We start from the raw sequence: 45,551 nt of genomic DNA on the forward strand, positions 1-45,551 counted from the left end.
GGTGCTGCCGCGCCACCGCCCCATGTCGCAGTCGCGCAGAGCCGGCTGGACCAGCGGGGCGAAGCCGAGTGCGTCCCCGGTCGCGCGGCTGCGGGGCGTCGGTGAGCAGTAGCGCAACTCGGCCGCCCCCAGGGCCACCAGTGCCGGGGCGGCGAACTGCACCTCGTGCCAGCCGGCCTCGTCGAGCGGCCGGTCGTCGTCGAAGCGCTCCCCGAGGAGGGACGAGCCGCGCGCCGCGGCGACGAGTGTGACTCGAACACTCATGGGCGTGATCGTGGAGCCGATCGCTCCGCGGGTCAAGAGCGCGACGCAAGCGCTTGCGGCTCAGCCGAGGATGAGCGCCATCCAGTTGGCCGGGTTGTCGAGCGGCTTGAAACCGACCTTCCCGTAGACGCCGTGGGCGTCCTCGGTGGCGAGCAGCAGCCTGCGGACACCGGCCTCGGCGAGGCGGTCGCGCGCCGCTGTGACCAGCCCGGCGCCGAGTCCGTGGCCGCGGGCTGCGGGGTCGACGTACACATCGCAGAGCCAGCCGAAGGTGACGTGGTCGGTCACCACCCGGGCGTACCCGGCCTGTTCGCCCGAGGCCAGGTCGTAGGCGCCGAAGTTGAGCGAGCCGGCGATGGCCAGATCCTGGCGCTCCCGGGTCCGGCCGAGCGCCCAATAGGCGTCGGTGGAGAGCCAGTTGTGAATTCTCGCCGCGTCCAGTCGGGAGGGGTCGGACGATATCTCGTAACGCTGCTGGGGAGTTTCGGTCATGCCGGGAGACTAAGGGCTGTCCCGAGACCCCGGCGGGTGGGGACTTCGAAACGGGCCCTGGTCTCCCGGCCCGCCCCGGGCACCGTCCCAGGCCGTGCGCAGCCGCCGCACCCCTTCGGTGATCTCGGCCGCTCCGGCGACGGCCGCGTAGCTCAGCCGGACGTGGGGCGCCGGGGGTTCGGCGCAGAAGTACGGGCGGCCCGGCGCGACGGCGACACCCGCGCGCAGCGCCGCCGAGACCATGGCGGACTCCTCGGTGCCGGCCCCGTTGCAGGGCAGCCCCACCCAGAGGCTGCCGCCGCCCGCCGGAATGTGCGGGAGCGCGAGGGCGGGCAGCTCCCGGCGCAGCGCGGCCGCCATCGCGGTGCGGCGGGCCCGCAACTCGGCGGACAGGGAGCGCAGATGGCGGCTCCAGGCGGGTGTGCCGACGAATTCGAGCGCGGCCTCCTGGAGCGGCCGGGGGACGAAGAAGCTGTCGACGACCTGGATGGCGCGCAGCCGTTCGAGCACCGGGCCACGGGCGGCGAGGGCGCCCACCCGGAGACTGGGCGAGGTCACCTTGGTGAGTGAGCAGACGTGGACGACGACCCCGTCGGGATCGTCGGCGGCCAGCGGTCGCGGCAGCGGTCCGGCGTCGTCGTGGACGAGCCGGCGGGCGAAGTCGTCCTCGACGACGAATGCCCCGGCCTCCCGGGCGATCCGGATGATCTCCGGGCGCCGGGCAGGGGCGAGGACCGCGCCGGTCGGGTTCTGGAAGAGCGGCTGGCAGACGAAGACCCGGGCGCCGGTGGCCCGGAAGGCGGCGTCGAGCAGTTCCGGGCGGACGCCGTCGGTGTCGGCCGGGACCGGCACCGGCCGCAGCCCGGCGGCCCGCGCCACCGCCAGCATGCCCGGGTAGGTGGGTGATTCGACGAGCACCGGGGCGCCGGGCGGGGCGAGCGCCCGCAACGCGGTGGCCAGGGCGCTCTGGCCACCGGCGGTGATCAGCACATCGGCGGCGGTGAGCGCGGGGCCGATCTCGCGGGCGAACCAGGCGCGCAGTTCGGTCAGCCCGTCGGTGGGCGGCCGGCCCCATGCACCGGGGCGGCGGCCGGCCCTGGCGAGCGCGGCGGCGAGGGCCCGCTCGGGCTGCAGCGAGGTGTGGAGGTAGCCGCCGTTGAACTCGACGACGCCGGTGGCCGGGGCGGCCAGGGTGGCCAGGACGCCCGAGGCGTCGACCGTGCGGGGGACCACCTCGGGTCCGCCGTCGCCGTTGAGCGAGACCTCCTGCCAGGAGGTGTCACCGGGCAGCGGCGCCTCGGCGCGGGGCTGTGCGCGGAAGGCGCCGGAGCCGGGGCGGGTGACGACGAGCCCCTCGGCGGCGAGCTGCGCGACGGCCCGCGAGACGGTCACGGGGCTCGCCCGGAAGCGTTCGACGAGGGCGCGGCTGGACGGCAGCTTCTCACCGGGCGAGTAGCGGTTCAGCTCGGCCCGGAGGGAGCTGGTCAGATCCGCCACACTGCTACGCTCATGCATGAAAGCAGAGGATAGCGCTACTCCCAGGACCACGATAGCGGTCGGCCCGCCGATGACCGGCGCGACGGACGTGACAGGACCGGACCGGGCCGACGCCGGCTCCGCGCCCCGGACGGCGGGCCGCGGCGGCACCCTGCTCGCCGCACTCGGAGTGGTCGCCTTCTCGCTGACCTTCCCCTCCACCGCGTGGGGGCTGGAGAGCTTCGGCCCCTGGTCCCTGGTCGCGTTGCGCAGCCTGCTCGCCGCCGTGATCGCGGGCAGTGTGCTCATCGCGGCCCGGGTGCGGGTGCCGGAGCGCCGGCACTGGACCGGACTCGCGGTCGTGGCGGGCGGCGTGGTGGTGGGCTTCCCGCTGCTGACCACGTTCGCGCTGCAGACGTCGACGACCTCGCACGCGGCCGTGGTGGTGGGGCTGCTGCCCCTGACCACGGCGGTGTTCGCCTCCGTACGCACCGGATCGCGTCCGTCCCGTACCTTCTGGATCGCCGCGCTCACCGGGGCGGCCGTGGTGATCGTCTTCACCGTCCTGCAGAGCGGTGGCGCCCTCTCCGCCGGGGATCTGTACCTGTTCGCCGCCCTGCTGGTGTGCGCGGCCGGGTACACCGAGGGCGGCAGGCTGGCGAGGGTCATGCCCGGCTGGCAGGTGATCGGCTGGGCGCTGATCCTCAGCCTGCCGCTCGCCGTGGCCGGCGCCGCGGTCGCTCTGCCGTTCGAGCCGGTGCGGCTGACGGCGCACGGACTGATCGGCCTGGTCTGGGTGGCGGCGGGCTCGACCTTCCTCGGGCTCTACGTCTGGTACCGCGGTATGGCGGAGATCGGGGTCGCGCGGGCCAGCCAGCTCCAGCTCGCGCAGCCGCTGCTGACCCTGGTCTGGTCGCTCCTCCTGCTGGGCGAGGAGGTCTCGCCCTCCGCACCGGTGGCGGCCGTCGCGGTACTCGTCTGCATCGCGGCCACCCAGCGCACGGGCCGCGCCGGACGCGGCCGGTGACCGTCCCGGGCGGCGGCCTCGCCCCACCGGGCGCGACCGCCGTCCGGACATAGACTTGTCGACATGGACCGCCACCCGTGAGGAGGTCACTCCCGATGGAGGCACACGCGGGCGACCGGCTGGTGACGCACGGCAGGACCGTGGGGCAGCACGACCGGGTCGCAGAGATCGTCGAGGTGCTCGGGGACGGGGGCACTCCCCCGTACCGCGTCCGCTTCGACGACGGACATGAACACATCCTGGCACCCGGCCCCGACAGCGTCGTCCGGCACGACGCCGCCCTGCACCGGGCCCCGGGCCCCTGAGACAGGTCAGCCGGGCGGACGGACCCGAGTCCGGTAGTGGTCCGCCACCACTCGCGCCATGGCCCCGATCCGGTCCGCGACCACCACCTTCCCGGAGAAGTAGGCGTGGCCGCGGACCTGGTCGTACCCGGCCGCCAGGTCGACGTGCCGGGAGAGTTCCGCCGGGTCCTGCCAGGCTGCGGGCTGGGCCGGGTCACCGCACTTGTAGAGCGCCTCGCCGATGAACAGGTCGACGCCCGTGCCCCGCACCACCTCGTTCCACCAGGGCAGCAGCACGGCGTAGTCGGCGGCGGTGAAGCCGATGTTCCAGTAGAGCTGCGGGCAGATGTAGTCGATCCAGCCCTTCTTGATCCAGCCGCGGGTGTCGGCGTACAGATCGTCGTAGGTCTGCACCCCGGCCGCGCTCCGCGAACCGAGCGGGTCGGTCGATGCGTTGCGCCACACACCGAACGGGCTGACACCGAACCGGACACCGGGCTTGACCGCCTTGATCCGCTCGGCGGTCTCCTGCACCAGCTTGTCGGTGTTGGCCCGCCGCCAGGAGGCCTTGTCGGCGAAGCCCGCCCCGTGCTTCGCGTACGCGTCGCCGTCCGCGAAGGACTCCCCGGCCACCGGATACGGGTAGAAGTAGTCGTCCCAGTGGACGGCGTCGATGTCGTAGCGGCGGACCGCGTCGAGCATCGCGTCCTGGACGAAACCGCGGACCTCGGGCAGGCCCGGGTTGTAGTAGAGCTTCCCGCCGTACGGCAGGACCCAGTCGGGGTGCAGCCGCGCGGGGTGCGAGGCGGCCAGCCGGGAGCGGTCGGTGTGGTTGGCGACCCGGTACGGGTTGAACCAGGCGTGCAGTTCCAGACCGCGGTCGTGCGCCTCCCGCACCGCGACGTCCAGCGGGTCCCAGCCGGGGTCCTTGCCCTGGACACCGGTGAGGCACTCGGCCCACGGCTCGTGCGGCGAGGGCCACAGCGCGTCGGCGGACGGGCGGACCTGGAGGATCACCGCGTTCAGCCGCCGGTCGACGGCCTCGTCGAGGTACGCGATCAGCTCGGCCCGCTGCGCGGCGGCGGACAGCCCCGGCTTCGATGGCCAGTCCGTGTTCGCGATGGTCGCCACCCACATGCCGCGGAGTTCACGCCGCACCACGTCACGGGGTCCGCCGCGCCGGGCCGCGCGGGCGTCGGCCGGTGGGTCCGCCGCGGCCACGGCACCCGAGGCCACCACCGCCGCCACCGTCCCGGCCGCACCGGCCACAAAGCTCCTTCTGGCGATTTGCCGCATTCCTCCGCACCTGCCGTCTCTCTGTACTCGTCGGGACCCCCGGAATCCCGGGGCAGTGCTGAGCATGCCCGCCCCGGCCCGCGATCTCCGGGAAGGCGCGGAGTAACGTCGTGGGGTCGAGGCGGAGCCCGGAACCGAACGGAAGCCGCCGCACGGAGTACAGCGAAAGGCACGAGGTGACGGACTCTATGGCGGACATCGCACGCGTCGGAGTGGTGGGGTGCGGCCAGATGGGCGCAGGCATCGCGGAGGTGTGTGCCCGCAGCGGTCTCGATGTCGCAGTGGCCGAGACCACCGGCGAGGCGCTGGAGATCGGCCGCACCCGGCTCTACAACTCCCTCTCGAAGGCCGCCGAACGCGGCAAGATCACCGAGGAGGAGCGCGACGAGACCCTCGGCCGCCTCAGCTTCACCACCGACCTCGGCGAGTTCGCGGACCGCGATCTCGTCATCGAGGCCGTCGTGGAGAACGAGCAGGTCAAGACCGAGATCTTCCAGGTGCTGGACCAGGTGGTGACCCGGCAGGACGCGATCCTCGCCTCCAACACCTCCTCGATCCCGCTGGTCAAGCTGGCCGTGGCGACCTCGCGCCCCGACCGGGTCATCGGCATCCACTTCTTCAACCCGGCCCCGGTGCAGAAGCTCGTCGAGCTGATCCCCGCGCTGACCACGTCGGACGAGACGGTCAAGCGCGCCGAGGCCGTCGTGCAGGACATACTCGGCAAGCACCCGATCCGCGCCCAGGACCGGTCCGGTTTCGTCGTCAACGCCCTGCTGATCCCGTACCTGCTCTCCGCGATCCGGATGTTCGAGTCGGGCATCGCCAGCCGCGAGGACATCGACAACGGCATGGAGATGGGCTGCGCCCACCCGATGGGCCCGCTCAAGCTCGCCGACCTGATCGGCCTGGACACCGTGGCCTCGGTCGCCGACTCGATGTACGCGGAGTACAAGGAGCCGCTGTACGCCGCTCCCCCGCTGCTCCAGCGCATGGTGGACGCGGGCCGGCTCGGCCGGAAGACGGGGTCGGGCTTCTACCCGTACGCCTGACACGACGCGCCCCGGCGGGTGCGCGGGACTCCCGTCCCCCGCACCCGTCGCGCGCGTCCGCGCCGGATGCTCAGCCCAGCCGTAAGTGGTGCAGCATCATGAGCCCGGCGGCCATGCCCGCGGCCGGCACCTCGCCGCGGGCGATCATGTCGGGCACCAGCTTGAGCGGTATCCACTCCCGGCGGGACGACTCGAAGGCGTCGCGGGGGTGCCCGGTCCAGTCGGCCTCCTCGCCCCAGTAGAAGTGGTGGCGGGCGTCGATGAGCCCGTTGGACGGTTCCACCGTCAGCAGCGGGCGCAGCGGTCCGGGGCGCCAGCCGGTCTCCTCCTCCATCTCCCGGGCGGCCGCCTCGGCCGGGCCCTCACCGTCCTCGACGACACCCGCGGCGATTTCCCAGCCCCAGCTGTCCGTGATGAACCGGTGCCGCCAGAGCAGCAGGACCTCGTTCGCCTCGTTGACGACGGTGGCCGCTGCGACGGCGCGGAGCCGGATGACGTAGTGGTCGAGGTGGTCGCCGTCGGGGAGGACGACGTCGGCCAGATTGACCCGGAACCATCGATTCTCATACACAGTCTGTTCGTTCAGGTTCGTCCACTGCACAGTTCTGCCACCTTCTGACTAGTAGGTGGCCATATCGCAGCAGACCGGCGCTCATAGCGGTACGCGCAGCGATGCGTCGACGATTTCGGCGGCCCGTTCCGCGTCGCTGCTGCCGCTCGCGACCAGATGCTCGCGCACCGACCGCAGCCGGTCGCGCAGCCGCTGCGACTCCATGCCTCTGGCGCGTTCGGCCATCTCGGCGGCCGTGACGGCCGCCCGGTCGGCCTCGCCCTGCCGCAGTTCGATCGTGGTCAGCATGGCCAGCCGGTGGACCCGGCCCCTGTCGTGCGCGGGGGTCCGTACGGCGGCCGCCGCGTGCTCCCTGGCCGACGACAGATCCCCCAGGCGGAGCAGCGCCTCGGCCACCTGGACGTTGACCAGGCCCGGCTGGACGTACCCCGTTTCGTCGGGCTCCCCGCCCGGCCGGATGCGCTCCGCCTCGGACTCGGCGCGCCGGATGCACCTCAACGCGCTGCCGCCGTCGCCGAGATGGGCGTACGCCTTGGCCTGCATCGCGTGCAGATCGGCCGCCAGGGCGGGGGTGATGTCGCGCCCGGCGGCCCGCAGCGCCGCCTCGGCGAAGGCGACGGACTGCCGGTAATCGGCCAGGAACAGCGACTGGTTGACCAGCAGGGCGATCACATAGCCGCCGAGCCCCCGGTCCCCGCTCGCCTTGGCCAGCCGCAGTGCCTGGTGGAAGTAGCGCTGGGCGAGACCGTGTGCGTCGGAGTCGTAGGCGCAGATGCCCGCGACCGCCACCAGCCCGCCCGTCGCACGGTGCAGCTGACGCCCCATCGCGTCGCTGTAGCCGCCACGCAGCAGCGGGGCGGTCTCGGCGTTGAGGAAGCCGACGATGCGCGAACGGGTCGCGATGCCGCCCGCCTTGCGGTACATCAGTTCGTAGTGGGCGCGGGCGGCGCGCAGTGTCGCTATGTCGGCCGTACCGACGCGGGTCGGGCCGGTACGGGACACGTCGGCGTCCTCCGGCGGGTTCTCCCACTCCCACACGGGCATCACCGCCGTGGTCCCGGTGACGGCCGGGGCGGCGACGACGTGCGGGCGCTGCTGTTCGTCGGAGCGCCAGAGCGCGGTGGCCCGTTCGACGAATCCGGTGAGGGACGCACCCTGTGCGGGGGCGTGGCCGGCGTGGCCCGCCATGCCGATGTCGTCGAGCGAGACGGCCCTGCGCAGGCGGCTTCCGAGCACTTCGCAGATCAGGTCGGGCACCTGGCCGCGCGGCCGCTGACCCTTAAGCCAGCGGGCGACGGCGGTGTGTTCGTAGCGCAGGCACAGTCCCCGGCCGCGGCCGGCCTGGTTGACGTGTGCGGCGAGCCCGGCCCGGGAGACACCCGCCTCGTCGATCAGAGCCTCTAGCAAGGTATTGGGCTCCATTGCCCCCATTGCCCCCTCCGGTGGGTCGGCACGCCAGGACGTGTCGCCCCAGTGGAGCACGATTCACACGGGGTGTGAACGGAATGCCCGAACCGTCCCGCTGCGCACTCTGTCGCGCCGGTCGGCGAATCGCTTGACTGGGTCCCTCGCAAGAGGCGGCCGGGTCGTCTGCTCCCCCTCGTACAGCACGACGACCCGCACCCGCGCCGTCCGCTCTGCCGACCTGCCCGACGCTCCGCGGCAGCGCGGACGGCGCCGGATCGCACGACCCACTGCCCACGGATCGGAGGGTGGCTGCGGGGTCGGCCGGGTACCGGGCTCCCCCGGGCCCGGCCGGGGCCCGGGTGCGGTCCTCCGTCTTCGGGCGAGCACACAGGAGGGGCGTATCCGGTGGCCGGATACGCCCCTCCTCACTCCGCGGGACCTGCCGCGGGCGTCACGCGCCGCGCAGCACCGCGCCGGTGCGCTCGGCGGCCAGTGCCACCGCGGTGTCGCGGGCGGCGGTGGCCTCGTCGACGGTCAGCGTGCGGTCCGTGGCCCGGAAGCGCAGCGCGTACGCCAGGGACTTGTGGCCCCCGCCGATCTGCTCACCCGTGAAGACGTCGAACAGCCGCAGCGATTCGAGGAGTTCACCCGCGCCCTCGCGGAGCGCCTGCTCCACCTCGGCGGCGGGCACGTCCTGGGCGACGACCAGCGCGACGTCCTGCGTCGCCACCGGGAAGGTGGAGATCCGCGGCGCCTGGAGGGCGCCGTCGACGGCCTGCTCCATGAGGTCGAGCTCGATCTCCATGGCGCAGGTGCGATCGGGCAGGTGGAGCTCCTTGATGACGCGCGGGTGCAGCTCACCCGCGTGCCCGACGAGCGTCTCCTCGCCGTCGACCGTGACGTACAGCGCGGCGCAGCGGCCCGGGTGCCACGGCGCGTACTGACCGGCGCGAACGGTGAGTTCGACGCCCGCCTCACGGGCGATGGTGCGGGCGGCCTCGACGGAGTCCGCCCAGTCGGCCGGGCGGCCGTTGCCCCACCAGCCGGCCTGCTCGCGGGCGCCCGCGAGAACGACGGCGGCGCGGCGCGGCTGACGCGGCAGCGCGGCGTCGAGGGAGGCGATCTCCTCCTCCGAGGGGCGCCGGTCGACGGGCAGCCGGACGGGCTTGGTCTCCTGGCCGCTGAGTGGGGTCTCCCCCGCTCGAACGGAGCCGAGAGCTCGGGGAAGGAAGACGAGACCGGTCTCGAAGAGCGCCAGGTCGTGGCTGCCGCGGCCGTCGTTGCGCCGCAGTGCGCCGAGGAGCCCCGGCAGCAGCGTGGTGCGCAGCGACGGCTCCTCGTCGGAGAGCGGGTTGACGAGCCGCACGGTGCGGCGGCGGTCGTCGTCCGCCTCCAGGCCCAGCTGGTCGAGGACGGCCTCGCCGGTGAACGGGTAGTTGAGCGCCTCGACGTAGCCCGCGCCCGCGAGTGCCCGGCCGACACGGCGGTGCAGCCGCTGGCGGTCGGTGAGCCCGCGGCCGGAGGGCGGAGTCGGGAGCGTGGAGGGGAGGTTCTCGTAGCCCTCCAGCCGGATGACCTCTTCGGCCAGGTCGTTCGGCTCGCCCAGGTCGGGCCGCCAGGACGGCGCCGTGACGAGCAACTCGTCCTGTCCGTAGACGTCGCAGCCGACCTCCTGGAGGCGGCGCACGACGGTCTCGCGGCCGTAGGCCACACCGGCCACCTTGTCCGGGTGGTCGGCCGGCATCGTGATGGTGCGCGGACCGGACGGGGCCGTCACCTCGGTGACGCCCGCCTCGGCCGTGCCGCCGGCGAGCAGCACCAGCAGGTCGACGGTGCGCTGCGCGGCAGCGGCGGCGGCCTCCGGGTCGACGCCCCGCTCGAAGCGCTTGGACGCCTCGGATGACAGCTTGTGGCGGCGCGCGGTGCGGGCGATCGAGATCGCGTCGAAGTGCGCGGCCTCGATGACGACCTCGGTGGTGTGCGCGTCCTCGGAGGAGTCGGCGATCTCGGTGTTGGCACCGCCCATGACACCGGCCAGGCCGATCGGCCCGCGGTTGTCGGTGATGACGAGGTCGGCCGCGTCCAGGACGCGGACCGTGCCGTCGAGAGTGGTGAGCTTCTCGCCCTGCTCGGCGCGGCGCACCCCGATCGGACCGTCGACGCGGCTGCGGTCGTAGGCGTGCAGCGGCTGGCCGAGTTCGAGCATCACGTAGTTGGTGACGTCGACCGCGAGCGAGATCGGCCGCATCCCGGCCTTCTGGAGCCTGCGCTGCAGCCAGATCGGGGAGCGGGCCTCGGGCTGCAGGCCCACCACGGTGCGCGCGGTGAAGCGGGAACAGCCGATCGGGTCGGCAACCTCGACCGGGTAGCCGTAGGCGTTGGGCGCGGGCACGTCCAGGAGGGCCGGGTCGCGAAGCGGCAGACCGTAGGCGATGGCCGTCTCACGGGCGACGCCGCGCATCGACAGGCAGTAGCCGCGGTCGGGCGTGACGGCGATGTCGAGGACCTCGTCGACGAGCTGGAGCAGCTCGATCGCGTCGGCGCCGACCTCGTGCTCCGGCGGGAGCACGATGATGCCGTGCGTTCCGTCGTCGCCCATGCCGAGCTCGTCGGTGGAGCAGATCATTCCGTGCGAGGTCTTGCCGTACGTCTTGCGCGCGGCGATCGCGAAGTCGCCGGGCAGGACCGCGCCCGGGAGGACCACGACGACCTTGTCGCCGACGGCGAAGTTACGTGCGCCGCAGACGATCTCCTGCGGCTCACCGGTGCCGTTGGCCGTGCCGACGTCCACCGTGCAGAAGCGGATGGGCTTCTTGAAGCCCTCCAGTTCCTCGATGGTGAGCACCTTGCCGACGACCAGCGGGCCCACGAGGCCGGCGCCGATCTGCTCGACCGTCTCGACCTCCAGGCCGACGGCGACGAGCTTGGCCTGTACGTCACGGCCGGTCTCGGTGGCAGGCAGGTCGACGTACTCCCGCAGCCAGGAAAGCGGGACGCGCATCAGATCTCCATCCCGAAGGGCCGGGTGAACCGGACGTCGCCTTCGACCATGTCTCGCATGTCTTCTACGTTGTGGCGGAACATCAGCATGCGCTCGATACCGAAGCCGAACGCGAATCCGCTGTACTTCTCGGGGTCGACACCGCAGGCGATGAGCACCTTGGGGTTGACCATGCCGCAGCCGCCGAGCTCGATCCAGCCCTCGCTGCCGCAGGTGCGGCAGGGCCGGTCGGGGTTGCCGACGGACTCGCCGCGGCAGACATAGCAGACCATGTCCATCTCGGCGGACGGCTCGGTGAACGGGAAGAAGTTCGGCCGCAGCCGGGTCTTCATGTCCGGGCCGAAGAGCGCCTGGACCATGTGGTCGAGGGTGCCCTTGAGGTCGGCCATGGTGAGGCCCTCGTCGACGGCGAGCAGCTCGATCTGGTGGAAGACCGGGGTGTGCGTCGCGTCCAGCTCGTCGGTCCGGTAGACCCGGCCGGGGCAGACGACGTAGACGGGGGGCTCGCGGTCGAGCAGGGTGCGGGCCTGGACCGGCGAGGTGTGCGTGCGCAGGACGACACCGGACTCGTCGTTCTTCGCGCCGTCGGCGCCCTCGACGAAGAAGGTGTCCTGCATCTGCCGGGCCGGGTGGTCGGGCACGAAGTTCAGGGCGTCGAAGTTGAACCACTCGGCCTCGGCCTCGGGGCCCTCGGCGACCTCGTAGCCCATGGCCACGAAGACGTCGGCGACGCGCTCCATGATCGTCGTCAGCGGGTGGCGGGCACCGGCCGGAGTGCGGTCGTAGGGCAGCGTGACGTCCACCGCCTCCTCGACCAGGACCCGGGCGTCCCGCTCGGCCTCCAGCTCCGCCTGGCGGGCGGCGAGCGCCCTGCCCACGGCGGCGCGGGCCTGGCCCACACGCTTGCCCGCCTCGGCCTTGGCCTGCGGCGGCAGCGCGCCGATCTCGCGGTTGGCGAGCGACAGGGGCGAGGTACCACCGGTGTGCGCGGTCTTCGCCTGGGCGAGCGCGTCGAGGTCGTCCGCGGCGGCGAAGGCGGCGAACGCCTCGTCGCGGATGCGCTCGATCTCTTCCGGTTTCAGTGCCTCGACCTCGACTGGGTCGTACGACTTGTTCGGTGCCGACATCTCTTCCCGTACTTCCGATTGGCTGGTACTGCGCTTACCGGGGGATACCCCCGGGCCTCCGTGGTCCCGCTCGACGCCTGGAGGACACAAAGGTGCCAATGGTCGAGTCTAAGGGTCACAGGATGTGTGGGGCGCCCGTGGGCGGCTCAGAACAGATAGGCCGGCGCGCTCACGGGCAGGATAAATCGGAACTCCGCGCCGCCTCCGGGCCCGCGGCCGACCGTGATCGAGCCGCCGTGCGCCTCGACGATGCCCTTGACGATGTAGAGGCCCAGGCCCGTGCCACCGCGTTTGCTGCCCCGCCAGAAGCGGGTGAAGACGCGGCCCATCGACTCCTCGGGGATGCCGGGGCCTTCGTCGCTCACGGTGACCGCCGTTCCCTTCTCGTCGCTCTTCGCCGGCGCGGGTGCCACCTCGATGGTGACGGTTCCCTCGCCGTGGCGCACCGCGTTTTCCAGCAGATTGCCGAGCACCTGGTCGATCTTGTCCGGGTCGGCCCACACGGCGGGCAGCGGCTGGCAGGTGCGGACGAGGAAACGGTCCGGCGCCTGGCCGTTCGCCGTGAGCGCCTGGACGTGGCGTTCCACGGCGGCCGAGAGGTCGACCGGCTGGCGGCGCAGCTCCAGCCGTCCGGAGTCGATCCGGGAGATGTCGAGCAGTTCCGTGATCAGCCGGGTGACCCGGTTGGCGTCGGCGTAGACGGTCTCCAGCATCAGTCGTTTCTGGTCGTCCGTGAACCGCTCCCACTTGGCCAGCAGCGTGGCCGTGAAGCCCTTGACGGAGGTCAGCGGCGAGCGCAGCTCATGGGCGACGGTGGCGATCAGCTCGGCGTCGCTGCGCTCGCTGCGGCGCCGGGCCTCGGTGCCGCGCAGGCTGATCACCAGCCGGCGGACGGGCCCGGTCGGGCTCTCGCGTACGTAGCGTGCCGAGACGAGCACCTCGCGGCCGCCGGGCAGCAGCAGACTCCGCTCGGGCTGGCCGACCCGGGTGGCGAGACCGCCGTAGGGATCGGTCAGCTCCCACCAGCGGCGGCCCTTGAGGTCCTCCAGCGGCAGCGCCTGTTCCAGCGGGCGGCCGAGGGCGGCGGCCGCGGGCACGGCGGTGATCCGTGCGGCGGCGGCGTTGAAGCAGATGACCCGGCCGGTCCCGTCCGCGATGACGAGACCGTCGGGCAGGTCGTCGGGGTCCAGCCCCTGGCCGCCGGGACCGGTCTCCGGGGCGGGCCCGCCGTCCGGGACCGTGGCGGCGCGCACGACGGCCGCGTGTGTCGCCTGCGGTCCGCTCATGCCGACAGCCATCTTCCCGTACCCCACCTCTCGAACCGGTGCAGTGGGCCCCCGAGTTCGTCACCCTACTAGTCGCCGGTGACGGTGCGACACCCTGCGTGGCCTTCCGGCGGGGAGCGGCCGGCCCGGCGGGTCAGCCGGCGGTGCGGTGCGGGCGCTGGGCGCGCGCGGAGGCGTACAGGCAGACGGCGGCGGCGGTGGCGAGGTTGAGGCTCTCCGCCTTGCCGTGGATGGGCACCCGCACGACGGCGTCGGCCAGGGCCCGGGTCTCCTCCGGCAGGCCCCATGCCTCGTTGCCGAAGACCCAGGCGGTGGGCCCGCCCATGGTGCCGGCGTCGAGTTCGTCGTCGAGGTCGTCCTCGCCCGCGCCGTCGGCCGCGAGGATCCGCACGCCCGTGTCCCGCAGTCCCCGCACGGCCTGCTCGACGGGTACACCGACGGCGACCGGCAGGTGGAAGAGCGAACCGGCGGACGCGCGCACGGACTTGGGGTTGTACAGGTCCACGGAGGCATCGGTGAGGACGACGGCGTCGGCGCCCGCCGCGTCGGCGCAGCGCAGCACCGTGCCGGCGTTCCCGGGGTCACGGACGTTGGCCAGGACGGCGACGAGCCGGGGCCGTTCGGCGAGGATCGAGTCGAACGGCGAGTCCAGGAAGCGGCAGACGCCGATCAGCCCCTGCGGGGTGACGGTCTGCGACACGTCGGCGAGCACCTCGCTGTCGGCGAGGTGCACCCGGGCGCCCGCGTCGAGGGCGGCGTCGATGATGGGTTCGTACCGCTCGGCGGCCTCGACGGTCGCGAACAGCTCGACGAGGGTCGCCCCGCCGTCACTGCCGCGGTGGGCGGCCGCCTCACGCACGGCCTGCGGCCCCTCGGCGATGAACCTGCGCTCCTTGCCGCGGAAGTTGCGCCTGGCCAGCCGCCGGGCGGCGGCGACCCGTGGCGATCGCGGGGAGATCAGTTCGGGGGTGCCCATGGTCGGCGGCGAGCCTCTCTGCGTACGAAGGTGCAAGGGTCTGCCCGGCGGATCACGGTCGGGCCGGCCCCGGTCGGTGCGGGGTGCAACGCACCGGACCCGCAGACGGCGAGCGCCTGCGGGTCCGGCTCAATACCAGGAAGTGCGGCCCTGAATCAGGCGGCCTTCGGGGCGTTGACGTCGCTCGGGAGGGCCTTCTGGGCGACCTCGACGAGGGCGGCGAACGCGTTGGCGTCGTTGACCGCGAGCTCGGCCAGGATCTTGCGGTCCACCTCGATGTTGGCGGCCTTCAGACCCTGGATGAGGCGGTTGTACGTCATGCCGTTCTGGCGGGCAGCGGCGTTGATGCGCTGGATCCACAGCTGACGGAAGTCGCCCTTGCGCTTCTTGCGGTCGTTGTAGTTGTAGACCAGGGAGTGGGTGACCTGCTCCTTGGCCTTGCGGTACAGGCGCGAGCGCTGACCGCGGTAACCGCTGGCGGCCTCGAGAATTGCCCGGCGCTTCTTGTGGGCGTTGACTGCCCGCTTGACGCGTGCCACTTGTTAACTCCTTGTAGCGGGGCCGTGGTCGTACTCACACGGCCCGGAAACGAATTGGTCCCGGTCGGATCGAGGGCGCGCCCCCGGGGTCACCGGGGGCGACGGCCTCACTTGCCGAGAAGCTTCTTGATCTTCTTGGCGTCGGCCGGAGCCACGACGACCGTGCCGGTCAGCGAGCGGGTCTTCTTGGACGACTTGTGCTCGAGCAGGTGGCGCTTGCCGGCCCTCTCTCGGAGCACCTTGCCGGAGCCGGTGATCTTGAAGCGCTTGCTGGCACCGCTGTGCGTCTTGTTCTTCGGCATCGCGCCGTTCTCTCCTCGTCAGTGGCGCCCCTCTCGGTGCGGGCACCGGACTGCAGGGGCGTCAGATCTTGGTGGGATTCCGGGGGGACCCGGGGGCGCCTGGATGGCGGCCCCCGGAGGTCACGCCTCGGAAGGTGTCTCGGCCGGAGCCTCGGAGGACGCTTCGGCGGGAGCCTCGGCAGCCTCGTCCGCAGCCTCGGCGTCCGGGGTGTACCCCTGACGCTCCGCCTTGCGGGCGGCCTGGGCCTCGCGGGCCTCGGCCATGGCTTCGGTCTTCTTCTTGTGCGGGCCCAGAACCATGATCATGTTCCGGCCGTCCTGCTTCGGGTTGGACTCGATGAAGCCGAGTTCCTCCACGTCCGAAGCGAGACGCTGGAGCAGTCGGAAGCCCAGCTCGGGGCGGGACTGCTCACGACCACGGAACATGATCGTGATCTTGACCTTGTCGCCCTGCTTGAGGAACCGGACGACGTGACCCTTCTTGGTGTCATAGTCGTGCGGGTCGATCTTCGGCCGGAGCTTCATCTCCTTGATGACCGTGTGCGCCTGGTTCTTGCGCGCCTCACGGGCCTTCATGGCCGACTCGTACTTGAACTTCCCGTAGTCCATGAGCTTGCACACGGGCGGACGGGCGGTAGCCGCCACCTCGACCAGGTCGAGGTCGTACTCCTGTGCAAGTTCCAGGGCCTTGGCAAGCGGGACAATCCCGACCTGCTCGCCGCTGGGACCGACAAGTCGCACCTCGGGTACGCGAATCCGGTCGTTGATGCGGGGCTCGGCGCTGATGGATCCTCCTCGGTAGCACCACGCGGCCGCCTGGCGGACAGCCACGTAACGTCTGTTTCGACGGACCAACCGCACAGGGGCAAGAAAAATGCCCCGGACGGGACACAGGCGGGGCTCCTGGAAAACCGGAACACCGCCGCGGTCAACCGCGGGGCGCATCGGGCGGCTCCATCGTCCGTACGGAACGATGGGCGCCACCTGACCGGTGACCCGCCGTCCTGGGGACGGTCAGGTGGGAGATCGGAGCCTCCACTTGTGGGCCGGGCACATAGATGCCCAGCCGGTCGTTACACAAGGTTAGCAGCTCCCCCGGGGTGGTGCGAACCTTGCGTCCCCGGCTGTGACGCCCGAGGTCAGGGGGGCGGCTCCCGGGGACGGCGGCACCGGGGCGTGGGCCTATCGTATGGGGCATGAGCGACGCGACCCCCACCAGTGAATCCCCCGGCTTCGACGAGATGGCCCGCGACATCGCGGAGGTGCCGGCGGTCGAGGTGATCGTGACGGTCGCGGTGAACCTGATGAGCGCCGCCGCCGTGAAACTCGGACTGACCGAGGACGGCGACGCGCACAAGGACCTCGACGAGGCCCGCAAGCTGGTCCACGCGCTGGCGGGCCTGCTGGACGCGAGCACCACCGAGATCAGCTCCTTCCACGCGGCTCCGCTGCGCGACGGCCTGAAGTCGCTGCAGCTGGCGTTCCGCGAGGCCTCCCTCGTACCGGACGAGCCCGGCCAGGGCCCCGGCGAGAAGTACACCGGCCCGGTCTTCGGCTGAGCCGCACCCCTTTCCCCGTCCGGACAACCGTGAGCCCCCGCCCTTCCGGCGGGGGCTCACTGCATGTGGGGCACCGATCAGACGGGAGCGGTCTCCTCGCCCCGACCGAAGATCGTCCACTTCCTTCGCGGTTCTCCGACTACGCACACGTCTGCGCGCGTTCGCCCGGTGGGATGATCAGCGGGTGAACAGGGCGTCACCCGGTGCGTTCGCGTCGGCCGGGAGCAGCGCAAGGTCCAGTCCCCGGACCAGCCGGGCCCGCAGCACCTCGTCGGCGGCCAGCGACCGCGCGACCCGGCGGGCCGCCTCGGCGGGATCGGCGTCCGCCGCCAGGACCAGCGCGAGCGTGCCGTCCGCGCGGCCCGGGCCGAGGTGGGCGCGGAGCACCGCGGGTTCGGCGGCGACGGCGTCCCGGACCGCCGCGGTGACGGCGGGGTCGTCCAGTGGATCGGCGCTGGTACGACCCTCGGCGAGGGCCAGCAGGGCGGAACCGGTCACCTCGAAGGCGACAGGACCGGCGAGGTCGAGCACCACCGTGTCCGCCTTCTCGTGCACGGCGGCCTGCAACGCCTGGTGCAGGGGTACGGCTACGGGGCGGGCCTGCGGGTCCCAGCGGGCCAGCGAAGCGGTGGAGGTGAAGGCGGGCAGGGCCCGGCGGTCACCGGCCTGGAGGGTGGGGACGGCCATATCGCTCGTCTTCTCCCGGCGCAGCCCGCGCTTGCCGGACGCTCCGGGGCTCGCTCCCTCGTGCTCGTCCGCCTCCTCGACCTCGCCGAGGACGGCCACCACGGGGACCAGCAGCCGGGCCCCCCGGAGCGCTTCGAGCACCGGCCCGACGGCCTTGCGGTTCTCTGCCCAGGCGGCCAGGGCCGCGGTCAGGGCGGGGTCGGCCGTGCCGTCGTCGTCGGAGTATCCGGAGTCCGGAATGTTCTTCTGCGCCACAGGGGGAGCGTAGTGCCTGGGCATTCCCACCCGGCCGACAGGTCGGGCTCAGCCGGTTCTCAGCTGCGGTTCCTAGCGTCCGGAGCATGCCCCGCCACAGAATCCGCCGTTCCGTCCTGTCCGTGTCCGTGACGGCCGCGGTCGTGCTGGCCGGCTCGGCCGCCGGCGGCGCGTATCTGACCGGCCGGCCGGTCACGCGCCCGCCGTCATGGCTTCCGTATCGTCCGTCTCGCCGGCCGCGACCGCACCGGTCGCGGCGCAGAGGAGCGAGGAGCCCGCGGTGGATCTCGACGCGGAACTGGCCGGGGCCGGTCAGCGGCCGGCACCAGTCGTAGGGCTCCTCCATCAGCCTCTCTGCCGGGGTGCGCATGTGGTGCCGGGCGAACTTGTCCTTGAGGACCGGGTGTTCGTCGGGGACCTCGCACTCCACCACGTCGTATACGGCGGTGAGCGCGTCGTCGTTGAACGCGCGCTTGAACTCACCGGTCGCCGGGTCCTTGGCCCGCCGCAGCAGGGCGGCGGCGCCATCCGCGATCTGTTCCTCGGTGCCGCCTGGGACCTGCTCGCAGGCGTGATCCCAGGCGAGTTCTCCGAATGGGACGCCGACGGGGCGAAGGTGTTTCCAGAACACCGTGATCCACCGGTACACGAAGCCCCCGCGCTGCGGCTGATCGAGCGCCCCTTCGTCCAGCAGGACCAGTTCGGGCTGTGGCCGTTCCGCCTCCACGCCCTGATCCGCTCCACCATCCGCACCGCGGACGACCAGACTGACGATCGCTGGTCACCGCGGGACTGGCAGCAGGCCGCCGAACGCGCCTTCACCGCACTCGGTGAACAGTGGACCACCAGCCCGGCACCGAACCGACTTCCCCACCCTCTGACATGGAGACCGCGGGGACGCGCGGCTGGCTCCGTCGGCGCCTACCCCGCGGCGCCGTCGAGGAGCCGGTTGTGCCGCAGCCGCAGCGCCCGCTCGGTCGCGGCGGCCAGGCTCACCCCCGCCAGCGCGACGTTCGCCCACCGGGAGAGCCGGACCGGTGAGGAGAACGTTCCCAGGTGCCGTGCGACGGGCTCGACTTGGCTGAGCGTGCCCGCGGTCTGGACGATCAGGAGGGCCAGGGCCACGGCCAGGACGGTCACGGAGAGGCGGGCCAGTGCCCGGCTCAGCGCGGGGTGCGTCTGGTCGAGGTGCGCCCGGCGTCCTTCGGGCGAGGCGGGGTCGGGGGTGAGCTGGCGCTCGGTCCCGTCCGCGGCCACGTAGTGGCAGCGCTTGAGACCGAAGCCGCTCATCGCCACCTCCAGATGACCGCCCGGCACGGTGAAGGCGGCGGGCAGCCTGCACCTGGCGTGGTGCAGGCCGTCGCGGTACAGGTCCGCCTTGACCTCACCACCCGACTGGTTCTGCTTGTGCCGGACGTCGACGGAGTACTCCGCCACCGTGCCGTCCGCTTCCCCCAACTCGATGTGCAGCAGCGCCCGGAAGGGGAGTTGCCACCAGCGGAAGGGCTTCAGGGCCCGCCCGTCGCCGGGCTCGACCCGCCGCAGCGCGCGCTGCCGCTTGCGTTCCCCGAACATGGCCGTCTCCGTGTCACTCGGCGGGCTCGGCTGCGCAGGCGAGATCCCGCGCGGGCCGCTTCCCGGTGGTCAGGTACGTCGTCACGGCGGAGTCGGCGCAGGTGTTGCCGCCGAACAGGTAGGCGCCGTGGCCGCCTTGGTCGGCGGTGACCATCACGGCGCGTCCGCCGAGCGCCTGCCGCATCTTCCGGGCTCCGGCGAGCGGCGTTCCCGGGTCGCGCTCGTTCTGCACCATGAGCACGTTCGACGGTCCGCGGTCGCTGACGCGCACCGGCTTCCTCACCCACGCGCCCGGCCAGTAGGCGCACGGCCCGATGTTGGCCGAGGAGCCGCCCAGCAGCGGGTAGCGCTCGCGGTCGACGGCGACGTTGCGCTGGTACTCCCGGACGGTCCGCGGCCACGCGGTGTCTCCGCAGATCACCGCGAACCGCGCGGACATGATCTGCTCCACGCCCGGGTACGGCGGCTGCTCCGGCAGGGGCGTCCCGGTGTCGAACTTCTGCCAAGTCTCGGCCAGCGCCTGCATGTTGGCGTCGGCGTACAGGCGGTCGAAGGTCAGCGCGCGGAAGGCGATCCCGTCGTACCCCTGGACCGGCTCCTTCTCCAGCCGCCCAGCCAGCTCGAAGTACGTGGCGCGGACCTGCCGCGGTGTCCTGCCCAGCCCGTACGCGGGGTGGGCGGCGGCGTACTTCGCGAAGTCCTCGAACCGCTCCTCCATCCCGGGACCGAAGCGCCGCATGGCCCGTACGTCGTACCCGCGCGGCCCCAGGCTGCTGTCGAGGACGATCCGGTCACCGCGCCCGGGGAACATCGACGCGTACACGGCGCCCAGGTGCGTGCCGTAGGAGGTGCCGATGTACGACAGCCGCCGCTCGCCGAGGGCCGCCCTGATCCGGTCCATGTCGCGGGCGGTGTTCGCGGTGCCGATGTGCGGGAGCAGGGGCGCGGACGCGGAGTGGGCGCACCGCTGGGCAATCTGCTCGGCCCGCTGCGCTTCACGGACGACGTCACCCGGGGTGTGCGTGTAGGCGGGCAGGTTGCCCCGATCCTGCTGTTCCTGAGTCAGTCCGCAGCTCACCGGGGTGCTGCGGCCGATGCCGCGCGGGTCGAAGCCGATGATGTCGTAGCGGTCCCGCACCTCCTGCGGCAGCCCGGAGGCGGCGAGGATGGACGGGTAGGCGAGTCCCGAGACGCCGGGGCCGCCCGGGTTGGTCAGCAGGACGCCCCGGCGCAGGGCCGGCTTCCTGCTCGCCAGCCGGGAGACGGCGACCTCGATCTGCCGGCCGCGGGGGTCGCCGTAGTCCAGCGGGACCTTCAGCGTCGCGCACTCCAGCTTCGGCAGGCTCGGGGACGGACCGGCCTTCGCCGTGACCGCCGGGTCCTTCGCGCACGGTTTCCACCGCAGCATTTCCGGTGGCGGAGTGGCCAGGGCGCCGGGGACCGCGGCGGTCAGCGTGGCCGCGGCGGTGGACAGGGCGACGGCGAAGGAGAGTACCAAGCGCATGTGATGTCCTTCTGTGAGGCGGGGCGGCGGAAAGCCGCTCGTCGATCCTGGTCGCGCGGTCGTGCCGGACACATCGCCCCAGGGGTCGGGCCGGCCCTCGACTCCGGTCGGGGGAATGCTCTACGACCTCGGTAGGGGGCCCTCCTCCTCGGGGCCCGCTGCCCGCGGAGCGCCCTACGGGACCATGGGGGGATGGCGACGACCACGGAAGACCCACCACCCCGCCAGGGCCGCCGAAGCGCATGGCGTCTCCTGGCGGCCGCGGCGCTGGGCGCCCTGTTCTGGTTCTCGACCGCGACGCAGCTGCCGAACGGGTACGTGCCTGACGGCGGGTACTGGTTCGCCGTCGGGGACCCGCTGGTGGCGTGCGGCTGTCTGGCGCTGCTTCTCCGGCGGCGACGCTTCCCCCTCGCGGTCGCCCTGGTGGTGGTCGCCGCGTCGGCGGTGTCGGTGCTGGCCTCCGGTGCCGCCCTGCTCGCCCTGACCTCGGTCGCCGCACTGCGCCGTCCCTGGTGGACGGGGAGCGTCACGGTGGCGTACCTCGCGGCCGTCCAGGTCAACGTGGTGCTGTACCCGGTGCGCGGCGGGTCTCCGTCGCCCTGGCTGTCGCTCGTGCTCACCGCGCTGAGCGCAGGCATATCGGTGGCCGTCGGCACGGCGGTCGCCGCCCGCCGCGCCGAGACGCGCTCGCTCCGGGAACGAGCCAGGAGCGCCGAGCGCGAGCAGAGCGCCAGGGCGGCTCAGGCCCGCGCCCAGGAGCGCACCCGCATCGCCCGCGAGATGCACGACGTCGTCGCGCACCGGATCTCCCGGATCGCCCTCCAGGCCGGGGTACTGGAACATCGCGGCGACCTCGGCGCCGAGGAGAACGGCATGCTCGTCCGGGGCATCGTGGCCGGCTCGCACGAGGCGCTGGAGGAACTGCGAGACGTCCTCGGGGTGCTCCGCTCCGACCCCGGCCGCCCGGAGCCCGAGCAGCCCGCCCTGCACCGGGTCCCGGAACTGGTGGCCGAGGCCCAGGCAGCCGGCCTCGACGTCAGGCTGGCCACCAGGGTGTCGGGCAGCCCGCCCGACGGTGTCGGCCGCACCTGCTACCGCGTCGTCCAGGAGGGCTTGACCAACGCCGCCAAGCACGCACCCGGCTCCGTCGTCCGCGTCACGGTCCAGGGGGCTGCGGGCGACGGCATGACCATCGAGATCCGGAACTCCCCGCCCCTGGCCGGCCGGCGTGCCGGCCTGCCGGAATCCGGCTTCGGGCTCCTCGGGCTCACCGAGCGCGTCGCCCTCGCCGGCGGCGACCTCCAGCAGGCCGCGACATCCGACGGCGGCCACCTTCTCACCGCACGGCTACCCTGGCGGGACCAGCAGCGGGAGGGCCTGAAGTGAACGGCAACGCGCAGCCCGCCGGCCCCGTCGGAGTCCTGATCGTCGACGACGACCAACTGGTCCGCATGGCACTGCGCCTGGTCATCGAGGCCGAACCCGACCTCACCGTCGTCGCCGAGGCGGCCGACGGCGACCGTGCGCTCGCCGCGGTGGACGAGCACCGCCCCGACGTCGTCCTGATGGACATCCGCATGCCGGGCCGCGACGGCGTCAGCACCACCCGCGACGTCCTCGCCCGTCCGTCACCACCCCGCGTCCTCATGCTCACCACCTTCGAATCCGACGAACTCGTGCTCGGCGCGCTGCGCGCCGGAGCCCTCGGATTCGTCGTCAAGGACACACCGCCCCCGCGCATCCTCGAAGCGGTGCGCGCCGTCGCACAGGGCGAGCCGGCCCTGTCCCCGACCGTCGTTGCCCGCGTGATCGCCACTGCGACCGGCCCGGGCTCCTCCGCCGTCCGCGACTCCACCCGCCAAGCCGCGCGCCACCGCCTCGCGTCCCTCACCGAACGCGAACTCGTCATCGCCCGGTCCATCGCCGACGGCCTCGACAACCAGGCCGTTGCCGCCCGCCACCACATCAAGGTCTCCACCGTGAAGGCCCACACCACCAGCCTTTACACCAAGCTGAACGTGACGAACCGCGTCCAGATCGCCTTGGTGGTCCGAGACGCGCAGGAGTAACCGATCCCCTCGTCGGCTTCACCACCCGATACGGTCGTGCATGACGGGTTTCGGGCAGACGGGGGCCTCGGCGGCTTCGCTTCCGTCGGGTCGACGCCGGCAGCACCCAACGCCCCCGCTCCGGGTTCGGCGTCGCAATGAGTGGACCCGTGTCGGCGTACGGACTTTTCTCCCCAGTTGCGTACGGACGAACGTCCCCGGCTCCGGCCGCGGGCAGCGGCAACGGGACAGAGGATCTCGGTTGAGATCGATGACCTGAGCAGGGACACTCACGCGATGAGCCCCAGCACATCGTCGGAGCCGATCGAGCGGGGATGAGACGAGCCCTGGTATCGGGTCCGCATGGAGAACTTCCAGGCGTCGTTCCTGCCCAGCGACGGCGAGGACTTGGACAAAGTCTGCAACGTCGATGTCTTCGTGACCCCGCAGGACGAATCCTGTTGGACCGCGACCGTGTTCACCGTCGCGGAAGTCGAGCGCCTGATGAAGCTGTGGACAGAGACCGACGAGGCCCTCGGGGGCCGGTATTTCTGGGTCTCGGACAGCCTGATCGTCAGGGATCCCGGCATCGGCAGCATGACCGACGTGATCGCCGGCCTGATCGAGAACGGCGAGTTCTCCGGGATCTTTCAACGGGTGATCAACGACTGACCAACATGCTCGGCCGCCGGAAGCGTCGTGGATGGTCAGGCCAAGGAGTCGGGCATCACGCTCGTCGAATCGGCCGCGAAGGCCGCGGTCCGTGTGCTGAAGGCCGCCGGCTGAGGCGCTCCGCGCTCCCGCCCCCGGTGATGTCCGGTGTTCGTACCGCACAAGGGGCCCACCGGTTCGGCGGGGGCCGCCTGCGCCGTAGCGGTGCCCCGCCCGGTAGGAGCCGGGGGTCCCGTCTGTCCCGTCTGTCCCGTCAACGGCGTGGCGCCGCCCGGTCAGCGGCAATGGCCGGCCCCGTCAGCGGCGGGGGCCCGCCGTCCGGCCGTTGCGGCCCCGCCAGAGGACCACGGCCAGCGCGAGCAGGACCGCGCCGAGGCCGCCGGCCGCCGGGGCGAGCCAGCCCGCGGGGCCGTCCTCCTCGCGGGGCGGGGTGGGGCCGGGCCCGAAGTACTGCTTGCGGTAGCCGGCCTCGGTGGAGTCCGAGCGCAGGCCGTCGGGGCGGAGCGCCCCGCCCGCCTCGATGGCCGCGGCCGGGTCGACGATGCCGTAGCCCCGGGCGTCGTCCCGGCCGTCCGCCGGGGAGTTGCGCGCGGTGTCCGTGAGGAGCTTCTTGATCTGTACGGGCGGGAGGCCGGGGTGCGCGGCACGGACCAGTGCGGCGGCCCCGGAGACGAAGGCGGATGCCGCCGACGTGCCCCACTCCACGTAGTACTTACGGTCGGGGGCGGGCACGACGATGTCGACCCCGGGCGCGCTCACGGCCGCGTACCAGCGGCGGGTGGAGAACGAGGCGTGCGTGCCGTACCGGTCGACAGCGGCGACCGCGATCACCCCGGGGTAGGCGGCGGGGTACGAGATGTGGTCGCCCTTCTCGCCCCCGTTGCCGGACGAGGCGACGACGACCGCGCCCTTCTTCAGCGCGTACTGGACGGCGGCGTCCTCGCCCGGCTCCGGGTGCGCGGACTCGCTGTCGTCGCCCAGGGAGAGGTTGATGACGTCGGCGCCGTGGTCGGCCGCCCAGCGGATGCCGTCGGCGAGGGCCGTGCCCCGGGACTTGCGGGCCTTGGCGCGGGACGGGTCGCTCGCCTCCAGGATGACCCGGACCGGGAGGATCTTGGCCTCCGGTGCGACGCCGAGCACTCCGTCGGCGTTTCCGGTCCCGTGCCCCCGGCCGGCGATGATCCCCGCCATGGCGGTGCCGTGCCGGGCCCACGACCGGTCACCACGTCCGGCGCCGAAGCCGATCATGTCCTTGCCGGGCAGTACCTGGCCCGCCAGGTCGGGCAGGCTGCCGTCGACGCCGGTGTCGACGACGGCGACGGTGATCCCCTTGCCCCGGGTGGTCTGCCAGGCCTTCTCGGTGTGGAGCGTCTCCAGGCCCCACTGCTGGGCCCGAATGGTGTCCGCGCGGGCCGGCGACGCGGGCAGCAGCGCGAACGCGGTGGCGGCGCAGAGCGCGCCGATGGCGCGGCGGTGGCGGGCGTGGCGCGTCGCTCCGGTCACTCCGGTCACTCCGGCTTCTCGGTGAGGTCGGTGATGGTCCTGCGCATACCGCGCTCGACCCGGTCGGCCAGCCCCTTGGCCTCGTGGCCGAGCCCGGCCTGGGCGGCGGCGGTCGTGGCGTTGGCGGCCATGGCCTCGGCGGCCGGCTGCGGCCTGGTGACCGCCCGCCCGTCGGCGAAGCCGGAGACCGCGAACACCACGACGGGCACTTCGCTCAGGACGTGCACGGTCCAGCTGGCGCGCTGCTTGTCGCCGAAGCCGGCGGCGGGGGTGTCCTTGACGGCGTACGCCCGGGGCATCAGGTCGCCGCGCCCGTCGAGGTGCTGATCGGTGAACCGGGTACTCAGCGCCCGCATGGCGTCGGCGTCGCCCTCGGTGAAGAGCAGCCCGACCGTGGTGACGCTGCTCGACGTCGCGTCCGTGTACGTGGCACGCAGCAGGCGTGCGCAGCCGGCCGGGCGGAGCGTCTTGAGCAGCAGCGGGTCGAGGGCGGTCGCGCAGCCGCTGTCCGGTGCGACGGCGAGCCTGGTCCAGACCCGGTCGGAGCCGCCGGGCCCCGCGCCCTCCCCCTTCAGGGTGCGCGGGAAGAGGGTGTCGACGGGCACGCTGTGCCACGCGGCGCGGCCCACGGCGTAGGTGCTGTGGGCCGCCGGATCGGCCGATGAGTCACTGATGAGCCAGCTGCCGGTGGCCGCCCCGCCGATCAGCCCGAGTCCGAGCACCACGCAGACGGCGGCGGCCGCGGTCCTGAAGGGGTGCCGGGTGCGCACGGGGCGGAGCCGGGTGGTGGTCTCGACCGGCGACTCGGCAGGCGGGTGGTGGAGCGGTGGCCGCGGGTCGATGGGACCACCGGGCCAGGGGGGCGGTGCGCCGAGGTCCACGGCACCGACGGGGCGGCGCCGGGTGGCCGCGGGCGGCGCGACGGGGCGCGGCGGGAACGCCGGGGCGGCGGGCGGACCCGGCGCGTGCGGCGGGGCCGGTGGGACGGGGGCCGGTGGCACGGGGCGCAGGCGGGCGGTGGTCTCGGCGGAGGGTGGATGCGCCGGGGGTGCCTCAGCGGGAGATGTCACGGTACGGGGCGTTCCAGTACCGGGTGCCTCTGCACGGGGTGTCCCCTCCTGCACAGCCTCCGTACGGGGCGTTCCAGTGCCGGGTGCCTCCGCACGGGGTGTCCCCTCCTGCACGGCCTCCGCACGGGGTGTCCCCGCGCGGATTGCTTCCGCTCGGGTTACCTCCGCTCGGGTTGCCTCCGCAGGGCTTGCCTGCGGGCGGGACGCCTCGCGGGACGCCTCGCGGGACGCCTCGCGGGACGCCTTTTCGGTGGGTGTCCCCGCCCCGGGCGCACTCACGGTGGGGCTCCCCGCAGGGGGCTGCGCTATCGGCCGCTCGCCGGAGGCGGGAGTACGTTGCACCGCGGCCGGCCCAACGGGAGCAGCTCCCGGGCCGGAGGGAGAGCCGGTCGGTGCGGCCCGGGCGTAAGCGGGTGCGGCCGGGGAGGGTGCCGGGCCGGCAGGAGCAGCCGCCGGGTCGGCGGGAGCGAGGTCGGGGCCGGCAGGAGCAGCGTCCGGGCCCGAGGGCAGGGGGGCCTGCCGGTGCGGTGGGGTGGTTGGACGTGGCGGGACAGGAGCGGGGGTGGTTGGGCGTGGCGGGACAGGAGCGCGCTGCGCTTCGGTACTCATCCGCCCCCCTGGTCCGTTCCGTACCGCACGCGGATCGCCGCCACACGCAGGCAGGTTGCTCTCCGCGTGCCGTCACTCTACGGGCTGGGACGCCCCCGGCGGGAGCGGGCGGCCGCGCCCTGGGCCGATCTGCGCAGATCATCCCCCCTACCCAGCGGTACGGGTGTCTGGCAAGCTGCGGCCATGACTGCCCGCGCCGCTGACCGGACCCGCTACAACCGGGCCACCGCCCATCTGGACGCCCCGATCGCCGTCGTCGATCTGGAGGCGTTCGACGCCAACGCCGACGACCTGGTACGCCGCGCGGCCGGGAAACCGATTCGGGTGGCGAGCAAATCGGTGCGCTGCCGCGCTCTGCTGGAGCGGGTGCTCGCGCGGCCCGGGTTCGCCGGAATCATGTCGTTCACCCTCGCCGAGTCGCTGTGGCTGGCGCGGGCCGGATTCGAGGACGTGCTGCTGGCCTACCCCTCGGCCGACCGTTCGGCCTTCGCGGAACTGGCCGCCGACCCGAAGCTGGCCGCCGCCGTGACGGTGATGGTGGACGACCACGCACAGCTGGAGCTGATCGACACGGCGCGCGCCGGGGGCGCCGAGGAGATCAGGATCTGTCTGGAGCTGGACACCTCGCTGCGGCTGCTCGGCGGCAGGGTCAGGATCGGGGCCCTGCGCTCTCCGTTGCGCTCCCCCGCCCAACTGGCCGAACTGGCACGGTCCGTGGCCCGCCGGCCCGGCTTCCGGCTGGTGGGACTGATGGCGTACGAGGGCCATATCGCCGGGGTCGGCGACTCGGTCGCGGGGCGGCCGCTGCGCTCCCGGGCGATCCGGCTGATGCAGGCAACGGCCCGCAAGGAGCTGGTGACCCGGCGGGCCGAGGTGGTGCGGGCGGTACGGGCCGTGGCACCGGACCTGGAGTTCGTGAACGGCGGCGGCACCGGCAGTGTGCAGCACACCGCAGGTGAGCACGCGGTGACCGAGATCGCGGCCGGGTCGGGGCTCTACGTACCGCGGCTGTTCGACAACTACACCTCGTTCACCGCCCGTCCGGCCGCCCTGTTCGCGCAGCCGGTGGTGCGCCGGCCCGGGGTCGGCGTGGTGACGGTCCTCGGCGGCGGCTACCCGGCGTCCGGTGCGGCCGGTCCGGACCGGCTGCCCGTCCCGTATCTGCCGGAGGGGCTGCGCTACGACCCGCAGGAGGGACCGGGCGAGGTGCAGACGCCGCTGCTCGGCGCCCCGGCCGACGATCTGCTGATCGGCGACAAGGTGTGGTTCCGACACGCGAAGGCGGGCGAACTGTGCGAGCGGTTCGACGAGTTGCAGCTGATCGAGGGCGACCGGGTGACGGCGACCGTGCCGACGTACCGGGGCGAGGGCCTCACCTTCCTCTGAGCCTCCCTGAGGGCTGCCCCGTGATCCCTGGTGGATCAGCGCGCTGGCGTCGGATGCGGTGCATCGCAAGGCGGAGGGACGTCCGCAGACTGGATGTATTCGGGCGTTCCGACGCGGCGAGGCGCCGTAGCCGGCGTCGGGCGCCCGCCGGGGATCACGGGACAGCCCTTAGCGAGCGGGAAAGGGGCCGCGTCCGGTGTCAGGGCGCGACCGAGCTGCCGACGCCGCCGCTCGTCTCGCTGTCGCCGATCGGCCGGATTCTCTTGGTCAGGGTGTCCATGAGGGAGAGCGGCGGTCCGTCGGACCCGGCGTCGAAGGCGTAGCGGACGACGACGGTCGACTCGCTGCCGACGGCCGAGGGGAAGACGAGCGACTGCACGTAGCCGCCCGGCCCCTTGCCGGTGGCGACCCGCCAGCGCACCTGGTATCCGGTGCGCCCGGCCACGCTGACCGGGCCGGCGGCGATCTGCCGGTGGGAGACGATGCCGCCGTGGGTGGACCGTCCGATGGCGTCCTCCTCGTACGCGCGGTCCGCCGCGGCGGCGATGTCCTCCTTGGCGATGGCCTCGGGGGTGGTGGCGTCGGCGGCGTTCGCGGTTCGCGTGGTCACCGTGCCGTGGTAGCACAACGCGGAGGAGCTGCCGGGGCAGTAGTAGGCCTCGGAGTCGACGGTACGCATCGTGAGTACCTCCTCGACGGGGCGCTCGACCCGCTCCCAACCGTCGGGGATCGGCAGGGTGATGCCGTTGAGCTGGTCCACGAGCACCGTCGGGTCGGCGTCGGCCGGCGAGGCGTCCGTCGACGGGCTGTCGGCGCTGCCGGTGTCCGCGGGCGCCGCCGCCGAACGGCTGGGACCGGCCGCCGGAGGAGACGCCTCGTCGTCCCGGCCGAGCAGTACGGCCGCGGTCACGGCCGCGCCGACGACCAGCGCACCGGCCACCACGAGAGCGATGGCCCTGCCGCTTCCGCCACCGCTCCCCCGGCCGGGGGAGGCGGGACGCTCAGGCAGGGCGGGACCGGATCGGTGCGGTGCGGAGGCATCGGGGCGGGTGTGGGCGGTCCATGCCGAACCGTCCCACCACCGCTCGTTGCCCGGCGCGGCCGAGTCCGGATACCAGCCGGGCGGTGTCGCGTTGCTCATCGCCCCACTTTAGGTTCCGGCCCCGCCCGGCCTCCTACAGGGGCGTGACGTAGGCGCCGGAGATACCGCCGTCGACGAGGAAGTCGGTGGCGTTGACGAAGGAGGAGTCGTCGCTCGCCAGGAACGCGACGGCGGCCGCGATCTCGGTCGCCTCGGCGAACCGGCCGAGCGGGATGTGCACCAGCCTGCGGGCGGCACGCTCCGGGTCCTTGGCGAACAGTTCCTGGAGCAGCGGGGTGTTGACCGGCCCCGGGCACAGCGCGTTGACCCGGATCCCCTCACGGGCGAACTGGACGCCCAGTTCGCGGGTCATGGCGAGCACCCCGCCCTTGGACGCGGTGTAGGAGATCTGGGAGGTGGCCGCGCCCATCCTGGCGACGAAGGAGGCGGTGTTGATGATGGAGCCCCGGCCCTGGCGCCGCATGTAGGGCAGGGCCGCCTTGCAGCACAGGTAGACGGAGGTCAGGTTGACGTCCTGGACACGCTTCCAGGCCTCCAGCTCCGTGGTGAGGATGGAGTCGTCGTCGGGCGGCGAGATGCCTGCGTTGTTGAACGCGATGTCGACGGATCCGTAGGTGTCGTCCGCCGCCGCGAACAGGGCCCCGACCTGTCCGGGATCGGTGACGTCGACCCGCACGAAGATGCCGCCGACCGATTCGGCGGCCGCCTTGCCCGCGGTCTCGTCGATGTCGCCGCAGACCACGTGCGCGCCCTCGGAGGCGAGCCGGTGCGCGGTGGCGAGACCGATGCCGCTGCCGGCACCGGTGATGACGGCGGTGCGGCCGACGAGGCGGCGGCAGATGTTCTCGTTGTCCGTGGTCATACCGGTTCAGGCCTCCGTACTGAGGAAGACGTTCTTGGTTTCGGTGAAGGCGGCCAGCGCGTCCGGGCCGAGTTCCCGGCCCAGGCCGGACTGTTTGAAGCCGCCGAACGGGGTCCAGTAGCGGACCGCGGAGTGGGAGTTGACGGAGATGTTCCCCGCCCGGACGGCCTGCGAGACCCGCAGCGCGCGCCCCACGTCACGTGTCCAGAGGGAGCCCGCGAGTCCGTACGGTGTGGCGTTGGCGAGCCGGACGGCGTCCGCCTCGTCCTCGAAGGGCAGCACCACCGCGACCGGCCCGAACACCTCCTCCGTGGCGACGGGCGAGTCCGGGGCCGCGTCGGTGAGGACGGTCGGCGGGAACCAGAAGCCGGCGCCCCCGGGTGCGCTGCCCCGGATCGCGGTCGCGCCCTCGGGGACGTAACCACGCACCCGGTCCAGCTGGGTGCGCGAGATGAGCGGGCCCATCTGTGTCTTCTCGTCGGACGGATCGCCCACGACGACGCCGGCGACGGCCGGGGCGAGCAGTTCCAGGAAGCGGTCGTAGGCGGATCGCTGGACGAGGATCCGGGTACGGGCGCAGCAGTCCTGGCCGGCGTTGTCGAGGAAGGACAAGGGTGCGGCGGCTGCGGCGGCCTCGATGTCGGCGTCGGCGAAGACGATGTTGGGGCTCTTGCCGCCGAGTTCGAGGGTGATCCGCTTCACGTGCTCGGCGCACTTGGCCATGATCCGCTTGCCGACCCGGGTGGAGCCGGTGAAGACGATCTTGGCGACGCCCGGGTGCTCGACCAGGGCGTCGCCCGCCTCGTCGCCCGCGCCCGGGAGCACCTGGAAGAGGTGTTCGGGAAGGCCTGCCTCCAGGGCGAGTCCGGCGAGCCGCAGCGCGGTCAGCGGGGTGGTCTCGGCGGGCTTGAGCAGGACGGCGTTACCCGCCGCGAGGGCGGGGGCGAGGCCCCAGGCGGCGATCGGCATGGGGAAGTTCCAGGGCGCGATCACACCGACGACGCCGAGGGGTTCGAGCAGGGTGATGTCGATGCCGCCGGGCACGGGGATCTGACGGCCGTTCAGCCGCTCCACTCCCCCGGCGGCGTAGTCGAGGAGATCGCGGACGTTGCCGGCCTCCCAGCGGGCGTTGCCGATGGTGTGGCCCGCCTCGCGGACCTCCAGCCGGGCCAGTTCCTCGGTCCGGCCGTCCACGGCGGCGGCGAAGCGGCGCAGCAGCCGGGCCCGGTCCGCGGGTGCGAGCGCCGCCCAGCTCCGCTGGGCTGCCGCGGCGCGGGTGACGGCGGCGTCCACCTCGGCCGCGGTGGTGGCGGGGACGGTGGCGACGAGCTCCTCCGTCGCCGGGTTCAGTACGTGGTGCTCACGGGTCAAGGAAGTCCTCACAGACGTTCGAAGGAGCGCTTGATCTCCCAGTCGGTGACCGCCGCGTCGAAGGCCTCGATTTCGACGCGTGCCATGTTGGCGTAGTGCGCGACGACCTCGGGGCCGAAGGCCGCTTCGGCGATCTCGCTGTGTTCCCAGAGCCCGGCGGCCTCGCGCAGGGTGGTGGGGACGTGGTCGTACGCGGCGGTGTAGGCGTTTCCCGCGCAGGGCTCGGGGAGTTCGAGGCCGTGCTCGATGCCGTACAGGCCGGCCGCGACGAGCCCGGCGACGGCGAGGTACGGGTTGACGTCACCGCCCGGCACGCGGTTCTCGAAGCGCAGGGACTGGCCGTGGCCGACGACGCGGAGCGCGCAGGTGCGGTTGTCGTCGCCCCAGGCGACGGCGGTCGGGGCGAAGGAGCCGGGCTGGAAGCGCTTGTAGGAGTTGATGTTCGGCGCGTAGAGGAGCGAGAAGTCCCGCAGGGCCGCGAGCTGCCCGGCGAGGAAGTGCCGCATCACCGGGGACATGGCGCCGTCCCCGTCCGCCATGACGCTGCGTCCGGGGTCGTCGGTGGACCGGAGCGAGAGGTGGATGTGGCAGGAGTTGCCCTCGCGCTCGTTGAACTTGGCCATGAAGGTGAGCGAGACGCCCTCCTGCGCGGCGATCTCCTTGGCACCCGTCTTGTAGACGGCGTGCTGGTCGCAGGTGACCAGGGCCTCGTCGTAGCGGAACACGATCTCGTGCTGGCCCGGATTGCACTCGCCCTTGGCGGACTCGACGGTGAGTCCGGCGCCCGCCATCTCGTTGCGGATGCGGCGCAGCAGGGGTTCGATGCGGCCGGTGCCGAGGACGGAGTAGTCGATGTTGTACTGGTTGGCCGGGGTGAGGCCGCGGTAGCCGCGGTCCCAGGCCTGTTCGTAGGTGTCCTTGAAGACGATGAATTCGAGTTCGGTGCCGGCGTGGGCCGTGTAGCCGTGTCCGGCGAGCCGTTCGAGCTGGCGGCGCAGGATCTGGCGGGGCGCCGCGACGACGGGTGCGCCGTCGGTCCGGGCGAGGTCGGCGGTGACCATCGCGGTGCCGTCGTTCCAGGGCACCCGGCGCAGGGTGGTGAGGTCGGGGTGCATGGCGAAGTCGCCGTAGCCGCGTTCCCAGGAGGACATGGCGTAGCCGTCGACGGTGTTCATGTCGGTGTCGACGGCGAGCAGGTAGTTGCAGCCCTCGGTGCCGTGCGGCACGACCTCGTCGAGGAAGAAGGCGGCGGCGAAGCGCTTGCCCTGGAGCCGGCCCTGCATGTCGGGGAAGGCCAGGACCACGGTATCGATCTCACCGCTGTCGACGAGGAGGCGCAGATCCTCGAGGGCGAGCGGGGCTGTTCGGTCGGACACGGATGGATCCTCTCCTCGCGGGGCCGACAGATGATCCAAATCTATGGGCAGCGCAAGGGATTTGGATACGGTGTCGATGCGTTCCGCGTGCCGTGCGAGAGGGAGATCCGATGAACCGTCCGCTGATCGGGATCAGTACGTATCTGGTGGACTCGGCGCGCTGGGGCATCTGGGACCTGCCCGCGACACTGCTGCCCGCCGGTTACGCCCGGCTGGTCCGGGAAGCGGGCGGGGTGGCCGCGCTGCTCCCGCCGGACGCGCCGGAACTCGCGGCGTCGGTGGTGGCGCGGCTCGACGCGGTGGTGGTCGCGGGCGGGCCGGATGTGGATCCGGCACGGTACGGGGCCGATCCCGATCCGCGGACCGGGCCGCCCGCACCGGAGCGGGACGGCTGGGAGGCGGCGCTGATCGCGGCGGCGCTGGAGTCGGGGACTCCGCTGCTCGGCATCTGCCGGGGGATGCAGCTGCTGAACGTGGTCCTCGGTGGCACGCTGACGCAGCATCTGGACGGGCACACCGGCCCTGACGGGGCGACCGGCGCGTTCGGCACCCATACGGTGACGCCGGTGCCGGGTACCCGGTACGCCTCCGTTGTTCCCGGCGACTGCGCCGTGCCCACCTACCACCACCAGGCGGTGGACCGGCTCGGCTCGGGCCTGGTGGCATCGGCGCACGCGGCGGACGGCACGGTGGAGGCGGTCGAGCGCCCGGGCCCCGGCTGGGTGCTCGGGGTGCAGTGGCACCCGGAGATGGGTGACGACGTACGGGTGATGCGGGAACTGGTGGCGGCGGCCGGGCAGCTGACCGCACCGGCCCTGTAGGCGGCCGGGCTACTCACCGAGCCGGCACTTCAGCCAGTCCAGGGCGGCCGCGCCCTGCGCCGCCTGGAAGGGCCGCAGCGTGGGCAGGCCCGGTGGGGCGGGGCGCAGCGAGTGGGCCACGAAGTAGCCGGTCAGGGCGGCGAGCACGGCTGTGACGCCCACGGGGTCCGCGTCCCGGCCGAGCGGGTGGGCGGTGAAGAGCCGCTCCGGGTCGGGGCCGCCCTGGGCGGCGACGCAGGGCAGCATCGCCACCAGGTCGAACCAGGGCGCCGCGCGCATCGCGTGGGGCCAGTCGACGAAGACGACCCGGTCATCGGTGAGCAGGATGTTGTCCGCGCGCAGGTCGGCGTGGACGAGGCTGTCGCCGGTGGCGGCTTCCGCCCAGCCCGACTCCAACTCCGCGAGTGCGCCGACGCGGTGTGCCGCCCAGGGGGTGAGGCCGGTGGTGTCGCCTGCCGCGTGCAGGGTCCGCCAGCCGGTGAACATGGAGGTCTCGCGCTTCGCGACGGGCGGCGCGTCGATCGGGGCCGGGGTGAGGAGCAGGCTGAGCCGGCCGACGGCCGCCAGGACGCGGTCCAGCTCGGCCGGGTCCCAGGGGACGTGTGGCTGCCGTCCCTCGATGTCCTCCAGCACGAGGGCGACGCAGGTGCCGTCGTCGTACGAGCCGAGCAGCCGGGGGACGGGGGCGTGCGGCGGGAGGGCCGCGGTGTGGCGGATCTCGGCGCGGTGCAGGCCGAGGCTGTCGGCGTTCACCTCGGCGCGCACGGCCTTGACGAAGGCCCGGCCGCCGTTGGCGAGCCGGACCCGGGCGGCGACCCCGGGCGAGAACCCGCCGCTCTGGGTCCGGGCTTCGACGACGGGCGCCCCGAGGATGTCCTCGACGGCGGCGCGCACCTCGGCGGGGAGGTCACTCCAGTGGTGGCGGCGGCCCTCGGCCGGGGGTGCGGTGGCGGTCATCCACGCATACTTCCGGCTGAGCGGCGTACGGGCCAGCGCTTTTGTGCGGGCGCGCCGCCCTCAGTCGCTGGACGGGCCGGACCGGGTCAGGGAGAGAAGGTCGCGGGCCGGTCCGGTGGGGCGGTGGCCCGACGGCCAGACGGCGCGCAGCTGGCGCCGCAGCCGGACCCCGGCGATCGGGACCTTGACCAGACGCCGGGACGACAGCTCCTCGCCGAGGGCCAGTTCGCTCAGCACACACGGCCCCGCACCGCTCTCGGCCGCTCCCTTCACCGCGGTGGTCGAGGAGAGTTCCAGGAGCGGCTGGGCCAGTCCGCCGTGGACGGCGAGGGCGGCGTCCAGCACCTGGCGGGTGCCTGAGCCGTGTTCTCGGAGGATCAGCGGGGTCCCGGCGAGTTCCCGGGGGGTCAGCGGGGTGCGGCGGCGGGCCCAGGCGTGGGAGGGGGCGACCACGACGACCAGCCGGTCATGGGCGATGACGGTGCCGTCGAGACCTTCGGGCACCGAGAGTCCCTCGACGAATCCCAGGTCCGCCTCGCCGGTCAGCAGCCGCTGGGCGACGGCCGCCGAGTTGCCGGCGAGCAGCGAGACGGCGGTGTCCGGCCGTTCCCCCCGCAGGGCGATCAGCCAGCCGGGGAGCAGGTACTCGGCGATGGTCATGGAGGCGGCGACCCGCAGCCGGGAGTCGCGCCGGTCCCGCAGTGCCTGGGCGCCCGCGTCGAACGCCTCGGCGGCCTCCACGACCCGGCGTGCCCAGTCGGTGACGAGGGCGCCCGCGTCGGTGAGCCGGGACCCGCGGGGCGAGCGGTCGAGCAGGGCGAGGCCGAGCTGGCGTTCCATCGAACGGATGCGGCTGCTGGCGGCGGGCTGGGAGATGCCGACATCGCGTGCCGCCCGGCCGAGGCTGCCGTGCCGGGCGACGGCGATCAGCAGCTCCAGTGCCCCCAGATCGGGCACTCGGTGGGACAGCAGGGCAGGCACATCGCTGGTCATAAGCCCACCTTATGACCTCATAGGAAAGGACTCCCTGGTGGGGCGGGGCCGCCGATCCGAGAATCATGGCATGGCCACCTTTCCGCAGACCCGCGCCGTCCTCCCGTTCTCCGGCACCCTCCGGCGCCCCGCGCTGCGGTACTTCGGCCCCAACTGGTACGCGACCGTCATGGGTACCGCGATCGTCGCGAGTGCGGGCGCCGCCCTGCCGGTGCATGTCCCCGGTCTGCGGACGGCCTGCGCGCTGGTGTGGGTACTGGCCGCGCTGATGCTCGCCGCCGTCCTCACGGCCCGTGCAGGGCACTGGACCGCGCACCGGGACCAGGCCCGCTCCCATCTGCTCGACCCCGCTGTCGCCCCGTTCTACGGCTGTCTGTCGATGGCGCTGCTGGCCGTCGGCGGTTCCGGGATGGTGGTGGGCAGGGACGTGATCGGGCATCGGGCGGCCCTCGTCCTGGACGTGGTGCTGTACACCGCGGGGACCCTGACCGGGCTGGCCGCCGCGGTCGCGATCCCGTACCTGATGGTGGTGCGCCACCGCCCGGAGCCGGGGACGGCGTCCCCGGTGTGGCTGCTGCCCGTGGTGGCCCCCATGGTCTCCGCGGCTCTCGGTCCGCTGCTGGTGCCGGAGCTGCCGGCGGGCCAGTGGCGGGAGGCGCTGCTGCTCGCCTGCTACGCGATGTTCGGACTGAGCCTGCTGGCGACGCTGGTGATGCTGCCGCTGATCTTCGCCCGGCTGGTCCACCGGGGTCCTCTGCCGCTGGTGCTGACGCCCACACTGTTCCTGGTGCTCGGCCCGCTGGGCCAGTCCACGACCGCGGTCAACGCGCTGGCCGATGTGGCGCCGGGTGCGATCCGCGCCCCGTACGCGTCCGCGCTCGGCGCGTTCGCCGTGCTGTACGGGGTTCCGGTGATGGGGTTCGCGCTGATGTGGCTGGCCCTGTCCGGTGCCTTGGTGGTGCGGGCGCTGCGGGGCGGGATGACGTTCTCCATGACGTGGTGGGGCTTCACCTTCCCCGTCGGCACATGTGTCACGGGCGCCGCTGGACTGGCCCGGCACACCGGCCTGACGGCGTTCGGCTGGCTGGCTGTCGCCCTCTACCTGCTGCTGGTGACGGCCTGGGCGGTGGCCGGTGTCCGCACGGTGCGCGGGCTGGTCAGCGGAGCGCTGCTCGCAGCGCCGCGGGGGCCCGTACCAGTGACGGCCCGTACCACGTGAGGTACCGCCCGTCGACGAGTGCGGCGGGCAGTGCGGGGAAGGCCTCGGGGCCGTCGGCCGCGGTGAAGCGGTAGGGCTCGTCGGGAAGCACCACCAGGTCGGCGCCCGCGGCGTTGAGCTCGTCGAGCGGGACGCGCGGGTAGCGCTCCGCGTGGTTCGCGTAGACGTTGGTCACGCCGAGCCTGGCCAGCAGGTCTCCGGCGAAGGTGTCGCGGCCCAGGACCATCCACGGCCTGCGCCAGACCGGGACGAGCGCGCGGCGCGGTGCGCCCGGCCGCGGGAGGGCCGCCCAGGCGGCCTCGGCCTCGTCCAGCCAGCGTGGCCTCGGCAGCCCGCAGCCGGTGGTCAGCACCCGGTCCAGCTCGGCGAACGCCTCGTCGAGAGTGCGGACGGTGGTGACGAGCACCTCGGTCCCGGCGTCCCGGAGCGCCGCGAGGTCTGCCTCCCGGTTCTCCTCCTCGTTGGCCACGACCAGATCGGGGCGCAGGGCGAGGACGGCCCGCACATCGGGGTTCTTGGTGCCGCCGATGCGGGCGGCGTCCAGACCGGCCGGGTGCGTGCACCAGTCGGTGACGCCGACGAGCAGCTCCGGACCGCTCTCGGCGACGGCCTCGGTGAGCGAGGGCACCAGCGAGACGACGCGCACGGCTGTTACCTCCTGACGGCGGGGCGGCGAGCGGCCGGACGGCTCAGCGGCGCGGGTCGAACGTCGCGTCGACGTGCTCGGCCACGGCGACGAACAGCAGCCGGGTCCCGGGGACCGTGGCCCGCCAGCGGTGGCGCACCCCGCCCGAGAGGAACAGGGTGTCCCCGCGCTCCAGCCGGTACGCCTGTCCCTCGGCCTCCACCTCGGCGGCGCCTTCGGCAACGTACATCACCTCGTCGTTGCGGTGCTGGAACTCGCGCCGCAGATCGAGCTCCCCGGTGAATTCGAGGGCGCTGAGCTGGTGGCGTCCGCGCACCACCCGCCGTACCCCGTCCCCGTCCTCCTGCCCGCCGCGCACGACGTCCACCGCGCGCGCCGAGTCGGCGGCGGCCCGCAGACGTGCGGTGGTGGTCTCCAGCGCCTCGGCGACCCGGTCCAGGGACCGGGGGCTGGGTCTGGCGCGTTCGTTCTCGATCTGGCTGAGGAACGGTACGGAAAGGCCGCTGCGCGTCGCGACCGCCGCCAGCGTGAGTCCCAGGGATCTGCGCTGTCGGCGGACCGCCGCGCCCACGCGGAGTGTTTCCTTGTCGTCCATGTCCGGCTCCCTCCCGACTCCCCATCCTTCCGGCTGCCAGCACCTTACGCACACGGTTGGCCGAGGACAGCCGGTAAAAGAGACTTCCGGACAGCCCGGAAGGGGTGGGCACCGCCACCGGCGGTGCCCACCCCTTCCCGTGTCGCACCCCTGGTGGGGGCGCGACGGCGTTACTGCTTCGGTGCCATCTTGTCCGCGATGCCCGGGTTCTTGTCCATCCAGGCCTTCACGGCTTCTTCCTCGTGTCCCGTACCGAGCTTCTGGATCTCGTTCTCCAGGCCGCCGAGCTGGTCCTCGCTCAGCTTGAAGTTCTTGAACCACTTGGTCAGCTGCGGGTAGTTCTTCGGGAAGTCCTTGGAGGCGATGGTGTGCAGCCGGTCGCCGTCACCGAAGGCCTTCTTCGGGTCCTGGAGCTTGGTCATCTTGTACTCGTTGTAGGCCCAGTGCGGGGTCCACAGGAGTACGGCGATGGGCTCCTTCTTGGCGTACGCGCGCTTCAGCTCGGCGAGCATGCCGGGCGTCGAGGAGTCGACGACCTTGTACTCCTTGTCGAGGCCGTAGTTCGGCAGCACGTTCTTCTTGAGGTTCTCCATCGTGGCCGTGCCCGGCTCGATGCCGACGATGCGGCCCTTGAACTGGGAACTCTTGCCCTTGAGGTCGGCCAGGGTCTTCACGCCCTTGACGTAGTCGGGCACCGCGACCTCGATCGAGGTGGGGCCGTACCACGAGCCGACGTCCGTCAGCTTTGAGCCGTACTTGTCCCAGTAGTTCTTCTGGGTGTACGGCAGCCAGCCGTCGAACTGCACGTCGAGCTGACCACGGGACATCGCGGTGTACATCGGACCGACCTCGAACTGCTTGAGGTTGATCTTGTAACCGCGGTTCTCCAGGACGGCCTTCCACAGGTACGTGGCGGCGATGTCCTCCTCCCACGGGAACCAGGCCATCTCGACGGCGCGCTCGCGCTCGTCCTTGCCGTTGGCACCCTTGGAGGTGGTGGCCTTCGCCACCGGGGCCGCCTTGTCGGCGAACCCGGGGTTGGCCTTGAGCCAGGTGCGGACGGCGTCCTGCTCCTTGCCGGCTCCGCTCTTCTGGATCTGCGCCTCAAGACTGGTGAGCTGGTCCTCGGTCATCTTGAAGTTCTTCAGCCACTTGCCGACCTCGGGGTTCTCGTCCGAGAAGCCCTTGCGGGTCAGCGTGTGGATGCCGTCGCCCTTGCCCCAGAGGTTCTTGGTGTCCTTGAGCTTGGTCAGGTCGTACTGGTTGTACGCCCAGTGCGGCGACCAGAGCGGAACCACGATGGGCTCCTTCTTGGCGTACGCGCGCTTCAGCTCGGCCAGCATGGACGGCGTGGAGCCGTCGACGACCTTGTACTCCTTGTCCAGGCCGTAGCCCGGCAGGATCTTGTCCTTGAGCAGGCCCGTCTCACCGGCGCTCGGCTCGATGCCGACGACACGGCCCTTGAACTCCGAGCCCTTGCCCTTGAGGTCGTCGAGCGTCTTGACGTCCTTCACGTACGAGGGGACGGCCAGCTCCAGGGAGGTGGGTCCGAACCAGGAGCCCATGTCCTCCAGGCGGTCCTTGTACTTCTTCCAGTACGCGGCGTGCGTGACCGGCAGCCAGGAGTCGGTCTCGAAGTCGATCTGGCCGCCCGCCATACCGGTGTACAGCGCGCCGGCCTCGTACTGCTTGGTGTCGACCTTGAAGCCGCGCTGCTCCAGCAGCTCCTTCCAGAGGAAGGTGGAGGCGATGCCCTCGTCCCAGGGGATGTAGCCCATGCTGATCGTCTTGCCGTCACCGATGTTCTTCGGGTCGGCGCCCGCGGTGTCGCTGTCCGAATCCGAGGAGCCGAACACGCCCATGCCACCGGCCACGAGGGCCAGGACGACGATGCCGACCACGGCGACCACGGGCTGCGGACGGTAGTTCCACAGCTTCAGACCGCCGGTGGCCGCCTGCGCCTTGGCGAGCGCGCGGCGGGCCAGCGGGGAGACCTCGCGGCCCAGGGCGCTGGTCATCCGGTCCAGGTACATCGCCAGGACGACGATGGAGATACCGGCCTCGAAGCCGAGGCCGACGTCGACGTTGCCGATGGCGCGGTAGACGGCACCACCGAGGCCGCCGCCACCGACCATGCCGGCGATGACCACCATGGACAGGCCCAGCATGATGACCTGGTTGATGCCCGCCATGATGGTGGGCAGGGCGAGCGGCAGCTGCACCCGCAGCAGGGTGTTGCGCGAGGTGGTGCCGAAGGCCTCCGCGGCCTCGACGAGCTCACCGTCGACCTGCCGGATGCCGAGCTCGGTCATCCGGACGCCCGGAGGCAGCGAGAAGATGATGGTGGCGATGACGCCCGGGACCACACCGACGCCGAAGAAGATGACGCCGGGGATCAGATAGACCATGGCGGGCATGGTCTGCATGAAGTCGAGGACCGGCTGGGTCACCGCGCTGACGGCCCGGGAGCGGGACGCCCAGATACCGAGCGGCACGGCCAGCACCAGCGTCACGATCGTCGCGACGAGCACCAGGGTGAGCGTGTCCATCGCCTCGTCCCACAGATCGACCGAGTCGATCAGGGCGAAGCCCACGAACGCGAGCACACCGGCGAGCAGACCGCGCAGCCACCAGGCGATCACGGCCACGATGCCCGCGAAGAGCAGGGGCGCGGGTGCGGAGATCACGGCGGCTATGCCGTCGAACATGTTGCTGACGATGGAGCTGATGAAGTCGAAGAGCCAGGCGAGATGGGTCTGGAGCCAGTCGACGGCGGAGTCGACCCAGTCGCCGAGGTGGAGCCTAAACACTGGCCACCTTCTTCAGCGAGGCCGCGGCGTCCTGAGGAGCCTCGGCGGGGGTCATCGGCTCACCGAGTACGGCCAGCAGCCTGGACCGGGGCACCACGCCCACGAGCTTGCCCTTGTCGTCGGTCACCGCGACCGCGGTACCGCTCTGCGAGCAGGGCGTGAACAGCTCGATGATCGGGGTGGACTCGGTGACGGTGGCCGGGGCCTCCCGCAGGACGTCCTGCGGGGTACGGAGTTCCTTGCCGCCGTCGGTCTTGGTGCCCAGGACGGTCTCCGGCTCGGCCATGATCGCGCCGGCGGTCAGCACCCGGGAGCGGTCCACATCCTGGGTGAAGGAGGCGACGTAGTCGTTGGCCGGCGTGACGAGGATGTCCTCGGCGGTGCCGAGCTGGACTATCTCACCGTCGCGCATCACGGCTATCCGGTCGCCGAGGCGCATGGCCTCGTTGAGGTCGTGCGTGATGAAGACGATGGTCTTCTTCAGCCGCTTCTGGAGCTCGAGGAGCTGGTCCTGCATGTCGCGGCGGATCAGCGGGTCGAGTGCACTGAAGGACTCGTCCATCAGGAGCAGGTCGGCGTCGGTGGCCAGCGCGCGGGCCAGGCCGACACGCTGCTGCATACCGCCGGACAGCTCGTCGGGCCAGGAGTTCTCCCAGCCCGCCAGGCCGGTCATCTCCAGGGCCTCGGTGGCGCGCCGGTTGCGCTCCGCGCGCGGCACGCCCTGCACCTCCAGCCCGTAGCCGGCGTTCTCCAGCACGCTCCGGTGGGGGAAGAGCGCGAAGTGCTGGAACACCATGCTGATCTTGGTGGACCGGGTGTGGCGGAGTTCGGCGGGGGACAGGGCGGTCAGGTCCTGGCCGTCGAACAGCACCTTTCCCGCGGTGGGCTCGAGCAGCCCGTTGAGCATCCGCAGCAAGGTGGACTTGCCGGAGCCGGACAGCCCCATCACGACGAAGATCTGGCCCGGTTCCACGGTGAACGATGCGTCGATCACCGCTGCTGTCGTTCCGTCGGCGCGCAGCTCGTCGCGGTCCGAGCCGCTCTCGAGTTTCCGCACGGCTTGATCGGGTCGTCTGCCGAAGACTTTGTACAGGTGTTCGGCTTGCAGCCTGGACACATACACCTCACGCGTTGAACCGAAAACGGTCTGCCACCCCTCCGGCAGACCGTGGAGCGCGCGGATTCGGTCCGCAGGCCACGTCCACTAGTTGAAAATGCGACGTGGTCCGCTCCGATGCCGCGCCTGCCCCCGCTTATACAGGTCAAACACAAGAGTGACCCACGTCACACAGAACTGGCCCCGGTTCGGGAACCGCGCCCTCGGCCGCCACTGTCAGTGGGGTGCGGCATCATCGGGGGTGTGACGCGACGCCTGATGCTCCTCGACACCGCCTCCCTCTACTACCGCGCCTACTTCGGGGTCCCCGACTCCGTGCGCGCACCGGACGGGACCCCGGTCAACGCCGTACGCGGTCTGCTCGACTTCATCGGCCGGCTCGTGCAGGACCACCGGCCGGACGATCTGGTCGCCTGCATGGACGCGGACTGGCGGCCGCACTGGCGGGTCGAGCTGATCCCCTCCTACAAGGCGCACCGCGTCGCGGTGGAGACCGCCGACGGCCTGCCCGACGAGGAGGACACCCCCGACACACTGGCCCCGCAGGTCCCGGTCATCGAGGACGTACTCGACGCCCTGGGAATCGCCCGGGTCGGCGTCGCGGGCTACGAGGCGGACGACGTGATCGGCACGCTGGCCGGGCTGTCGGCCGGCCCGGTCGACATCGTCACCGGCGACCGCGACCTCTACCAGCTGGTGGACGACGCCCGTGGTGTGCGGGTGCTCTACCCGCTGAAGGGCGTCGGCTCCCTCCAGCTGACGGATGAGGCCTGGCTGCGCGAGAAGTACGGGGTGGACGGCTCCGGATACGTCGACCTTGCGTTGCTCCGCGGCGACCCGAGCGACGGGCTGCCCGGCGTGCCCGGCATCGGCGAGAAGACCGCCGCGAAGCTGCTGGACGCCTTCGGCGATCTGGCCGGAATCATGGCGGCGGTGGACGACCCGGCCGCGAAGCTGACGCCCTCGCAGCGCAAACGGCTCGACGAGGCCCGCGACTACGTGGCCGTCGCGCCGACGGTGGTCCGGGTCGCGGCCGACGTACCGCTGCCCGCCTTCGACCCCGCCCTGCCGGCCGAGCCGCGCGACCCGGCCGCGCTCGAAGCACTTGCGGGTCAATGGGGGCTGGGCGGCGCCCTGCAGCGCCTGCTGTCCACACTTCGGAGCTGAGGTGTTAAGTTAGGTAACCCTAAGCCCGATGATCCGGGTCTGGACGATACAGGGAGAACCTCGTGGCAGAACGACCGGCGCGACAGGCACCCAAGGCGCAGGGCGCGCAGGTCCTGCGCACCGAGCAGATCACCCCGCACATGATCCGGGTGGTGCTCGGCGGTGACGGTCTCGCGGATTTCGCGCTCTCGGGTTTCACCGACCACTACGTCAAGCTGTGCTTCGCCCCGGAGGGCGCCGACTACGCGCACCCCTTCGACATGGCCCGCATCCGCGAGGAGTTCCCGCGCGAGCTGTGGCCCACCACCCGTACGTACACGGTGCGGTCCTGGGACCCTGCCACCCGTGAGATGGCCATCGACTTCGTGGTGCACGGTGACGAGGGCCTGGCGGGGCCGTGGGCGGCCCGCGCCCAGGCCGGCGACCAGGTGACGTTCCTGGGACCGGGCGGCGGTTACGGCCCGGACGCCTCGGCCGACTGGCATCTGCTGGTGGGCGACGAGAGCGCGTTGCCGGCCATCGCCGCGGCGATGGAGCAGATGCCCGAGGGCGCGGTGGTGCACGCCTTCGTCGAGGTCGAGGACGCCACGGAGGAGCAGAAGATCGCGACGCCGGACGGCGTGGGGGTGCACTGGCTGCACCGCGGCGGGCGGCCGGTCGGCGAGGCGCTCACCGCCGCCGTGCAGGAGCTGGAGTTCCCGGCCGGCGAGGTGCAGGCGTTCGTCCACGGCGAGGCCGGCTTCGTCAAGGACATCCGCCGCCACCTGCGGCTGGACCGCGGTGTCCCGCTCCCCCAGCTGTCGATCTCCGGCTACTGGCGCCTCGGCCAGAACGACGACGCCTGGCGCACGGTCAAGCGCGCGTGGAACGAGCAGGTGGAGCGCGAGCAGGAGAGCGCCGCGTAACACCGCTTGACGACTGAGCACCGGCCGCCGGTCCGGGGCGGGCGGCCGGCGCGGAACGGCCCGCCGCCCCGGACGATCGACGGTCCGGGGTTCGTGCCCCGGGCGAGGTCCCGCCGGTCCCGCGGGGCCACGGTGCACAGGTACGGACGCGCGGACGAGGCATGGAAGGATTTCGCCCACTGACCAATCCGCGTTGCCTTCGGCTCCGAACCACCCCTGGAGACCGATGAGCGTCCTGGGAGGAAGTCCGCGTGAAAGAAGCCGTGCACATCAGCGGATTGGCCTCGGCGGGGCCCGATCTGCAAGAGCTCCTGGGGATGGTCGCCCGGGGCGATCAGGAAGCCTTCGCTCAGGTGTACGAGGCGGTCTGCGGTCCGGTCCTCGGACTCGTGAGAAGCGTCCTGCGTGATCCCGCCCAGTCGGAGGAGGTCGCGCAGGAGGTGCTGGTGGAGGTGTGGCGCACCGCGCCGCGATTCCAGTCCGCCCGCGGCAGCGCCATGAACTGGGTGCTGACCCTGGCCCACCACCGTGCCGTGGACCGGGTCCGCTCGGTGGAGGCGACGACGGCCCGTGAGCACAAGGCCGCGCTGCTCGACCGCACCCCGGCCTTCGACGACGTCACCGAACAGGTCGAGAGCCGGCTGGAGCAGGAGCAGGTCCGCCGCTGTATGCGGACCCTCTCCGAACTTCAACGGGAGTCCGTCACACTGGCGTACTACCGCGGACTGACCTACCGCGAGGTGTCGGAACTGCTCGCGGTGCCGCTCGGAACCATCAAGACTCGACTGCGCGACGGACTGATCCGGCTGCGCGACTGCCTCGGGGTGAGCGCATGAGCGACGCAGGACTTCACACACTGACCGGGGCCTATGCCCTGCACGCGCTTCCGGAGAGCGAACGCCGGGAGTTCGAACGCCACCTGGGCGACTGCGAGGCCTGTTCCGTGGAGGTACGGGAGCTGTCGGAAACGGCGACCCGGCTCGGGCTCGCGGTCTCCACCGCGCCCTCGCGGGAACTGCGCGCAAGGGTGCTCCAGGAGGTCGCGACCGTACGCCAGGAGTCGCCGTCCAGCGGCCGACGGGCGCGCTCCGGCGGGGGCGGTGGCGTGGGCAGGGCAGGGCGGTGGCCCAAGTTCGCGCTCGCCGCGTGCCTGGCCGCCGCGGCGGGCCTCGGCGGTGTCGCCGTCTGGCAGAACCAGGAGGCGCAGGACGCCCGCGAGGACGCCCGCGCCACCCAGCAGCGCAGCGAGCAGGTGGCCGATGTCATCTCGGCGCCCGACGCCAGGTCGAGTTCGGCCACACTGAGCGACGGCGTGAAGGGCACCGTGGTGGTCTCCAGGGACCGGGACCGGGCCGTGTTCCTCGCCTCCGGGCTGGCGAAGGCGCCCGGCGGCAAGGTCTACCAGCTGTGGTTCGACGACGGCGGGACGATGCGGTCCGCAGGCCTGATGCAGGCGGCCGGACCCGCGTCGACGACCTACGCGAGCCTGCTCGACGGGCCGGTGGGCGGCGCCACGGGCATGGGCATCACGGTCGAGCCGTCGGGCGGCTCGAAACAGCCGACCTCCACCCCGCTGGCGCTGATGAAACTACCCTCGGCATGAGGGAGCGGCCCGTGGCCGGGCCTCCGGAAGCAGTCGTTCCGG

At 72.4% G+C, this 45,551-nt stretch carries 42 protein-coding genes (1 of these 42 only partly in view); 14 read left to right on the forward strand and 28 right to left on the reverse strand.

Translation table 11 applies throughout. The features are described 5' to 3' along the window. The 3 genes in view from ACFVJX_RS18935 to ACFVJX_RS18945 are tightly spaced (at most 60 nt apart) and all read right to left on the reverse strand, a layout consistent with a single transcriptional unit that may run on beyond the window. Positions 1-264 carry the 5' end (the start) of a histidine phosphatase family protein gene (locus tag ACFVJX_RS18935; protein ID WP_384130082.1) on the reverse strand. 312 nt of this gene lie to the left of the window's left edge, so 264 of the gene's 576 nt are visible here — the first part of the coding sequence; it begins with the start codon at positions 262-264; its stop codon lies beyond the left edge, outside the window. A 60-nt stretch (positions 265-324) separates the two neighbouring features. Then, positions 325-756 (reverse strand): GNAT family N-acetyltransferase, encoded by a 432-nt coding sequence (locus ACFVJX_RS18940; RefSeq protein ID WP_384130085.1) that lies wholly within the window; start codon positions 754-756, stop codon positions 325-327. Between the two features lie 9 nt (positions 757-765). Beyond that, positions 766-2,271, reverse strand: coding sequence for a PLP-dependent aminotransferase family protein (locus tag ACFVJX_RS18945; RefSeq protein WP_384130088.1), 1,506 nt, complete (start codon positions 2,269-2,271; stop codon positions 766-768). Here ACFVJX_RS18945 and ACFVJX_RS18950 point away from each other — a divergent pair. Next, complete coding sequence (locus ACFVJX_RS18950; protein WP_384130092.1) at positions 2,270-3,259, forward strand: DMT family transporter; 990 nt, start codon at positions 2,270-2,272, stop codon at positions 3,257-3,259. The two genes, ACFVJX_RS18945 and ACFVJX_RS18950, sit on opposite strands and share 2 nt — an antisense overlap. Before the next feature lie 95 nt (positions 3,260-3,354). After that, a complete protein-coding gene (locus ACFVJX_RS18955; protein ID WP_384130095.1) occupies positions 3,355-3,564 on the forward strand; it encodes a DUF1918 domain-containing protein in 210 nt (69 codons plus the stop codon). Between the two features lie 6 nt (positions 3,565-3,570). Here the strand turns inward: ACFVJX_RS18955 and ACFVJX_RS18960 are convergent, their stop codons facing one another. Next, positions 3,571-4,839 (reverse strand): glycoside hydrolase family 10 protein, encoded by a 1,269-nt coding sequence (locus tag ACFVJX_RS18960; RefSeq protein WP_384130098.1) that lies wholly within the window; start codon positions 4,837-4,839, stop codon positions 3,571-3,573. A gap of 188 nt (positions 4,840-5,027) precedes the next feature. Between ACFVJX_RS18960 and ACFVJX_RS18965 the strand changes: the two genes are divergently transcribed. Further along, complete coding sequence (locus ACFVJX_RS18965) at positions 5,028-5,888, forward strand: 3-hydroxybutyryl-CoA dehydrogenase (RefSeq protein ID WP_384130106.1); 861 nt, start codon at positions 5,028-5,030, stop codon at positions 5,886-5,888. A 70-nt stretch (positions 5,889-5,958) separates the two neighbouring features. Here the strand turns inward: ACFVJX_RS18965 and ACFVJX_RS18970 are convergent, their stop codons facing one another. From ACFVJX_RS18970 to infC, 9 genes are all read right to left on the reverse strand, one after another. Then, a complete protein-coding gene (locus tag ACFVJX_RS18970) occupies positions 5,959-6,489 on the reverse strand; it encodes an NUDIX domain-containing protein (RefSeq protein WP_384130109.1) in 531 nt (176 codons plus the stop codon). 51 nt (positions 6,490-6,540) lie between these two features. Then, positions 6,541-7,881 carry a transcriptional regulator gene (locus ACFVJX_RS18975; protein ID WP_384130112.1) on the reverse strand — a complete coding sequence of 447 codons (1,341 nt, stop codon included), beginning with the start codon at positions 7,879-7,881 and terminating at the stop codon, positions 6,541-6,543. 436 nt (positions 7,882-8,317) lie between these two features. After that, the gene (pheT, locus tag ACFVJX_RS18980) at positions 8,318-10,867 is read right to left on the reverse strand and encodes a phenylalanine--tRNA ligase subunit beta (protein ID WP_384130114.1); all 2,550 of its coding nucleotides are present in this window, start codon (positions 10,865-10,867) and stop codon (positions 8,318-8,320) included. After that, positions 10,867-11,994 carry a phenylalanine--tRNA ligase subunit alpha gene (gene pheS, locus ACFVJX_RS18985; protein WP_384130117.1) on the reverse strand — a complete coding sequence of 376 codons (1,128 nt, stop codon included), beginning with the start codon at positions 11,992-11,994 and terminating at the stop codon, positions 10,867-10,869. Before pheS ends, pheT begins: the two co-directional genes overlap by 1 nt. Positions 11,995-12,140: 146 nt before the next feature. Continuing rightward, a complete protein-coding gene (locus ACFVJX_RS18990) occupies positions 12,141-13,292 on the reverse strand; it encodes an ATP-binding protein (protein ID WP_384130120.1) in 1,152 nt (383 codons plus the stop codon). Between the two features lie 121 nt (positions 13,293-13,413). After that, positions 13,414-14,256 carry a TrmH family RNA methyltransferase gene (locus ACFVJX_RS18995; protein WP_384130123.1) on the reverse strand — a complete coding sequence of 281 codons (843 nt, stop codon included), beginning with the start codon at positions 14,254-14,256 and terminating at the stop codon, positions 13,414-13,416. 155 nt (positions 14,257-14,411) lie between these two features. Then, positions 14,412-14,795 (reverse strand): 50S ribosomal protein L20, encoded by a 384-nt coding sequence (gene rplT, locus ACFVJX_RS19000; RefSeq protein WP_003970214.1) that lies wholly within the window; start codon positions 14,793-14,795, stop codon positions 14,412-14,414. 107 nt (positions 14,796-14,902) lie between these two features. Beyond that, positions 14,903-15,097, reverse strand: coding sequence for a 50S ribosomal protein L35 (gene rpmI / locus ACFVJX_RS19005; protein ID WP_003970213.1), 195 nt, complete (start codon positions 15,095-15,097; stop codon positions 14,903-14,905). Between the two features lie 120 nt (positions 15,098-15,217). Next, positions 15,218-15,928 carry a translation initiation factor IF-3 gene (gene infC / locus ACFVJX_RS19010; RefSeq protein WP_221198178.1) on the reverse strand — a complete coding sequence of 237 codons (711 nt, stop codon included), beginning with the start codon at positions 15,926-15,928 and terminating at the stop codon, positions 15,218-15,220. Between the two features lie 365 nt (positions 15,929-16,293). On the opposite strand from infC, the gene ACFVJX_RS19015 reads away from it, so the two are divergent. Beyond that, on the forward strand, positions 16,294-16,656 hold the full coding sequence (locus ACFVJX_RS19015; protein ID WP_384130128.1) for a DUF1844 domain-containing protein: 363 nt from the start codon (positions 16,294-16,296) through the stop codon (positions 16,654-16,656). Positions 16,657-16,833: 177 nt separating this feature from the next. On the opposite strand, the gene ACFVJX_RS19020 is transcribed toward ACFVJX_RS19015, so the two are convergent. From ACFVJX_RS19020 to ACFVJX_RS19030, 3 genes are all read right to left on the reverse strand, one after another. Then, entirely contained in the window at positions 16,834-17,598 is a 765-nt protein-coding gene (locus tag ACFVJX_RS19020; RefSeq protein WP_384130131.1) for an SseB family protein, read from the reverse strand. Positions 17,599-18,519: 921 nt separating this feature from the next. After that, positions 18,520-19,173 carry a hypothetical protein gene (locus ACFVJX_RS19025; RefSeq protein WP_384130134.1) on the reverse strand — a complete coding sequence of 218 codons (654 nt, stop codon included), beginning with the start codon at positions 19,171-19,173 and terminating at the stop codon, positions 18,520-18,522. Between the two features lie 13 nt (positions 19,174-19,186). Next, a complete protein-coding gene (locus tag ACFVJX_RS19030) occupies positions 19,187-20,677 on the reverse strand; it encodes an alpha/beta hydrolase (RefSeq protein ID WP_384130136.1) in 1,491 nt (496 codons plus the stop codon). 192 nt (positions 20,678-20,869) lie between these two features. On the opposite strand from ACFVJX_RS19030, the gene ACFVJX_RS19035 reads away from it, so the two are divergent. From ACFVJX_RS19035 to ACFVJX_RS19045, 3 genes are all read left to right on the forward strand, one after another. After that, complete coding sequence (locus ACFVJX_RS19035) at positions 20,870-22,063, forward strand: sensor histidine kinase (protein ID WP_384130139.1); 1,194 nt, start codon at positions 20,870-20,872, stop codon at positions 22,061-22,063. Next, positions 22,060-22,746, forward strand: coding sequence for a response regulator (locus ACFVJX_RS19040; protein ID WP_384130142.1), 687 nt, complete (start codon positions 22,060-22,062; stop codon positions 22,744-22,746). The genes ACFVJX_RS19035 and ACFVJX_RS19040 overlap by 4 nt, the downstream gene beginning before the upstream one ends. Before the next feature lie 342 nt (positions 22,747-23,088). Continuing rightward, positions 23,089-23,397 (forward strand): hypothetical protein, encoded by a 309-nt coding sequence (locus ACFVJX_RS19045; protein ID WP_384130145.1) that lies wholly within the window; start codon positions 23,089-23,091, stop codon positions 23,395-23,397. Between the two features lie 297 nt (positions 23,398-23,694). Here ACFVJX_RS19045 and mycP read toward each other — a convergent pair whose 3' ends face one another. Next, complete coding sequence (gene mycP, locus ACFVJX_RS19050) at positions 23,695-24,909, reverse strand: type VII secretion-associated serine protease mycosin (protein WP_384130150.1); 1,215 nt, start codon at positions 24,907-24,909, stop codon at positions 23,695-23,697. After that, the gene (locus tag ACFVJX_RS19055) at positions 24,906-25,781 is read right to left on the reverse strand and encodes a hypothetical protein (RefSeq protein WP_384130197.1); all 876 of its coding nucleotides are present in this window, start codon (positions 25,779-25,781) and stop codon (positions 24,906-24,908) included. Before ACFVJX_RS19055 ends, mycP begins: the two co-directional genes overlap by 4 nt. Before the next feature lie 981 nt (positions 25,782-26,762). Here ACFVJX_RS19055 and ACFVJX_RS19060 point away from each other — a divergent pair. Beyond that, entirely contained in the window at positions 26,763-27,965 is a 1,203-nt protein-coding gene (locus tag ACFVJX_RS19060; RefSeq protein WP_384130153.1) for an amino acid deaminase/aldolase, read from the forward strand. Positions 27,966-28,164: 199 nt separating this feature from the next. Here ACFVJX_RS19060 and ACFVJX_RS19065 read toward each other — a convergent pair whose 3' ends face one another. Genes ACFVJX_RS19065 through ACFVJX_RS19080 form a run of 4 tightly spaced genes read right to left on the reverse strand, consistent with a single transcriptional unit; the run spans position 28,165 to position 32,676 of the window. Then, positions 28,165-29,106, reverse strand: a complete 942-nt coding sequence (locus tag ACFVJX_RS19065; protein ID WP_384130156.1) for a DUF2510 domain-containing protein — start codon at positions 29,104-29,106, stop codon at positions 28,165-28,167. Positions 29,107-29,140: 34 nt separating this feature from the next. Then, positions 29,141-29,929, reverse strand: a complete 789-nt coding sequence (locus tag ACFVJX_RS19070; protein WP_384130159.1) for a 3-oxoacyl-ACP reductase — start codon at positions 29,927-29,929, stop codon at positions 29,141-29,143. 6 nt (positions 29,930-29,935) lie between these two features. Then, positions 29,936-31,300, reverse strand: a complete 1,365-nt coding sequence (locus tag ACFVJX_RS19075; RefSeq protein WP_384130162.1) for an aldehyde dehydrogenase family protein — start codon at positions 31,298-31,300, stop codon at positions 29,936-29,938. An 8-nt stretch (positions 31,301-31,308) separates the two neighbouring features. Continuing rightward, entirely contained in the window at positions 31,309-32,676 is a 1,368-nt protein-coding gene (locus ACFVJX_RS19080) for a glutamine synthetase family protein (RefSeq protein ID WP_384130166.1), read from the reverse strand. Between the two features lie 110 nt (positions 32,677-32,786). Here ACFVJX_RS19080 and ACFVJX_RS19085 point away from each other — a divergent pair, with 110 nt between their 5' ends. Then, positions 32,787-33,497 carry a gamma-glutamyl-gamma-aminobutyrate hydrolase family protein gene (locus ACFVJX_RS19085; RefSeq protein ID WP_384130169.1) on the forward strand — a complete coding sequence of 237 codons (711 nt, stop codon included), beginning with the start codon at positions 32,787-32,789 and terminating at the stop codon, positions 33,495-33,497. 9 nt (positions 33,498-33,506) lie between these two features. Here the strand turns inward: ACFVJX_RS19085 and ACFVJX_RS19090 are convergent, their stop codons facing one another. Together ACFVJX_RS19090 and ACFVJX_RS19095 are read right to left on the reverse strand one after the other, a co-directional pair. Beyond that, a complete protein-coding gene (locus ACFVJX_RS19090; RefSeq protein WP_384130172.1) occupies positions 33,507-34,454 on the reverse strand; it encodes an aminoglycoside phosphotransferase family protein in 948 nt (315 codons plus the stop codon). Between the two features lie 60 nt (positions 34,455-34,514). After that, entirely contained in the window at positions 34,515-35,447 is a 933-nt protein-coding gene (locus ACFVJX_RS19095; RefSeq protein ID WP_384130175.1) for a LysR family transcriptional regulator, read from the reverse strand. Between the two features lie 70 nt (positions 35,448-35,517). Between ACFVJX_RS19095 and ACFVJX_RS19100 the strand changes: the two genes are divergently transcribed. Continuing rightward, on the forward strand, positions 35,518-36,666 hold the full coding sequence (locus tag ACFVJX_RS19100) for a TDT family transporter (RefSeq protein WP_384130178.1): 1,149 nt from the start codon (positions 35,518-35,520) through the stop codon (positions 36,664-36,666). On the opposite strand, the gene ACFVJX_RS19105 is transcribed toward ACFVJX_RS19100, so the two are convergent. From ACFVJX_RS19105 to ACFVJX_RS19120, 4 genes are all read right to left on the reverse strand, one after another. Further along, positions 36,605-37,312, reverse strand: a complete 708-nt coding sequence (locus tag ACFVJX_RS19105) for a helical backbone metal receptor (protein ID WP_384130180.1) — start codon at positions 37,310-37,312, stop codon at positions 36,605-36,607. The genes ACFVJX_RS19100 and ACFVJX_RS19105 overlap by 62 nt on opposite strands. A gap of 43 nt (positions 37,313-37,355) precedes the next feature. After that, positions 37,356-37,907 (reverse strand): helix-turn-helix domain-containing protein, encoded by a 552-nt coding sequence (locus tag ACFVJX_RS19110; RefSeq protein WP_384130182.1) that lies wholly within the window; start codon positions 37,905-37,907, stop codon positions 37,356-37,358. Positions 37,908-38,077: 170 nt separating this feature from the next. Beyond that, a complete protein-coding gene (locus ACFVJX_RS19115; RefSeq protein ID WP_384130185.1) occupies positions 38,078-40,717 on the reverse strand; it encodes an ABC transporter permease/substrate binding protein in 2,640 nt (879 codons plus the stop codon). Then, positions 40,710-41,774, reverse strand: coding sequence for a glycine betaine/L-proline ABC transporter ATP-binding protein (locus tag ACFVJX_RS19120; protein WP_384130188.1), 1,065 nt, complete (start codon positions 41,772-41,774; stop codon positions 40,710-40,712). The genes ACFVJX_RS19115 and ACFVJX_RS19120 overlap by 8 nt, the downstream gene beginning before the upstream one ends. 318 nt (positions 41,775-42,092) lie before the next feature. Between ACFVJX_RS19120 and ACFVJX_RS19125 the strand changes: the two genes are divergently transcribed. From ACFVJX_RS19125 to ACFVJX_RS19140, 4 genes are all read left to right on the forward strand, one after another. Next, a complete protein-coding gene (locus ACFVJX_RS19125) occupies positions 42,093-43,001 on the forward strand; it encodes a 5'-3' exonuclease H3TH domain-containing protein (RefSeq protein WP_384130199.1) in 909 nt (302 codons plus the stop codon). A 62-nt stretch (positions 43,002-43,063) separates the two neighbouring features. Next, entirely contained in the window at positions 43,064-43,906 is an 843-nt protein-coding gene (locus tag ACFVJX_RS19130) for a siderophore-interacting protein (RefSeq protein WP_384130190.1), read from the forward strand. Between the two features lie 251 nt (positions 43,907-44,157). Further along, positions 44,158-44,742: a sigma-70 family RNA polymerase sigma factor gene (locus tag ACFVJX_RS19135; RefSeq protein ID WP_384130192.1), complete on the forward strand. Its 585-nt coding sequence runs from the start codon at positions 44,158-44,160 to the stop codon at positions 44,740-44,742. Then, complete coding sequence (locus ACFVJX_RS19140) at positions 44,739-45,509, forward strand: anti-sigma factor domain-containing protein (protein ID WP_384130194.1); 771 nt, start codon at positions 44,739-44,741, stop codon at positions 45,507-45,509. Before ACFVJX_RS19135 ends, ACFVJX_RS19140 begins: the two co-directional genes overlap by 4 nt. Positions 45,510-45,551: the final 42 nt, after the last annotated feature.

Origin of the sequence: Streptomyces sp. NPDC127177 (genome assembly GCF_042672475.1) — a bacterium.
In the GTDB taxonomy this organism is placed as follows: Bacteria; Actinomycetota; Actinomycetes; order Streptomycetales; family Streptomycetaceae; genus Streptomyces.

What these genes read in the sequence shown, in the direction of transcription:
- ACFVJX_RS18940 (WP_384130085.1), bottom strand. Translation starts at nt 756, where the DNA reads ATGACCGAAACTCCCCAGCAGCGTTACGAGATATCGTCCGACCCCTCC.
- ACFVJX_RS18950 (WP_384130092.1), top strand. Translation starts at nt 2,270, where the DNA reads ATGAAAGCAGAGGATAGCGCTACTCCCAGGACCACGATAGCGGTCGGC.
- ACFVJX_RS18945 (WP_384130088.1), bottom strand. Translation starts at nt 2,271, where the DNA reads ATGCATGAGCGTAGCAGTGTGGCGGATCTGACCAGCTCCCTCCGGGCC.
- ACFVJX_RS18955 (WP_384130095.1), top strand. Translation starts at nt 3,355, where the DNA reads ATGGAGGCACACGCGGGCGACCGGCTGGTGACGCACGGCAGGACCGTG.
- ACFVJX_RS18960 (WP_384130098.1), bottom strand. Translation starts at nt 4,839, where the DNA reads ATGCGGCAAATCGCCAGAAGGAGCTTTGTGGCCGGTGCGGCCGGGACG.
- ACFVJX_RS18965 (WP_384130106.1), top strand. Translation starts at nt 5,028, where the DNA reads ATGGCGGACATCGCACGCGTCGGAGTGGTGGGGTGCGGCCAGATGGGC.
- ACFVJX_RS18975 (WP_384130112.1), bottom strand. Translation starts at nt 7,881, where the DNA reads ATGGAGCCCAATACCTTGCTAGAGGCTCTGATCGACGAGGCGGGTGTC.
- pheT (WP_384130114.1), bottom strand. Translation starts at nt 10,867, where the DNA reads ATGCGCGTCCCGCTTTCCTGGCTGCGGGAGTACGTCGACCTGCCTGCC.
- pheS (WP_384130117.1), bottom strand. Translation starts at nt 11,994, where the DNA reads ATGTCGGCACCGAACAAGTCGTACGACCCAGTCGAGGTCGAGGCACTG.
- ACFVJX_RS18990 (WP_384130120.1), bottom strand. Translation starts at nt 13,292, where the DNA reads ATGGCTGTCGGCATGAGCGGACCGCAGGCGACACACGCGGCCGTCGTG.
- ACFVJX_RS18995 (WP_384130123.1), bottom strand. Translation starts at nt 14,256, where the DNA reads ATGGGCACCCCCGAACTGATCTCCCCGCGATCGCCACGGGTCGCCGCC.
- rpmI (WP_003970213.1), bottom strand. Translation starts at nt 15,097, where the DNA reads ATGCCGAAGAACAAGACGCACAGCGGTGCCAGCAAGCGCTTCAAGATC.
- ACFVJX_RS19015 (WP_384130128.1), top strand. Translation starts at nt 16,294, where the DNA reads ATGAGCGACGCGACCCCCACCAGTGAATCCCCCGGCTTCGACGAGATG.
- ACFVJX_RS19025 (WP_384130134.1), bottom strand. Translation starts at nt 19,173, where the DNA reads ATGTTCGGGGAACGCAAGCGGCAGCGCGCGCTGCGGCGGGTCGAGCCC.
- ACFVJX_RS19030 (WP_384130136.1), bottom strand. Translation starts at nt 20,677, where the DNA reads ATGCGCTTGGTACTCTCCTTCGCCGTCGCCCTGTCCACCGCCGCGGCC.
- ACFVJX_RS19035 (WP_384130139.1), top strand. Translation starts at nt 20,870, where the DNA reads ATGGCGACGACCACGGAAGACCCACCACCCCGCCAGGGCCGCCGAAGC.
- ACFVJX_RS19045 (WP_384130145.1), top strand. Translation starts at nt 23,089, where the DNA reads ATGGAGAACTTCCAGGCGTCGTTCCTGCCCAGCGACGGCGAGGACTTG.
- ACFVJX_RS19060 (WP_384130153.1), top strand. Translation starts at nt 26,763, where the DNA reads ATGACTGCCCGCGCCGCTGACCGGACCCGCTACAACCGGGCCACCGCC.
- ACFVJX_RS19065 (WP_384130156.1), bottom strand. Translation starts at nt 29,106, where the DNA reads ATGAGCAACGCGACACCGCCCGGCTGGTATCCGGACTCGGCCGCGCCG.
- ACFVJX_RS19070 (WP_384130159.1), bottom strand. Translation starts at nt 29,929, where the DNA reads ATGACCACGGACAACGAGAACATCTGCCGCCGCCTCGTCGGCCGCACC.
- ACFVJX_RS19085 (WP_384130169.1), top strand. Translation starts at nt 32,787, where the DNA reads ATGAACCGTCCGCTGATCGGGATCAGTACGTATCTGGTGGACTCGGCG.
- ACFVJX_RS19090 (WP_384130172.1), bottom strand. Translation starts at nt 34,454, where the DNA reads ATGACCGCCACCGCACCCCCGGCCGAGGGCCGCCGCCACCACTGGAGT.
- ACFVJX_RS19095 (WP_384130175.1), bottom strand. Translation starts at nt 35,447, where the DNA reads ATGACCAGCGATGTGCCTGCCCTGCTGTCCCACCGAGTGCCCGATCTG.
- ACFVJX_RS19100 (WP_384130178.1), top strand. Translation starts at nt 35,518, where the DNA reads ATGGCCACCTTTCCGCAGACCCGCGCCGTCCTCCCGTTCTCCGGCACC.
- ACFVJX_RS19110 (WP_384130182.1), bottom strand. Translation starts at nt 37,907, where the DNA reads ATGGACGACAAGGAAACACTCCGCGTGGGCGCGGCGGTCCGCCGACAG.
- ACFVJX_RS19125 (WP_384130199.1), top strand. Translation starts at nt 42,093, where the DNA reads ATGCTCCTCGACACCGCCTCCCTCTACTACCGCGCCTACTTCGGGGTC.
- ACFVJX_RS19140 (WP_384130194.1), top strand. Translation starts at nt 44,739, where the DNA reads ATGAGCGACGCAGGACTTCACACACTGACCGGGGCCTATGCCCTGCAC.